General features: G+C 52.8%; 44 protein-coding genes, 1 rRNA gene and 1 riboswitch (1 of these 46 cut by a window edge). Of the genes, 30 read left to right on the plus strand and 15 right to left on the minus strand.

All coding sequences use genetic code 11. The annotated features are described in order from the left end of the window. A protein-coding gene (gene yihA / locus IFO68_RS19280; RefSeq protein ID WP_192017421.1) for a ribosome biogenesis GTP-binding protein YihA/YsxC crosses the window boundary here: on the minus strand, positions 1-338 show its 5' portion. Its footprint begins 337 nt before the window's first position; only the first 338 of its 675 coding nucleotides appear in the window; the start codon lies at positions 336-338; its stop codon lies off the left edge, out of view. Between the two features lie 158 nt (positions 339-496). Here yihA and IFO68_RS19285 point away from each other — a divergent pair, with 158 nt between their 5' ends. From IFO68_RS19285 to IFO68_RS19300, 4 genes are all read left to right on the plus strand, one after another. Beyond that, positions 497-1,114 (plus strand): c-type cytochrome, encoded by a 618-nt coding sequence (locus IFO68_RS19285; RefSeq protein ID WP_192017422.1) that lies wholly within the window; start codon positions 497-499, stop codon positions 1,112-1,114. Between the two features lie 166 nt (positions 1,115-1,280). Continuing rightward, the gene (locus IFO68_RS19290; RefSeq protein WP_192017423.1) at positions 1,281-1,925 is read left to right on the plus strand and encodes a class I SAM-dependent methyltransferase; all 645 of its coding nucleotides are present in this window, start codon (positions 1,281-1,283) and stop codon (positions 1,923-1,925) included. Next, a complete protein-coding gene (gene yihI / locus IFO68_RS19295; protein WP_192017424.1) occupies positions 1,922-2,458 on the plus strand; it encodes a Der GTPase-activating protein YihI in 537 nt (178 codons plus the stop codon). Before IFO68_RS19290 ends, yihI begins: the two co-directional genes overlap by 4 nt. A 3-nt stretch (positions 2,459-2,461) precedes the next feature. Further along, positions 2,462-2,944, plus strand: a complete 483-nt coding sequence (locus IFO68_RS19300; RefSeq protein WP_225445340.1) for a DUF2489 domain-containing protein — start codon at positions 2,462-2,464, stop codon at positions 2,942-2,944. Positions 2,945-3,000: 56 nt separating this feature from the next. Here the strand turns inward: IFO68_RS19300 and IFO68_RS19305 are convergent, their stop codons facing one another. Then, complete coding sequence (locus IFO68_RS19305) at positions 3,001-4,332, minus strand: IS4 family transposase (protein WP_192017425.1); 1,332 nt, start codon at positions 4,330-4,332, stop codon at positions 3,001-3,003. A gap of 216 nt (positions 4,333-4,548) precedes the next feature. Here IFO68_RS19305 and hemN point away from each other — a divergent pair, with 216 nt between their 5' ends. After that, positions 4,549-5,922 carry an oxygen-independent coproporphyrinogen III oxidase gene (hemN, locus tag IFO68_RS19310; protein ID WP_192017426.1) on the plus strand — a complete coding sequence of 458 codons (1,374 nt, stop codon included), beginning with the start codon at positions 4,549-4,551 and terminating at the stop codon, positions 5,920-5,922. Positions 5,923-6,008: 86 nt separating this feature from the next. Here the strand turns inward: hemN and add are convergent, their stop codons facing one another. The 4 genes from add to glnA all read right to left on the minus strand — a co-directional run bounded on the left by add (position 6,009) and on the right by glnA (position 11,551). Further along, the gene (gene add / locus IFO68_RS19315; RefSeq protein ID WP_192017427.1) at positions 6,009-7,010 is read right to left on the minus strand and encodes an adenosine deaminase; all 1,002 of its coding nucleotides are present in this window, start codon (positions 7,008-7,010) and stop codon (positions 6,009-6,011) included. Between the two features lie 163 nt (positions 7,011-7,173). Beyond that, entirely contained in the window at positions 7,174-8,589 is a 1,416-nt protein-coding gene (gene glnG, locus IFO68_RS19320) for a nitrogen regulation protein NR(I) (RefSeq protein WP_161446827.1), read from the minus strand. A gap of 75 nt (positions 8,590-8,664) precedes the next feature. Beyond that, positions 8,665-9,729 carry a nitrogen regulation protein NR(II) gene (gene glnL, locus IFO68_RS19325; protein WP_192017428.1) on the minus strand — a complete coding sequence of 355 codons (1,065 nt, stop codon included), beginning with the start codon at positions 9,727-9,729 and terminating at the stop codon, positions 8,665-8,667. A 412-nt stretch (positions 9,730-10,141) separates the two neighbouring features. After that, positions 10,142-11,551, minus strand: coding sequence for a glutamate--ammonia ligase (gene glnA, locus IFO68_RS19330; RefSeq protein WP_192017429.1), 1,410 nt, complete (start codon positions 11,549-11,551; stop codon positions 10,142-10,144). 556 nt (positions 11,552-12,107) lie between these two features. Here glnA and typA point away from each other — a divergent pair. Continuing rightward, positions 12,108-13,937: a translational GTPase TypA gene (gene typA / locus IFO68_RS19335; RefSeq protein WP_192017430.1), complete on the plus strand. Its 1,830-nt coding sequence runs from the start codon at positions 12,108-12,110 to the stop codon at positions 13,935-13,937. A gap of 93 nt (positions 13,938-14,030) precedes the next feature. On the opposite strand, the gene IFO68_RS19340 is transcribed toward typA, so the two are convergent. Continuing rightward, positions 14,031-14,672 (minus strand): DUF2959 domain-containing protein, encoded by a 642-nt coding sequence (locus IFO68_RS19340; protein ID WP_192017431.1) that lies wholly within the window; start codon positions 14,670-14,672, stop codon positions 14,031-14,033. 190 nt (positions 14,673-14,862) lie between these two features. Between IFO68_RS19340 and IFO68_RS19345 the strand changes: the two genes are divergently transcribed. From IFO68_RS19345 to IFO68_RS19355, 3 genes are all read left to right on the plus strand, one after another. Continuing rightward, on the plus strand, positions 14,863-15,840 hold the full coding sequence (locus tag IFO68_RS19345; protein ID WP_192017432.1) for a virulence factor BrkB family protein: 978 nt from the start codon (positions 14,863-14,865) through the stop codon (positions 15,838-15,840). Positions 15,841-15,859: 19 nt separating this feature from the next. Further along, positions 15,860-16,297, plus strand: coding sequence for a D-aminoacyl-tRNA deacylase (gene dtd / locus IFO68_RS19350; protein ID WP_192017433.1), 438 nt, complete (start codon positions 15,860-15,862; stop codon positions 16,295-16,297). 124 nt (positions 16,298-16,421) lie between these two features. Continuing rightward, complete coding sequence (locus tag IFO68_RS19355; protein WP_192017434.1) at positions 16,422-17,342, plus strand: bifunctional GNAT family N-acetyltransferase/hotdog fold thioesterase; 921 nt, start codon at positions 16,422-16,424, stop codon at positions 17,340-17,342. On the opposite strand, the gene IFO68_RS19360 is transcribed toward IFO68_RS19355, so the two are convergent. From IFO68_RS19360 to hslR, 4 genes are all read right to left on the minus strand, one after another. Next, positions 17,297-19,315, minus strand: a complete 2,019-nt coding sequence (locus IFO68_RS19360; protein ID WP_192017435.1) for an AsmA family protein — start codon at positions 19,313-19,315, stop codon at positions 17,297-17,299. The genes IFO68_RS19355 and IFO68_RS19360 overlap by 46 nt on opposite strands. A 250-nt stretch (positions 19,316-19,565) precedes the next feature. After that, positions 19,566-21,200, minus strand: coding sequence for a phosphoenolpyruvate carboxykinase (ATP) (pckA, locus tag IFO68_RS19365; protein ID WP_192017436.1), 1,635 nt, complete (start codon positions 21,198-21,200; stop codon positions 19,566-19,568). Between the two features lie 308 nt (positions 21,201-21,508). After that, positions 21,509-22,387, minus strand: coding sequence for an Hsp33 family molecular chaperone HslO (gene hslO / locus IFO68_RS19370; RefSeq protein ID WP_192017437.1), 879 nt, complete (start codon positions 22,385-22,387; stop codon positions 21,509-21,511). 26 nt (positions 22,388-22,413) lie between these two features. Continuing rightward, positions 22,414-22,818: a ribosome-associated heat shock protein Hsp15 gene (gene hslR / locus IFO68_RS19375; RefSeq protein ID WP_192017438.1), complete on the minus strand. Its 405-nt coding sequence runs from the start codon at positions 22,816-22,818 to the stop codon at positions 22,414-22,416. A 539-nt stretch (positions 22,819-23,357) separates the two neighbouring features. Between hslR and gspC the strand changes: the two genes are divergently transcribed. The 14 genes from gspC (at position 23,358) to cysQ (ending at position 36,193) form a co-directional block, all read left to right on the plus strand. Next, complete coding sequence (gene gspC, locus IFO68_RS19380) at positions 23,358-24,302, plus strand: type II secretion system protein GspC (protein ID WP_225445341.1); 945 nt, start codon at positions 23,358-23,360, stop codon at positions 24,300-24,302. A 38-nt stretch (positions 24,303-24,340) separates the two neighbouring features. Continuing rightward, complete coding sequence (gspD, locus tag IFO68_RS19385; RefSeq protein ID WP_192017439.1) at positions 24,341-26,359, plus strand: type II secretion system secretin GspD; 2,019 nt, start codon at positions 24,341-24,343, stop codon at positions 26,357-26,359. Then, entirely contained in the window at positions 26,359-27,855 is a 1,497-nt protein-coding gene (gspE, locus tag IFO68_RS19390; RefSeq protein ID WP_192017440.1) for a type II secretion system ATPase GspE, read from the plus strand. Before gspD ends, gspE begins: the two co-directional genes overlap by 1 nt. Next, positions 27,855-29,075 carry a type II secretion system inner membrane protein GspF gene (gene gspF, locus IFO68_RS19395; RefSeq protein ID WP_192017441.1) on the plus strand — a complete coding sequence of 407 codons (1,221 nt, stop codon included), beginning with the start codon at positions 27,855-27,857 and terminating at the stop codon, positions 29,073-29,075. The genes gspE and gspF overlap by 1 nt, the downstream gene beginning before the upstream one ends. A gap of 23 nt (positions 29,076-29,098) precedes the next feature. Next, positions 29,099-29,536, plus strand: coding sequence for a type II secretion system major pseudopilin GspG (gspG, locus tag IFO68_RS19400; RefSeq protein ID WP_192017442.1), 438 nt, complete (start codon positions 29,099-29,101; stop codon positions 29,534-29,536). 8 nt (positions 29,537-29,544) lie between these two features. Next, positions 29,545-30,120 (plus strand): type II secretion system minor pseudopilin GspH, encoded by a 576-nt coding sequence (gspH, locus tag IFO68_RS19405; RefSeq protein ID WP_192017443.1) that lies wholly within the window; start codon positions 29,545-29,547, stop codon positions 30,118-30,120. After that, positions 30,117-30,494, plus strand: coding sequence for a type II secretion system minor pseudopilin GspI (gene gspI, locus IFO68_RS19410; protein WP_192017444.1), 378 nt, complete (start codon positions 30,117-30,119; stop codon positions 30,492-30,494). Before gspH ends, gspI begins: the two co-directional genes overlap by 4 nt. Beyond that, entirely contained in the window at positions 30,484-31,149 is a 666-nt protein-coding gene (gene gspJ / locus IFO68_RS19415) for a type II secretion system minor pseudopilin GspJ (RefSeq protein ID WP_192017445.1), read from the plus strand. The genes gspI and gspJ overlap by 11 nt, the downstream gene beginning before the upstream one ends. Next, positions 31,146-32,165: a type II secretion system minor pseudopilin GspK gene (gene gspK, locus IFO68_RS19420; protein ID WP_192017446.1), complete on the plus strand. Its 1,020-nt coding sequence runs from the start codon at positions 31,146-31,148 to the stop codon at positions 32,163-32,165. The genes gspJ and gspK overlap by 4 nt, the downstream gene beginning before the upstream one ends. After that, positions 32,134-33,432 (plus strand): type II secretion system protein GspL, encoded by a 1,299-nt coding sequence (gene gspL, locus IFO68_RS19425; RefSeq protein ID WP_192017447.1) that lies wholly within the window; start codon positions 32,134-32,136, stop codon positions 33,430-33,432. The genes gspK and gspL overlap by 32 nt, the downstream gene beginning before the upstream one ends. After that, positions 33,429-33,905, plus strand: a complete 477-nt coding sequence (locus IFO68_RS19430) for a type II secretion system protein M (protein WP_192017448.1) — start codon at positions 33,429-33,431, stop codon at positions 33,903-33,905. The genes gspL and IFO68_RS19430 overlap by 4 nt, the downstream gene beginning before the upstream one ends. Before the next feature lie 2 nt (positions 33,906-33,907). Continuing rightward, complete coding sequence (locus tag IFO68_RS19435; RefSeq protein ID WP_192017449.1) at positions 33,908-34,666, plus strand: type II secretion system protein N; 759 nt, start codon at positions 33,908-33,910, stop codon at positions 34,664-34,666. A gap of 132 nt (positions 34,667-34,798) precedes the next feature. Then, entirely contained in the window at positions 34,799-35,347 is a 549-nt protein-coding gene (gene nudE / locus IFO68_RS19440) for an ADP compounds hydrolase NudE (RefSeq protein WP_192017450.1), read from the plus strand. Positions 35,348-35,359: 12 nt separating this feature from the next. After that, positions 35,360-36,193: a 3'(2'),5'-bisphosphate nucleotidase CysQ gene (gene cysQ, locus IFO68_RS19445; RefSeq protein ID WP_192017451.1), complete on the plus strand. Its 834-nt coding sequence runs from the start codon at positions 35,360-35,362 to the stop codon at positions 36,191-36,193. A 70-nt stretch (positions 36,194-36,263) separates the two neighbouring features. Here the strand turns inward: cysQ and IFO68_RS19450 are convergent, their stop codons facing one another. Then, complete coding sequence (locus IFO68_RS19450; protein ID WP_192017452.1) at positions 36,264-37,139, minus strand: LysR substrate-binding domain-containing protein; 876 nt, start codon at positions 37,137-37,139, stop codon at positions 36,264-36,266. A gap of 168 nt (positions 37,140-37,307) precedes the next feature. On the opposite strand from IFO68_RS19450, the gene IFO68_RS19455 reads away from it, so the two are divergent. After that, positions 37,308-38,159 carry a bifunctional allantoicase/(S)-ureidoglycine aminohydrolase gene (locus IFO68_RS19455; protein WP_192017453.1) on the plus strand — a complete coding sequence of 284 codons (852 nt, stop codon included), beginning with the start codon at positions 37,308-37,310 and terminating at the stop codon, positions 38,157-38,159. A 102-nt stretch (positions 38,160-38,261) separates the two neighbouring features. On the opposite strand, the gene sthA is transcribed toward IFO68_RS19455, so the two are convergent. Further along, positions 38,262-39,677: a Si-specific NAD(P)(+) transhydrogenase gene (gene sthA, locus IFO68_RS19460; RefSeq protein ID WP_192017454.1), complete on the minus strand. Its 1,416-nt coding sequence runs from the start codon at positions 39,675-39,677 to the stop codon at positions 38,262-38,264. Positions 39,678-39,976: 299 nt separating this feature from the next. Here sthA and fabR point away from each other — a divergent pair, with 299 nt between their 5' ends. Then, positions 39,977-40,609 (plus strand): HTH-type transcriptional repressor FabR, encoded by a 633-nt coding sequence (gene fabR / locus IFO68_RS19465; RefSeq protein WP_027251541.1) that lies wholly within the window; start codon positions 39,977-39,979, stop codon positions 40,607-40,609. Positions 40,610-40,629: 20 nt separating this feature from the next. Then, positions 40,630-41,010 (plus strand): YijD family membrane protein, encoded by a 381-nt coding sequence (locus IFO68_RS19470; protein ID WP_192017455.1) that lies wholly within the window; start codon positions 40,630-40,632, stop codon positions 41,008-41,010. 65 nt (positions 41,011-41,075) lie between these two features. Here the strand turns inward: IFO68_RS19470 and trmA are convergent, their stop codons facing one another. Next, a complete protein-coding gene (gene trmA / locus IFO68_RS19475; RefSeq protein ID WP_192017456.1) occupies positions 41,076-42,182 on the minus strand; it encodes a tRNA (uridine(54)-C5)-methyltransferase TrmA in 1,107 nt (368 codons plus the stop codon). 147 nt (positions 42,183-42,329) lie between these two features. Next, positions 42,330-42,555: riboswitch (cobalamin riboswitch) on the plus strand. A gap of 43 nt (positions 42,556-42,598) precedes the next feature. On the opposite strand from trmA, the gene IFO68_RS19480 reads away from it, so the two are divergent. From IFO68_RS19480 to murI, 3 genes are all read left to right on the plus strand, one after another. Next, a complete protein-coding gene (locus IFO68_RS19480; protein WP_192017457.1) occupies positions 42,599-44,410 on the plus strand; it encodes a TonB-dependent receptor domain-containing protein in 1,812 nt (603 codons plus the stop codon). A 39-nt stretch (positions 44,411-44,449) separates the two neighbouring features. Continuing rightward, positions 44,450-45,121, plus strand: a complete 672-nt coding sequence (locus IFO68_RS19485) for an adenine nucleotide alpha hydrolase (protein WP_192017458.1) — start codon at positions 44,450-44,452, stop codon at positions 45,119-45,121. An 84-nt stretch (positions 45,122-45,205) separates the two neighbouring features. Further along, a complete protein-coding gene (gene murI, locus IFO68_RS19490) occupies positions 45,206-46,000 on the plus strand; it encodes a glutamate racemase (RefSeq protein ID WP_192017459.1) in 795 nt (264 codons plus the stop codon). Here the strand turns inward: murI and IFO68_RS19495 are convergent. Beyond that, on the minus strand, positions 45,981-46,424 hold the full coding sequence (locus IFO68_RS19495) for an RNA recognition motif domain-containing protein (protein ID WP_027251547.1): 444 nt from the start codon (positions 46,422-46,424) through the stop codon (positions 45,981-45,983). The genes murI and IFO68_RS19495 overlap by 20 nt on opposite strands. 570 nt (positions 46,425-46,994) lie before the next feature. Here IFO68_RS19495 and IFO68_RS19500 point away from each other — a divergent pair. Then, positions 46,995-47,320: ribosomal RNA gene (locus tag IFO68_RS19500) — 16S ribosomal RNA — on the plus strand; the annotation flags it as partial.

The raw sequence follows: 47,320 nt of genomic DNA on the forward strand, positions 1-47,320 counted from the left end.
AGTCCCTGCAGGCATTCGCGTTTTTGCAGGTATTCACCCAGTGCGGCCTGCCATTTCTTCTTCATCTCAAGCGGCACCTGAGCATAACCATAGCCTGGCAGGTCAATCAGGTTACAGCCGGTTCTGACTTCAAACATGTTGATCAACTGGGTACGACCTGGGGTCTTTGAGGTACGTGCCAGGCCTTTCTGATCAGTCAGACGATTTAAAGCACTTGATTTACCAGCATTAGATCGGCCAGCAAATGCAATCTCAACGCCTTTATCCAAAGGAAGGTGGCGGATGTCCGGAGCACTGGTAATAAAATGGGTTTGTCTGTAGTTGAGAGGGGAATTCACTGTTAACTCCGTCAAGTCTTCTGGTCGTCGACTAATTACTTTTATGCGAAAGTGTGTAAAATGTACCACTAACCCTGCTTGGTTAGTGGTGCATTGTATACCATGTTGCTAAGCAATACTTGTGGTACTGGAAGCTCAATAATTATAAACGGAATGTCATGAAGAAATTAGCATTGATATTTACACTTCTTGCCAGTTGCACAAGCTGGGCCCAGGGAGATGTTGAAGCTGGAAAAGCAAAAGCAGCGACATGTGCAGCATGCCATGGCGCTGATGGAAAAGGTATCACAGGACAATACCCCAACCTTGCGGGTCAGCACCCACGTTATCTGGAGAAGCAGCTGAAGGAATTCAAGCTGGCGATGACGACTGGTGGTGAACAAGGGCGTAATGATCCTGTGATGGGCGGCATGGCGATGCCATTGTCTGAACAAGACATGGCGGATCTGGCGGCTTACTTCAATTCCCTGCCTGCGATTGAAGGCACTACCACTGAGAGCTCGATCGAAATCGGTCAGCAGCTTTATCGTGTGGGTGATGCCGACCGTGGAATTGCGGCCTGTACGGCGTGCCACGGTCCGCGGGGTAATGGCACCAGCCTGTCTGGTTTCCCGGATATTTCCGGACAGCCTGCGGAATACATCAAGAAACAGTTGACCATGTTCCGCGAAGGCCAGCGCAGCAATGATATGAACGCTATGATGCGTTCAGTTGCAGCGAAACTGAGTGATAAGGAAATCGACGCCTTGTCACAGTACGTTGGCGGTCTTCACTGATCACACACTCAGTATCGCAAGCTTCGCAGTGTAATAAAGGCAGCTCAGGCTGCCTTTTTTACTGGCTGGGATTCACCGCGCTGTCCGTTTCTCAATCGGCGCAGGTCTGCTATCATACGCGGCTTGATTTTGACCGCGCCGGAAATCCTGGCTCAAGGAGATGCTGATGACGGTTTGTACCTTATGCGACAGCGCAACCATTCAGGTTTATCATCAAGATAATCGGCGGGCCTATTTTCAATGCCGGGCCTGCAGTCTGGTGTTTGCGGACCCGGCCTCGCATCTGACACCTGAGCAGGAAAAAGCGGTCTACGATCAGCATGAAAACCATGTTGAAGATGAAGGGTATCGCCGCTTCCTCAGCCGGCTGGCCGCACCGCTTAGTGCGCGTTTGCCGCCAGGGCCGCTGGATGGCCTGGATTTCGGCTGCGGGCCTGGACCTGCTCTGGCAAGCATGCTTCGTGAGCAGGGACATCAGGTTGCTGTTTATGACCCCTATTTTGCCCCGGATACCGGTGCGCTGGCATCTCAGTATGACTTTGTCACCTGTACCGAGGCGATTGAACATTTTTATACCCCGGCCCGTGAATGGCAGTTGCTGCTGTCATTGGTCAAGCCGGGCGGCTGGCTGGGATTGATGACTAAGCTGGCAACCGATGCCGAGGCATTTAGCCGCTGGCATTACAAGAATGATCCCACCCACGTCAGCTTTTTCAGCCAAGAGACGTTCCGTTATCTGGCACAGCGAGATGGGCTGACGGTGGAATTTATTGGTAACGATGTAATTATGCTGAGGAAAAATCAGTCATGACCCGTAAGAAAAGAGGCCGTAAACCTGGCTCTGAAGGCCCGGCGCAGTTCGTAGAAAAGAGTGTCAGCCAGCAAGACCTGGATGGCCGTGCCCGTCAGAAAGCCCGTAAGCGTAAAGGCTTGAAAGCGGGCAGCCGCCACTCAGATGCTGATGCTCAGAATGCGCATCGTCAGGGGCAGGCGAAAGATCCTCGCCACGGCAGTAAAAAACCTGTGCCACTGATTGTTGAGCCAAAAGCCACCAAGCAGGCGCGCCGCATGAGTGCCGAGCAGGAACTGGCAATGCTGGAGAATGATCCGCAGCTGATGGCACTGTTGGACCGTCTCGATGCCGGCGAAAAACTGGGTGCCGGCCTGCAGAAGCAGGTTGACCAGAAACTGGACCGTATTGAGCAGCTGATGAAACAGCTGGGTCTGTACGAAGAAGAACAGGATGAAGCCGAGGATCAAATCGCCGCCGGGGATGCCCGCAGCGAAGAAGATCTGCTCGATGATTTTGAAAATACCCGTTGGGACGATTTCGATAAGGAGTAAGCCTTGCAGGATCTGAAACTCTGGTTGTTAGTGGCAGGAAGCCTGATTGTTGTGGCACTGGCGGCCTACGCCGGTTATCTGCTCTACCAGCTGTATTTACAAAAGCAGCGCCATAAGGCTTTTATAGCCCGCGCAGAGCAGCAACAGAGCGAGGCAATTGCGCAGCGAAATAGCAATATTCTGGAAAGTGTCTACATCATTGCGCAAGCCGGACGGCAGGAGCAGTGTGACATGTCGGAAATTGCCATTCGCCTGTACAAGCTGATGACAGTCCTGCAGGCCGATCGCAGCGTCAACTTTTCCGCCCAGTATCCGGCTTTGTTTGAGCTGTATAAAGTGGTTGAAGAGATGCCGCGTGGTGATGAACGCAAAGCCCTGGCCAAGCAGGAGCGGATGAAAGACGATCTGCTGCGCATGAAAGCTGAGTCACGGCTGTTTGATGCGATACAGTCGGAACTGACTCAGATCCTGGCGCAAAAGGCCTGACCCAGAGCCTGCGAGTGAAATGAAAAACCCAGTGGCTGGCCACTAACGCCACTCGCTTAAGAGCGAGTGGCGTTCTTATCCCTCTTCCGTACCGGATATTTTGCTGTTTTCTTGAGTACTGCTCTGGGGTAGGGCTTTCTTTTCCGCTTGTTGGGCAGGATCAATCTTTTCCCGTTTTCCCTCAATATTTTCAAGTTTTTCGGTATCGTGCCAGGTGTTCGACCATCCGCCCAAACAAATTCATCTTGTATTAAATACAATGCATTGATGAAGCTTATTCTTAACGGTTCTACGCTATGTTCTCTGGCCATCTCGGCCATTTCTAAACGTACGATATTGTAAGAAATCAGAATTCCCCAAAGCTCCTGATAGATACCTTCGCTTTTTAAACTTATCAAAAGCGGTTTGTTCTGTAATTGATACTGTTTTAACTCACCGTAACCACGTTCAATTTCCCAACGCTGCCAATAGACTTCAACGAGCTCTTTGAGTGCATACTGCTTTGGACACAAGCAAGAAGTGATGAATCCTTTAATTTCACCTTTTGGTGATGGGATAAGCACCAGTCGAGCACGCCATGTCTGCCCTAAATGAGGCGCCTGCTCTTGTGCCTGAGGGGAGATGGGCATTTCAATCAGATGGTCATAATCGCTATAAGACTCGATAATTTCATACCTGCATTTGGACTTTATGGGGGTTAGCCAGTGCGTGTTTTGGCCGGTTCCCTGCCAGCTTAGAAACAGCTCTGCTGACATAAACCCCCGGTCAAATAACGTGAGCGAATTTTCTGGCGCCGAGCCGATAAGCTGTTGTGCGTAAGAAATTTCACTGTTGGTTACAGGGCCAAAGGCCGCATCTGACAGTATATGGTTTCTGGTCGACATCAGTGTTACAGCCAGAACGGAGGGGAAGGAGGCCGATTTTTGAGCATATCCAAACGCCTGATTACTCGGTGTATCATGGGTCTTAAAATAGGTGCCATCTACACTGAGCACTTTAAGCCCGCAGATTTGGTCAAATTCACACTGCTTTTCCCATTGCGCGGCTGTGTGTTTGAATAAATATTGCATTGGTTTGGCACCGAGTTTTTCTTTTCCCTTAATAATACTGCTTGTCGCTAAAGGCGGCAGCTCTCCTTTCGAGTCCGGAAAGGCGAGTTCAAGTTTGTCGCAAACGTTCTGAATAGAGCGATTTCTAAGTAATCCAATCCCCAGTACCAGCCACACAGCCTGCTCGGCTGGGAAACGTCGTTTACGAACAGAAGCTCGCCCTGTCTGTTGAACAGCTTCTTCTACCCACTCTAAGGGAATGTGCTTAGCAAAAGTATTGATATGGTGGTCTTGGCAGAACTCAGCGGTGATATGCAGTTCTTTAGAAAATTCAGACATAAAAAAATCGGCCTCAACAAAGTTGAGACCGATTATGAAGCCTACAGAGGATCGTTCAATGACTTAAAACGATCGGCATTAGTGGCTGGCCACTGGGTTTTTTGTATGCCGGTCGGCCTAATCCGAGCTGTTTTTGTTATCGATCAATAATCGGGCGGCGGCCTCATGCTAGCTTGGCGGATTGACTTGGCAGAACGTCTGTGAGGTAACGCCGCGATGACAGAGCAATCCATGATTTGGGATCAGGCACTGATCGAAAAATATAACTATTCAGGCCCCCGCTACACCTCGTATCCAACGGCCCTGGAGTTTCAGCCCAACTTTACCGCCGCGGCGTTTTCCGCCGCCTGCCAGCGTTATCCCGAGCGCCGTTTGTCGCTCTATATCCACATTCCGTTCTGTCACACCCTTTGCTATTACTGCGGCTGTAATAAAGTCATTACCCGGCATGCGCATAAGGCCGACATCTATCTGGCGGCACTGGACATTGAGATTCGCCAGCGTGCAGCGCTGATGCGTGGCCGGGAAGTCAGTCAGCTGCACCTGGGCGGCGGGACGCCCACTTTTCTGACCAAGCCGCAACTTACCCGGCTGATGGCACAGCTGCGCGCCTCCTTCACCCTGCAGCCGGATGCGGAAATCAGCATAGAAGTCGACCCGCGCCGGATAGAGCTGGATGTGCTGGATCATCTTCGGGCGGAAGGCTTTAACCGCCTGAGTATCGGTGTGCAGGATTTCGATAAAGAGGTTCAGCAGCTGGTTAACCGCGAGCAGGACAGAGATTTTATTGAAGCTTTGGTCAATCGAGCCAGGGAATTGGGTTTCCGCTCGACCAATCTGGATCTGATATACGGTTTGCCGAAACAGAACAATGCCCGTTTCGTTAACACTCTGGAGCAGGTGCTGGCGATGAAACCGGGGCGCTTGTCTGTGTTTAACTATGCCCACATGCCGTCACTGTTTGCCGCCCAGCGAAAAATCAAAGACGCCGATTTACCGGCGCCGTCAGAAAAGCTGGCGATGCTGCACAGCACCATTGAGACCCTGACCGCTGGCGGTTATCAGTTTATCGGTATGGACCATTTTGCCCTGCCGGAAGACGAACTGGCCGTGGCCCAGCGCGAAGGCAAGCTGCACCGCAATTTTCAGGGCTACACCACCCAGGGGGATTGCGATTTGCTGGGACTCGGGGTGTCCGCGATATCGATGATTGGCGACAGCTATGGCCAGAACCAGAAAGAGCTGAATGCTTACTATGCCGACATTGAATCGCACCAGCATGCCCTGTGGAAAGGGGTGAACCTGACCGCCGATGATCTGCTGCGCCGTGAGGTGATTAAAACCCTGATTTGTCAGTTTGAGTTATCGATAACGGATATTGAGCAGCGCTATGGCATTAGCTTTGCGGACTATTTTGCCCAAGACTTGTCGCTGCTGCAGACGTTTATCGATGACGGTCTGGTTGCTGTGACAGGTGAGCGGATTGCAGTCGCCGCCAAAGGGCGGTTGCTGATCCGCAATATCTGTATGTGCTTTGATATCTATCTGCGCCAGCGCGCCCGCCAGCAGCAGTTTTCACGGGTGATCTGACCCTTGCGCTGATCAGGCTAACCCGAAAAAAACGCCCTGCTTGCGATCTCAAGCGGGGCGTTTTTGTTGCGCAGGCGATGGCGGGATTAACGCTTGGCCGCCATCTCGCGCAGGGCGTTCTTCTCGCTGTCAGACAGGAAAGCCAGTTCCAGGCCGTTGATTTGCGCCTGGCGGATTTGCTCCGGCGTCAGACCTGCCTTAGGCGCAGCCACTTCGTACTCGTAAGGCAGCTCAATGCCTTCAACGGCCGGGTCATCGGTATTCAGACAGGCCAGAATGCCGTGATCGAGAAACTGCTTGAGCGGGTGACCGGCCAGGCTGGCGACAGTGCTGGTCTGGATATTCGAGGTCAGGCAGGACTCAATACCGATGTTGTGCTCAGCCAGGTAATCCATCAGTCTGGCATCTTCCACCGCTTTCACACCGTGGCCGATACGCACTGCCCCCAGCTCCTGAATCGCTTGCCACATGCTTTCCGGGCCTGCGGCTTCACCGGCATGCACTGTGACCTGCAGGCCGGCATCGCGCACCTGTCTGAAGTGGCCGACAAACTGGTTACCCGGCTGGCCCAGTTCATCGCCGGCCAGATCAACGGCAACAAGGTGGTCTTTCTGGCTCAGCAGGGCGTCCAGCTCCTGCTGGCAGGCCTGGGTGCCGAAAGTCCGGCTCATGATACCGATCAGGTTCGCTTTGATACCAAAATCGCGACAACCGGCTTGAACGCCGTCGACAACGGCTTCGACCACACCGGCAACTGGCAGGTTGTGTTTCATCGCCATGTAATAGGGTGAGAACCGCAGCTCAGCATAGTCAATTTGCGCGTTGAGGGCATCTTCGACATTTTCGTAGGCTACGCGGCGGCAGGCCTCCAGATCGCCCAGCACCGCGACGCCCCAGTCCAGTTTGGACAGGAAAGCCACCAGGCTGGGCTCGGCTTCCACGATTTGAACGTGCGGACGCAGTGACTCAAGGTCGTTGGCAGGCAGTGCCATGCCAAACTGCTGGCCCAGCTCAAGAATGGTCTGAATACGGATGTTGCCGTCCAGGTGACGGTGCAAATCGGTCAGTGGCAGGTGTTTGCTAATCATGATCATGGTATCCCGGAAAAACTGTAGCCTCAGTATAAGCAAAGATATCAAGACAATCATTACACTCAGGGTGAGGATCTGGCCCGATCATCAAGATCGGGCTGATGTTTACTTCCGCTGTTGAAAAAATCACCAATCCTGCTCACCGACAGTGGCAGGGCTGTCAGTCACTGGCCATGTTGAGCTCTTTGAGTTTCCGGGTCAGGGTGTTGCGTCCCCAGCCGAGCAGCTTGGCGGCTTCCTGCTTGTGACCGTGGGTAAATTCCAGGGCGGTATCAAGCAGAATACGTTCAAATTCCGGCATGGCTTCCCCCAGCAGATTCTGGTTGCCCTGCTGCAATGCCTGGCGGGCCCAGTGCTGCAGCGATTGTTGCCAGTGCGGTTCGCTGCCGTCGCCTTTCGGCTGGCTGTCGACGGCGGTCAGTTCGGGCGGCAGATCCGACGGCAGGATTTCGTTGCCGCTGGCCATCACTGTCAGCCAGCGACAGGTATTTTCCAGCTGGCGAACATTACCCGGCCAGGCCAGGCTGGTGAGCAGGGTTTCTGTGTCCGGGTGCAGGGATTTGATTTCCACTCCCAGTTCATCGGAGGCCCGCTTTAAGAAATGGCGGGTCAGTTGCGGGATATCCTGCCGGCGGTCTTTCAGGGCGGGCAGATGCACCCGGATGACATTCAGGCGGTGGAACAGGTCTTCCCGGAAATCCCCTTTGGCCACCAGCCGTTCCAGATTCTGGTGCGTGGCGGCTATGATGCGGACATCGACATTGATGGGTGAATGTCCGCCAACGCGATAGAACTGACCGTCAGCCAGTACCCGTAGCAGCCGGGTCTGAATATCCAGTGGCATATCGCCGATTTCATCCAGAAACAGGGTGCCGCCATTGGCCTGCTCAAAACGTCCCTGACGGATGTTGTTGGCGCCGGTGAACGCCCCTTTTTCATGGCCAAACAGTTCAGATTCAATCAGATCTTTGGGAATGGCTGCCATGTTGAGGGCGATAAATTCGCTCTCCCGTCTCGGGCTGTGGCGGTGCAGCGCCTGAGCAACCAGCTCTTTACCTGTGCCGGATTCGCCATTGATCAGCACGGAAATCGAGGAACGGGACAGGCGGCCGATGGCACGAAACACTTCCTGCATTGCCGGTGCTTCGCCGATGATCTCCGGGGCCTGCTTGGTGATTTCCTCCGGCTGCTGCTGGCGCTTTTGCTCCTGGCTGTGGGTGACTGCCCGCTCCACCAGGCTCACGGCTTCGTCGATATCAAACGGCTTGGGCAGGTATTCAAACGCCCCTTCCTGATAGGCGTTAACGGCCGCATCCAGATCTGAGTGCGCCGTCATGATAATGACCGGCAGGGTGGGGTAATCATGATGCAGGTTGCGCAGCAGTGTCAGGCCATCTGTGCCCGGCATCCGGATATCAGATACCAGGACATCCGGCACGCTGCGCTCCAGTGCTTCTACGACGCTGTCGGCATCGGCGAAGGTTTCGCAGCGCAGTCCGGCTGCATTCAGGGTGCGCTCCAGTACCCAGCGTATGGAGCTGTCATCGTCGACAACCCAGATTAGTCCTTTGCTCATCGCATGCCCTCCGTTGTGTCCTTTGTGTGCATGCCGGGCGTGATGGCGGAAACGCTAACAGGCCCGGCTGCTTTGTTATTCTGTTGATTGAATCGGTAGATAAATGGAAAATTTTGTCTGCCCTGGCCAGCTCGACACTTCAATTTTGCCGTGGTGCTGATCAATTAAATTCTGGGCGATGGACAGGCCGAGTCCGTTACCGCCTTCGCGGCCCGTGACCATGGGATAAAACAGGGTGTCCTGTATGTCGGCCGGAATGCCGGGTCCGTTGTCTATGATGTCGATCTTGGCCGCGATTCTGTGTCGCTGACCGTGAATTAAAGCCTGGTGTGCGGTGCGTGTCTGCAGGGTGATTACCCCTTCGCCCGACTGCTGGCTCAGTGCCAGGGCGGCATTACTGACAATATTGAGGATGGCCTGCTCCAGCTGCTCCGGGTCCATGCTGAAATCCGGCAGACTGGGGTCATAATCGCGCTGGATGCGCAGTTGTTGCTCTCTGTGATCCAGCGACACCAGCTGGCGAACTTTCTCCAGCACCACATGGATATTGCCTACCGTTCTGATGCCGGGTTTTTGCGGCCCTAACAGGCGGTCGACCAGATTTCGCAACCGGTCGGCCTGTTCAATGATCATTTGGGTGTACTCGGTATAGCTGGGATCCGGCAGGGCTTTTTCCAGCAATTGCGCGGCCCCGCGTAATCCCCCCAGCGGGTTTTTGATCTCATGGGCCAGCCCGCGGACCAGCTCTTTGGCGGCTTGTTGCTGCGCGTGCTGGCTGATTTCCTGGCTGATCCGGCGCTGCTGATCTATGGGTTTGAGCTCGAGCAGAATCAGCACCTCTTTTTGCCAGCTTACCGGGCTGGCATTGATTTCCAGGGTATGGTGGCGGCCATCGATCACCAGGGTTACTTCGCCGTCGGTTAGTCCTTGTCCGCTTTGCACTGTCGACTGAATCAGGCCCAGATCGAGCGAGCTGTGCTGGAGCAGATCCGGAAAGCGACTGCCCAGCAATCGCCGCTGGCTGCAGGACATCAATTGCTCTGCGGCCGGATTGACATAGCGAATTTTCAGCAGCTCATCGAGCAGTATCACCGCAGTGACCAGGTTGTTCAGGATCAATGGCGTAAAAGCGGCAGTCACAGTCTCATCCTTGTGGTTATGGCCAGTGTGCCCGCTTGCGGAGCAAACACCTCTGGTGCATTGCACTGTTTTGGTGCATTACAGTGTAGCCCGTCTTTTGTTACTTGTGCAGCACTAAGTAAGCGAGTCCAGCCTTTTTAGGCTGTTGGTGACAGCAACCGCTTTGAGACTGACTTTTGGCAACGCATAAAGACGGTGAACGTTGAATAATGCAATAACCTTGCCGTCTTTTCCGGCCCAATCACTTCAGTGAGCCTGTAAAGCGTGCCGGCTGCGGGAAACGGGATGAGTCGTTTTGGTGAAAGTGGTTGCGCCAGCCTGGGTGCTGAGAATGTTTGCCCAGCCTTGGTGAGCCAGATAAAGAAAAGGCCTGCATGCGCAGGCCTTGAACAGTGAATCGCGGTGTTCAGACTTATACAGAGTAGTACAGGTCGAATTCCAGAGGGTGAGTCGCCATGTTGATGCGCTCAACATCTTTTGATTTCAGTGCGATGTAAGAATCGATGAAATCGTCAGAGAACACGCCGCCAGCGGTTAAGAACTCGCGGTCCTCATCCAGTGCTTTCAGTGCGATCTCCAGTGACTCCGCCACTTTTGGAATCTCTGCCGCTTCTTCTGCTGGCAGATCGTACAGGTCTTTGTCCATCGCTTCGCCTGGGTGGATCTTGTTCTTGATGCCGTCAAGACCAGCCATCAGCAGACAGGCAAATGCCAGGTACGGGTTAGCCGCTGGATCCGGGAAGCGAGCTTCGATACGGCGCGCTTTCGGGCTTGGTACCACAGGGATACGGATAGACGCAGAGCGGTTACGTGCTGAGTACGCCAGCATAACAGGGGCTTCGAAACCAGGAACCAGACGCTTGTACGAGTTGGTTGACGGGTTAGCGAACGCATTGATGGCGCGTGCGTGCTTGATGATACCGCCGATGTAGTACAGTGCCATTTCAGACAGGCCGCCGTACTTGTCGCCCGCAAACAGGTTCTGACCGTCTTTGGCCAGAGACTGGTGCACGTGCATGCCGCTGCCGTTGTCGCCAACCAGAGGCTTAGGCATGAAGGTTGCTGTTTTACCGAAAGCGTGCGCGACGTTATGAACCACGTATTTGTAGATCTGGATTTCGTCCGCTTTTGACGTCAGGGTGTTGAAACGGGTTGCGATTTCGTTCTGACCTGCAGTCGCCACTTCATGGTGGTGCGCTTCAACAACCAGACCCATTTCTTCCATGATCAGACACATGGCAGAACGGATATCTTGTGATGAGTCAACCGGTGCAACCGGGAAGTAACCGCCTTTCACGCCCGGACGGTGACCTTTGTTACCGCCTTCAACGGTAGAACCTGTGTTCCATGCCGCTTCGATATCGTCAACCTTGAAGAAAGAACCTGACATATCAGTGGCGAACTTCACGTCGTCGAACAGGAAGAACTCAGGCTCAGGACCTACCAGCACTGTGTCGGCGATGCCGGTGCTGCGCATGTACTCTTCCGCACGCTTGGCGATAGAGCGCGGGTCACGGTCATAGCCTTGCATGGTGGCAGGCTCAAGGATGTCACAGCGAATGTTCAGCGTGGCATCTTCGGTAAATGGGTCCAGCACAGCGGTAGATGCATCTGGCATCATCACCATGTCTGATTCGTTGATTCCTTTCCAGCCAGCGACCGAAGAACCATCAAACATCTTACCGTCTTCGAAGAAGTCTGCGTCAATCTGGTGAGCGGGGATAGAGATGTGTTGCTCTTTACCTTTGGTATCGGTAAAGCGTAGGTCAACAAATTTAACTTCGTTTTCCTGGATCAACGCGAGTACGTTTTCTACTGACATCTTAAGTAACCTCCGGTGTTAGATTTGGGCAACTGGCCGCAAAAAATTTTGGAAAGGAACAAGCATGTGCTCCGATACAGTAAGCTTTGCGAAATCCATGCCAACTTTTTAAATCCCCAAAATTGCCATATTTACGCCCTGTTATGGCGCTCAGTGCAAATAATCATGGGCTCCATTGCACTGATATGGTGATTTTGCGCACCACAATGGTGCAAGTAGGGATTATCTCCCTCTTTGTCACTCCGTTTCACCCGAATGCAAAGACATCGGCTATATTTAGCCCACGCTGATCAATTGTCAATCGTCTGCGCGACGGATTGCATTCACTTTATTGCACCAAAAAAAGCCCGTTGCGCGCTCTTGTTTTTAATTGACTGTTTTTATTGATTTTTTACGCTTTATTCTTGCTATTGCTATCAGTTTCGTTCCGACGTGATGATATAAATCACATATTTGCTGGGTTTTGACGTAAAATCTGGTAGATTATGAGCCGTTTTTTTAATCAGTGGCTGCCTGTTTTTCAGGGGGTCGCAACATCTGAGTGAATGCCAAATCCATGTCTAATCCACAGATCGATAAATTACGTAATATCGCAATCATTGCGCACGTAGACCACGGTAAAACCACCCTGGTTGATAAACTGCTGCAGCAATCAGGTACCTTGGACTCCCGTGGCGGCGTTGAAGAACGCGTGATGGACTCCAACGATATCGAGAAAGAGCGTGGCATTACCATCCTGGCGAAAAACACCGCCATCAACTGGAATGATTACCGCATCAATATCGTGGACACCCCAGGGCACGCCGACTTCGGTGGTGAAGTAGAGCGTATTATGTCGATGGTGGATTCTGTTCTGCTGATCGTTGACGCAGTTGACGGCCCGATGCCGCAAACTCGTTTCGTGACCCAGAAAGCGTTCGCTCACGGTTTGAAGCCAATTGTTGTTATCAACAAAATCGACCGTCCGGGCGCTCGTCCTGACTGGGTGATGGATCAAGTATTCGATCTGTTTGACAATCTGGGTGCGTCCGACGAACAGCTGGACTTCCAGGTGGTTTACGCATCAGCACTGAATGGCTGGGCAACACGCGAAGAAGGCGAGACTGGCGAGAACATGGAACCACTGTTCCAGGCAATCGTAGACAATGTTGCACCACCTGCGGTCGACGTTGACGGCCCGCTGCAGATGCAAATCTCTCAGCTGGACTACAGCTCTTACGTCGGTGTTATCGGTGTTGCCCGTGTGACCCGTGGTTCTGTAAAACCAAACCAGCAAGTGACCATTATTGGTGCAGACGGTAAAACCCGTAACGGTAAAGTCGGTACTGTCATGGGCTACCTGGGTCTGGAGCGCCACGATATCGATCGCGCGACTGCCGGTGATATCATCGCGATCACTGGTCTGGGTGAGCTGAAAATCTCTGACACCATCTGTGATGTCAACGCGGTTGAAGCACTGCCAGCGCTGAGCGTCGATGAGCCAACTGTAACCATGACTTTCCAGGTGAACACCTCTCCGTTTGCCGGTAAAGAAGGTAAGTTCGTGACTTCTCGTAACATTCTGGAGCGTCTGCAGAAAGAGCTGGTTCATAACGTTGCGCTGCGCGTTGAAGAAACAGAAGACCCGGACAAATTCCGCGTGTCAGGTCGTGGTGAACTGCACCTGTCGATTCTGATTGAAAACATGCGCCGTGAAGGCTTCGAGCTGGCGGTATCACGTCCTGAAGTTATCATCAAAGAAGAAAACGGCCAGTTGATGGAACCGTTTGAAACGGTGACCATTGATGTCATGGAAGAACACCAGGGCGGCATCATGGAGAAAATCGGCCTGCGTAAAGGTGAGCTGAAAGACATGGCGCCGGATGGTAAAGGTCGTGTGCGTATGGATTTCGTCATGCCATCACGTGGCCTGATCGGTTTCCAGACTGAGTTCATGACCCTGACCTCAGGCTCTGGTCTGATTTACCACACGTTTGATCATTACGGTCCGCACAAAGGTGGCGAGATCGGCCAGCGCGTCAATGGCGTGCTGATTGCAAACGCCGCGGGTAAAGCACTGACCAATGCCCTGTTTAACCTGCAGGAGCGTGGTCGTCTGTTCATCGGTCACGGTGTCGAAGTCTACGAAGGCATGGTGATCGGTATTCACAGCCGTGATAATGACCTGACGGTTAACGCCCTGAAAGGTAAGCAGCTGACCAACGTCCGTGCATCAGGAACCGATGATGCGCAGGTGCTGACCACGCCAATTAAGTACACCCTGGAGCAGGCGCTGGAATTTATCGATGACGATGAGCTGGTGGAAGTGACGCCGGAAAGCATTCGTATCCGTAAGAAACTGCTGACGGAAACGGATCGTAAGCGTGCGAGCCGTGGTGCGAAGTAACAACTGATTCTGTGCGCCCTTTGGGGGCACAGTAAAAAATCCCCCGTTCCGGTTATCCCGGCGGGGGATTTTTTTATTCAGGCCGACACCAGATTAACTGCGGTTCAGCTGGGCCACAAAGCGCTCAGACTCACTGATAGCGGCGCGCATATCGCTGATCGCCCGCTGGATATCGCGTTCAAGCGAGCGGAACTCGCCTTGCAGAGAGCCGATTGCTGCAGCATTGAGGTTGTGCTTCAGGTACAGGCTGTTATCCCGCAACGTATCCAGCACAGGTGCCATTTTGCCTTCTGCCCTGTGCATGGCAGCAATCATCTTGCTGTAAGAAGCGCGGGTGGCTTTGAGTTTGGCTTCGCTGTCGCGGCGCAGCGCTGAGCTGGAATACAGGCTCAGCTCCTCTTGCCATTCATCGAACAAGGCTTGTGAGACATTTTCAATCGCTGCGATGCGGTCGCTGACTTTATCGGCGGCATCGGCACTGGCTTCATACTGCGCATTCACCCGGTTGTAGGTCTCTTCCAGCGTACCGCCTTCAAAGCGGGTCAGTGACTGTAAAGCGGCCAGCGCTGAGGTAAACTGTTCCTGGGCGTCTTTCTGCGCCTCAGTGGCATCTTCGACGCGATCGACCATGATATCGCGTTTATGAACACCGACCGATTCCATGGCAGAATAGTAGGCGCTCTGGCAGCCCGACAGCAGTGTCAGGCTCAGTATCAGGGCAAAAGCATATGGCATAAAAGCTCCTGGCTGGCGACCTGGCTGGTTGTTATTCCCATCCGGACGCACTATGTTGTTGATATACCCCAATATCCATGACACGGCTGTTCAGAGCCAGAATGCGGCATATTTGAAAGGGCTGAGGTTAACTCTGTCGCGAGTAGGGTCGTTTCGTAGTTGAACGATAAACAACAAAGATTAATTCAATATGGCTGATATGAAAATAACGTCCAGGCCGGGTTTGCGCCAGGCGGTCACAGAACTTTGGCAATTCGTACAGTATTTGTACCGTCGCATCGATCATGATCGCCTGACCGTCACGGCCGGCTCTATGGCCTATGTGACGCTGCTGTCGCTGGTGCCCATGATCACTGTGGTGCTGTCAGCACTGTCGAGTTTTCCCGTGTTTGCTTCTCTGGGCGATCAGCTGCAGGCCTTTGTGTTTGAAAATTTTGTGCCGACAGCAGGGGACGTGGTGCAAAACTACCTCAATCAGTTTGTCGCTAACGCTGGCAAAATGACGGCTGTGGGGATCGGGGCCTTGTTTGTGGTCGCCATTCTGCTGATATCCGCCATTGATAAGTCACTGAATTATATTTTCCGGGTTCGCCAGCACCGCCGTGCGGTGATCTCCTTTTCGATTTACTGGATGGTACTGACCTTGGGCCCGATACTGGTCGGCTCCAGCCTGGCGATCAGCTCCTACCTGGCTTCACTGAATATCTTGGGCAGCGAAACCGTGAACGGCTTTGTACAGCAGCTGTTGCGCGGCCTGCCTGTTCTGATGTCCACCCTGGCCTTTCTGGGCCTGTATATGCTGGTGCCTAACACTAAAGTCCGGTTGCGTAATGCGCTGATAGGTGCTCTGATCGCCAGTGCCCTGTTTGAGCTGAGCAAAAAAGTCTTTGCGCTCTACATCACTAATTTCCCGTCTTACCAGCTGATATACGGCGCACTGGCTGTGGTACCTATTTTGTTTGTGTGGGTGTACCTGTGCTGGTGTATTGTGTTGCTGGGCGCAGAAATCACCGCCAGCTTGTGTGAAGAGCAGCATTGGCGTCAGCGGGCAAAAACACCGCACGGCTCAGGTGAGGGTGAAAAACAGCCTCTGGCCTCAGTGGATGCCGGGCATCAGGGAGCACAGGCATCCGGTGCTGAGCAAACGAAGAACAGCAACAAACCGTGAAGACGTACAAGGATACAAAATGATTGCGCTGATACAACGAGTGAGTGAAGCCAGTGTTGCCGTCGATGGCAAAGTGACCGGTGCTATTGGCAAGGGGTTACTGGTTTTACTCGGGGTAGAGAAAGGTGACGATGAAGCGAAAGCTCGCCGGCTGCGCGATAAAGTGCTGGGCTACCGGGTGTTTGAGGATGATGCCGGAAAAATGAACCTCAATGTGCAGCAGGCGGGGGGCAGTGTGCTGGTCGTCTCGCAGTTCACGCTGGCCGCCGATACCAACAGCGGTATGCGTCCGAGCTTTTCGACCGGGGCACACCCGGCGGACGCTGAGCGCTTGTACGATTACTTTGTGTCAGCCTGTCAGGAAAGCGCTGTCCGCACCGAAACGGGTATCTTTGCCGCCGATATGAAAGTGGCGCTTCTTAATGATGGTCCTGTCACTTTCTGGCTGCAGTGCTAGCCTTGATGCTATAGCGTGAACAAGGTGGTTATCTGAATAACCACGGCCGTTTGCGCAGGTAAGCAGACCAACAGGCGGAGCGTGTGAGTGCGCAAATGGAATTGAATGACTGGAGAAGGACGCTATGTTTCGATTGATCACCCCGCAAACTGAGGCGGAACTGGTCCGCTATTTTGACTTTCGCTGGCGGATGTTACGCCAGCCCTGGCATATGCCGGCGGGATCAGAACGCGATGCCTATGACGCCCTGAGCTGCCATCGAATGATAGTCGATGATGACGGTCAGCCGGTGGCGATTGGCCGGCTGTATATGACGCCGGAAAATGACGGTCAGATCCGCTATATGGCTGTCGATCCCAATTACCGCAATAAAGGCATGGGCGGCTTGCTGCTGATGGCGCTGGAATCGCTGGCCCGGCAGGAGGGTGCTAAGCGGCTGGTCTGTAATGCCCGCGAAGAAGCCATCCGCTTTTATCAGATCAACGGTTTTGCCAATCAGGGTGAGTTAAGCGAGGAACGCGGGCCGGTTCGTCATCAGCAGATGCTGAAATATCTGGATCCGTTAACTGAAGTGGTGCGCCATCCCGACTGGTGCCAGGAGCTGCAGGATGTCTGGCAGTCTCATATTCCGATCAGTGAAAAAATGGGCGTCAAAATCAGCCAGTACACAGGTTACCGATTTGAAGTCAGTGCGGTACTGAACGCCAACCTCAACCCGAGGGCGACCATGTTTGCCGGCAGTATTTTTACCATGGCGACGCTGGCTGGCTGGGGATTCCTCTGGATGTTGCTGAAGGAGCGCCAGCTTCAGGCTGATATCATGCTGGTTGATAGCCGCATTCGTTACTCCGCGCCTGTGAAATCGCGCCCTCGCGCCGTCACGGGTGTGGAGACCCTTACCGGCGATCTGGACCGGATCGCCAATGGCCGTAAAGGGCGAATGGTGGTGGAAGTGCAGGTGTTTAGCGATGAATCCCATGCTGCAACCTTCACCGGAACCTATATGCTGTTTCGCTCGCAAGACAGCACGGATATGTCCTGCTGATGGTTATGCCAGCGTTTGCTGAGCTGTTGGCAGCCATTGCTGGCGTTGAGCTGGATTTCGCGTTCGGACGGGATCGCCAGATCCCACTCTCCCTGTAGCTCCGCTGTTAACTGCTGGCCTTGCAGGCTCAGCGGCTGTATGGCAATGCGTCCCCGATCAGCCCGCAACTTTAGCGGACTCAGCGTGACTGGCGAGCGGACTGGATTGTTACCACTACTGAGTGGGGTAACGGCCAGTGTTTCGCTATTCTGCCAGCTCTGCAGCAGCGAGGCTTCGCTCTGGGTCAGAGACTGTTGGCGGAATGCCGCGTTGAGATGACCATTCAAACTGTAAGCCAGCCCGCGGTGAAACTGCCCCAGACCACTTGCCTGGGCGCTGATATCCATCTTTCCCTGCAGCGGGAGCGGCAGTCCTAACCAGTGGTGCAGCATCTGTGACGGTAAACTGTCACCGGCCAGAGACAGTGTCCATGGCCAGCCTGCTTCGTTGAGCTGGATATCGGCGCTGCCTTCTAACAAGCCTTCTTCTATTGGCAGATTTAACCGTGTGATTTGCCAGTGTCCTGCCTGGCTGCTCATGGTCAGCAGCGGATCGTGGATGGTGATTTGGCGAATATGGGTGAAACCGGCACTGGCATTGAGTTCACCTTGCCACAGTCCGGGTTGTCCCTGACGCAGCAACACCAGCCCTGTGCCGTCCAGATTGATATCGCTGATCTGAAAAGGCAGTGGCGCATAGGTGCCGGTCAGCTGACTGTAGCCGACAGAGAGCTGATCCACGGTCAGAGTATCCAGCTGGCGCCACCACTGATCGACCTGAGCCTGCAGAGGCGTTTGCGGGGCGCTGTCGTGCATCAGCCAGGCCTGAATGGTTTCGGGCAGTACCCAGCGAATACCCTTTAACTCCAGCTGATGCAGCAACATGGCTTCGGGCGTCAGGGTCGCCTCAGCGCGCAGGTAGCCTTCAAGCATACGGGCCGAAAAGCCGTTCAGGCTGATCTGCTCCGGGGTGAAGTGCAGTTCGGTAAGGGGAGAGTCCAGCAGCAGGTCATGCCAGCGCAGCGTATCGGCCCCCAGCGACAGACGGGCATCCTGCTGTTGCCACAGCGTGCCGGGCCAGCGCCAGTTTTCCAGGGCCAGATTCGCATGACTGGTACTGTATTCTTCGTGCTCCAGACTGCTGTCCAGGATATCCAGACGGCGTAAATCTACGCTCAGCCCGGACTCGTTCGCCTGTGCGCTCAGATCCAATAAGGTTTGGATCGGGAAATCTTGGTCTATCTTCAGGCCGCTGGCGCTGAGCTGGTGGATGATCAGGTTATGCTCGTCAGTCTGATATTCGGCCTGGCCGTGGAAGCGGGCACCTTGCCAGTTCAATGACAAACCATACACAGTCCAGGTTCGGGCATCGCGCTCCCCGTCAATAAGCACCTGCTGCAGTGAGTGATCGTGCCAGGTGGCCTGCTCGGCCGAAAGGCGGAAGTCCCCGTTGAAGTCTCCCCAGTCTTGTGCGCGGTTTTGCCAGTTGTCGAGTTCGAGGCGCGCGTTATCTAGCTGCAATCCGGGCACAGAAACAGTCAGTTTGGTCACAGCCAGCCGGCGGGCGTTGAGCTGCCCGTTTTCCAGCCCGATAACCGGTAGCCGGTCGAGATTAACGCCTTGGATTAACAGGCTGTCAAAATGCCAGCCCCGCTGGTAGAAAGAGGCGGGAGACAGCCAGAGATCAAGCTGCTCAGCGGCTAAGGCGGGCGCATCTTGCCTTTGCCAGCGTGGCTGGCTTAGTCGTAAATGCAGCGGGTCGCTCTGCAGTGAATATTGCACACCGGTAACCTGAGCGCCGCTGTAGCCGGCTCCCTTTAAAAAAGTGTTCACCAGGGCAGCGCTGTAGCGGGTATGCAGCAGGATGACAATAATGGTTGCTGCCATCAGCAGCAGAATCATCAGGGTAGCCAGTATTTTTGTGAAGAAACGCATGCCGAACTCCATATCAGCCGCCAAACCATGTTTAGGCCGCTGCCGGGCAATCGGGCGGTGATGAAAGTCTTGGGAAAAAGGCATGGTAAGGCCGGTGTCAAAAGAGTGAAGGAAATGCGACTACTTGGCAAGGAATGCGGCGGGTTTTTGTTGGCTATTTAGTGTTTAGCTAAGGTTGTTGCACGAGTGTGCGATTGGTTCAGAGACAAGGAAGCCCTGCGGTGCAGGGCTTCTTTCAGTTTCACTCAAATCAGTCCAGCTGAGGGCCTGCGGCAACCAGAGCGGCACCTTGTTCGTTATCTGTGTATTTATCGAAGTTGCTAATGAAGAGTTTGGCCAGATCGTTGGCTTTGGTTTCCCATTCCGCTTCACTGGTATAGGTATCGCGCGGATCCAGAATGTCGGGATTCACACCCGGCAAGGCTGTCGGCACGGTCAGATTGAAAATGGGCACTTGCTTGGTTTCAGCGTTTTCGATCGAACCGTCGAGAATGGCATCAATAATGGCGCGGGTATCTTTGATTGAGATACGTTTACCGCTGCCGTTCCAGCCAGTGTTGACCAGATAGGCTTCAGCGCCTGCCGCTTCCATGCGTTTGACCAGCACTTCCGCATATTTAGTCGGGTGCAGACTCAGGAATGCATTACCAAAACAGGCCGAGAAGGTCGGTGTCGGCTCTGTGATGCCACGCTCGGTGCCAGCCAGTTTCGCCGTAAAGCCAGACAAAAAGTGGTACTTGGTCTGCTCGGGCGTCAGTTTGGACACCGGAGGCAGTACACCGAAGGCGTCAGCCGACAGGAAAATCACTTTATTGGCATGACCACCGCGGGATACCGGCTTCACTATGTTCTCAATGTGGTACAGCGGGTAGGACACACGGGTGTTTTCGGTTTTAGAACCGTCGTCAAAATCTATGGTGCCGTCATCGCGAACGGTCACGTTTTCCAGCAGGGCGTCACGACGGATCGCCTGATAGATGTCCGGTTCGGCTTCTTTCGACAGTTTAATGGTTTTGGCGTAGCAGCCCCCTTCGAAGTTGAAGACACCGTTGTCATCCCAGCCATGCTCGTCATCACCAATCAATTTACGCTTAGGATCGGTAGACAGGGTGGTTTTACCTGTGCCGGACAGGCCAAAGAACACGGCAACATCGCCATTTTCTCCCTGATTAGCTGAACAGTGCATAGAGGCAATGTCCTGCAGCGGCAGGAAGTAGTTCATCATAGAGAACATGCCCTTTTTCATCTCGCCGCCGTACCAGGTACCCCCGATCAGCTGCATGCGCTCTGTCAGGTTGAACACGGTGAAGTTTTCAGAGTGCATGCCGTGTTGCTGCCACTGGTCATTGGTGCATTTGGCACCGTTCATCACCACAAAGTCGGGTTTGAAGGTGGCCAGCTCTTCGTCACTCGGACGGATGAACATGTTCTTCACAAAGTGTGCCTGCCAGGCCACTTCAGTGATCACCCGAATACATAAGCGGGTGTCCGGGTTTGCACCACAGTAGCCGTCGATCACAAACAGACGTTTGCCGGATAGCTGATTGGCGACCAGCGCTTTCAGATCGCTCCAGACCTCTGAACTCAGTGGTTTGTTGTCGTTGCTGCCTTGATCTGACCACCACAGAGTATCGCGAGTGGTGTCGTCTTTGACTATGTACTTATCTTTTGGAGAACGACCGGTAAAAATGCCAGTGTCTACAGAAACAGCGCCCAGCTCTGTCACTACGCCTTTTTCATAACCTTCCAGACCGGGTCTGGTTTCTTCCTCAAAAAGGACTTCGTAGGAAGGATTACGAAGGACTTCTTTTACGTTATGGATACCATACTGAGACAAATTCAGCTGTTGGTTGACCTTTTTATCTTCGGCGTGCATGACTGTCATTAGCGACTCCTGGGGGGTAAGAGGTAGTTAGGCTGTCTTTTTTTACCCTGCGTACAGGGAGGTAGCTTTTGTCGTAACCACATACAAAGTATGGTTACTTTCTAGTGTTTTTATCTGTACCTAGCCTAATTTTACCCTGTCTGGAAAGGTTTATGCCAGTGTAAGTGATTAATATTCCTTGCCAATTAAGCATGAATAAGCTGTGCTTGCATTTCAGAAAGCAGCATAAAAGTGTGGAGGAGTTAAAAAAAAAGCCAGCATGTAGCTGGCTTATGTAATTTACTTTCAGTCTTAATAATGGATGAAAATTAATGCAGCTGCGAATCGTCGGCTTCGGAGCCGGTTTCGAACAGGCTGGTAATATCAAAACTGTCGAAATCGTAGCTGGTGCCACAGTAGTCGCAATGCAGTGAGACTTTACCCTCTTCCTGCAAAATACGTTCAACTTCATTACGATCCAGTAACTTAATGGCACCGGCGCTGCGCTCGCGAGAGCAGCCGCAGTGGAAAATCACCGGTTGCGGATCAAAGAGTTTTACTTTCTCCTGGTGGTACAGGCGGTATAACACGTCCTGAGCAGGCAGACCGAACAGCTCTTCATTCTTCACTGTCTCTGTTAATTGCTCCAGGTGCTCAAAATCACTGGCATCGCCTTTACCATCTGGCAGGATCTGCAGCAGCATGCCTGCGGCTTTAGTCTGGCCGTCGGCCTCACCGGTGCGCAGCCAGATGCGGGTCGCCAATTGCTCTGAGTTAGCAAAGTAGCTTTCCAGACACGCGGCAAGCGTGTCGCCTTCCAGGCCGACCACGCCCTGGTAGCGTTCACCCTGGTTCGGTGTGATGGTAATGATCATATGGCCTTTGCCCATTAGATCGTGGATGTTGCCGTCCGCAGCCAGTTCGCCGTCCCAACGTGCGACACCACGCATCTGCTGGTTGTGATCACCATTAATCACAGCCAGTTTCACAGGACCGTCACCTTGCAGTTGTACCGTGATGGACCCCTCGAATTTCAGAGTGGCCGTCAGCAGGCTGGTGGCAACCAGCAATTCGCCCAGTAGTGTCTGCAAAGGCGCAGGGTAGTCCTTGCTGGCAATAATGTGCTGATAGGTATCGGTGAGTTGTACGAGTTCACCGCGAACAGACACATCGTCAAACAGGTAACGGTAAAGATTATCGCTGGTCATGATTTGGTTTTCTCCGGCACTCACTGTCAGTGATTGCTTTTAAACTTAAGTATATCGCGTCGCTGCTTTTTATCCGGGCGCTTGTCCGGGTGCGGATTGTGCGAATTGAGCTTGCGCATCTGTGCCTGTTGCTCGCGCTGAGTCAGGCTGGCTGCTGTTTCCTGATAAAGGGTTTGGGCCTCCGGGGCGCCACGACGCGTACCGGACACTTTGAGGATAGTGACTGTTTTTTCCTCATTACCCTGCCGAAGTTTGATTTCAGCCCCCAGCTCGACAAGCTTGCTGGGTTTGGACCGCTGGCCGTTATAGTGCACTTTTCCGCCGTCGATCATGTTTCGCGCGATCGAGCGGGTTTTGTAAAAGCGGGCAGCCCACAGCCATTTGTCCAGACGCACTTCTGTTGTATCGGATTCGGAGGGTTGCCGACTCATAAAATAGGCTCCTTACCCAAATGGGCGCTAAAAATATCACAATGGAAATGCTGCGTCAGCTGCATAGCCTGATTCCCTGCCGGATTGTCTCTGAGCCAAGGTGATAGTGATCCGGGTAAGTCACAGATCACCAGTGTCACATTTTGGCTAACGACCCGAAAAGCCAAGGAAAAATACCGTTCGTTTTGGCTTGATCTGACACAGCGCATTCACAGTGTTTGGGTTTACTGTAATGCGAAGATAGTCTTAGACCTTGTTTCGTTGCACAAAAAGTCAGCGTTACAGGTACACAGTAGTTATTAAATGGTGATGCCGGATCGCAAATTCAACAATGAATGGGAATTTCCTCACACGAAATAACACACTGCTAAATGAGTAGTATTTTTTCAGTGAGTGGGTTTGCTATATTAACCTGTCATGCAACAAGATGAGCGTCGGGATTGCGGCAAGCAAAAATCCGCTTGAAATAACTGGAACTCAATCCGGGCTTTTCTTGTCATATTATTGATTACAAAGAGTCATGAGGCAGAAAACAGCAAATGGATGTAGCTAGGGTAACAATGCACTGGCGTCAGGCAGTGACGGGAAAACGTATGCCCTCAATGCAGTCTCTGACCCGAATCGTGACCTGGTGTCTGGTGGTTGTTCTGGCCTGGATGCTGGGGCGTCTTGTGTGGTCGGCATTACAACCAGTGGAAGCGCCGCCGGCCTGGCAGGCACCCAGCATCAAGTCTGGCGGGGCTAATCAGCAGGGGCTGCAAGTATCTGAATTGCTGACGTTGGAGCTGTTCGGCCGCTATCGGGCGGATGCCCCTAAGGCAATTCCTCAGCAACCTGTCAAACAGGATGCACCAGAGACTAAACTTAACCTGACACTGGTTGGGGTGGTGGCGAGTAACAACCCGCAAACCACTCTGGCTGTGATCACCAATCGGGGTAAGCAGAATACCTATGGTTTGAATGAAGCGATAGACGGCACGCGCGCGACTTTGCAGGGGGTGTTTGTTGATCGGGTCATTATCCGTAACAACGGGCGCGATGAGACACTGATGCTGGACGGACAAAAGTTTGGCCAGAATGGGTCTCAGGTGTCAGCCCCTTCTACTGCACCGGCTGCACGGCAGGCACCCGAGCCGACAGTGCAGCCCGATTCTACCGAATCCGAGGGAGCCGGTGACGAGCTGGCGCAGATAAAACAAGAGATCATGGACAAGCCACAAAACCTCTTCTCATACATTCGTTTATCTCAGGTAAAGCAGGATGATGAGCTGATAGGTTATCGGGTTAATCCAGGGAAAAACCGTGTGCTTTTTGATGCCGTTGGGCTGCAGCCGGAAGATCTGGCAGTGAGTCTTAACGGCAATGATTTGAAGGACCCGACCGTGATGGCACGGTTGTGGACTGAGCTGTCCTCTGCCACTGAACTGACATTAACAGTAGAGCGTGACGGGCAGTTACATGACATATTGATAGAGCTGCAATAGCGGCACGAATACATTGCGTATATACGCAGGAGTTTTTTGTGAAAAAATGGATGGGTAAGGGCACCCTGTGGCTGGCGGCCAGCTTGCTGTCGACTCCCCTGATGGCAAGTGAATTCAGCGCCAGTTTCAAAGGAACTGATATTCAAGAGTTTATCAACATTGTTGGACGTAATCTGCAGAAAACTATCATTGTGGATCCCTCTGTCAGAGGGCAGGTTAATGTCCGCAGCTATGATCTGCTGAACGACGAACAGTATTACCAGTTTTTCCTCAACGTACTGGAAGTGTACGGGTTTGCCGTCGTCGAAATGGAAAACGGCATACTGAAAGTTATCCGTGATAAAGACGCGAAAATTTCTTCTATTCCTGTCGTTGACAGCAAAACCCAGGCGCAGGGTGATGAAGTGGTGACCCGGGTGGTGGCGGTACGCAATGTCTCCGTCAGAGAGCTGTCTCCTCTGCTGCGTCAGCTGAACGATAACGCAGGTGCGGGTAACGTGGTGCACTACGACCCGGCGAACATCATCATGATCACCGGCCGTGCGGCCGTCGTTAATCGTCTGGCGGATATCATTGAGCGGGTTGACCGTGCCGGTGATAAAGAGATCGACGTGGTTGAGCTCAATAATGCCTCTGCCGCAGAGATGGTGCGCATTGTCGATGCCCTGAACAAGTCGGCTGATGCCAAATCGACGCCAGAGTTTCTGCAACCTAAATTAGTCGCGGATGAGCGCACCAATTCTGTGCTGCTGTCCGGCGATCCTAAAGTGCGTGAGCGCCTTAAACGTCTGATACGCCAGTTAGATAAAGAAATGGCGAGCTCGGGCAATAACCGTGTCGTTTACCTCAAATACGCCAATGCCGAAGAGCTGGTCGATGTACTGAAAGGGGTATCCGATAACCTGCAGGCCGAAAAACAAGGCAATGGTCAGGCCGCTGCTGTTGCTAAGAAAAATGATGTGATGATAGCCGCGCACGCCGACACCAATGCCCTGATCCTGACGGCACCGCCGGATATCATGCGCGCGCTGGAAAACATCATTGCCCAGCTCGACATCCGCCGTGCTCAGGTGCTGATTGAGGCGATGATTGTTGAATTGTCTGAAGGGGCCGGTATCAACTTCGGTATTCAGTACGGCTCGAAAGAAAACGGGATAGTGCAGTTTAACAACTCTAATGTGCCTGTCGGTCAGTACCTGATTGGTCTGGAAGAGGCGAAGGATACTACCCGGACCGAGCAGCGCTTTGACAATAATAACAATCTGGTTGACGTGGAAGTTACCGAAAGCGGCGATTTTTCGACTCTGGGCCAGGTGCTGTCAGGTGCCAATGGTGCGGTACTGGGCTTGATCATGGGTGACTGGACCATGCTGGTCAATGCGGTGGCCACAGACCGTGAATCTAACATCCTGTCTTCACCCAGTATTACCGTGATGGACAATGGCGAAGCTTCGTTTATTGTCGGTGAGGAAGTACCTGTGGTGACTGGCTCAACGGCCAGCTCTAATAACGATAACCCATTCCAGACCGTCGAACGCAAAGAAGTGGGTATCAAGCTCAAAGTGACCCCGCAAATTAACGAAGGAGATTCTGTGCAGCTCAAGATTGAGCAAGAGGTCTCTAACGTTCTGGGTGCCAACGGCGCGGTTGACGTGCGTTTCTCCAAGCGACAGCTTACCACCTCTGTGCTGATTCAGGACGGACAGATGATTGCCCTGGGCGGCCTGATCCAGGACGAGACCAACGAAAATGAATCCAAGATCCCGATTCTTGGCGATATTCCTATTCTGGGCCACCTGTTTAAATCCAATAATACCAGTAAGGGCAGAACCAATCTGATGGTATTTATTAAGCCGACCATTATCCGTGATGGCGTGACGGCAGATGGTATTACCCAGCGTAAGTACAACTATATCCGGGCTGAGCAGCTGTATAAGGCCGATGAAGGCCTGCGTCTGATGCCGGAGACCAAAACCCCGGTATTGCCGAGATATGGCGAAGATATTTCTCTGCCCCCTGAAGTACGGGCATTTGTATCCCGTCTGGAGGAGAAGTGATGGACACGCTGCGCCCGGCCGATCTGGTGCAGTTCCGTTTGCCGTTTTCTTTCGCCAAGCGTCATAAAGTGGTGCTTGAAACGGGTGAACACGGCAGGGTGCTTTATCATGACGGACCGCTAAAAGCTGTGGTGCTGGCGGAAGTGCGCCGGGTGTCTGGCCGCAGTTTTCGCGTTGAAGCGCTGGAACCGCATGCTTTTGAACAACGCCTCACCGATGCCTATCAGCGTGATTCGTCGGAAGCGCGTCAGTTGATGGAAGATCTGGGCTCTGACAGCGATGACTTTTTCTCGCTGGCTGAAGAGTTGCCTCAAACCGAAGACTTGCTGGAATCGGAAGATGACGCGCCAATCATCAAGCTGATCAATGCCATGCTGGCTGAAGCGATCAAGGAAGGAGCCTCGGATATCCATATCGAGACTTTTGAGAAAACCTTGTCGATTCGTTTTCGTGTCGATGGCGTGCTGCGCGAGGTGCTGACCCCGAGCCGCAAACTGGCGCCGCTTCTGGTCTCCCGGATCAAAGTCATGGCCCGGCTGGATATCGCCGAGAAACGCGTGCCTCAGGATGGCCGGATCTCTCTGCGCATCGGTGGCCGGGCGGTAGACGTGCGGGTGTCAACCATGCCGTCCTCGCACGGTGAGCGTGTCGTATTGCGTTTGCTGGATAAAAATGCGACCCGGCTGGATTTACACAGCCTGGGCATGACGCCCCGTATTCACAAAAGTTTCCAGTACCTGATTGCCCGTCCGCACGGCATCATACTGGTGACAGGGCCGACCGGTTCGGGTAAATCGACCACTTTATATGCCGGCCTGCAGGAGCTGAACAGCCATGAGCGCAATATCCTGACGGTCGAAGATCCGATTGAATTTGATATCGATGGCATAGGTCAGACACAGGTGAATACCAAAGTGGACATGACCTTTGCCCGTGGGCTGCGGGCGATTCTGCGTCAGGATCCGGATGTGGTGATGGTCGGTGAGATCCGTGACCTGGAAACCGCTTCCATTGCCGTGCAGGCCTCCCTGACCGGTCATATGGTGATGTCGACCCTGCACACCAACACAGCGATTGGTGCCGTGACCCGTTTGCGCGATATGGGCATCGAGCCTTTCCTGGTCTCTTCTTCTTTGCTGGGAGTACTGGCGCAACGTCTGGTACGGACGCTGTGTCCCCATTGCCGCGATCCCTATCAGGCTGACAGTGAGCAGAAAAAGCTGTTCGATGTACCGGAATATGAGTCCTTGACCCTCTATCATGCCGTCGGTTGCGAGCACTGCAATAACAAAGGCTATCGTGGCCGGACCGGAATTCACGAACTGCTGCTGGTGGATGAACAGGTACAGGAGCTGATCCATGCCGATGCCGGCGAGCAGGCGATAGAAAGAGTGATCCGCCAGCACACCCCGAGTATCCGTGATGATGGTCTGGCCAAAGTCCGCCAGGGTATTACCACGCTTGAAGAAGTGATGCGAGTGACCAGGGAGGGCTGATGGCAGCATTTGAATATAAGGCCCTGGATACCAAAGGACGCCAGAAAAAAGGCGTCATGGAAGCCGATACGGCCCGCCAGCTTCGCCAGCAACTGCGCGAGCAGGGATTGATCCCGGTTGAAGTCAGCCAGAGTCATGAGCGTGAAAAGCGCAAGGCGGGCGGGCGGATTGCGTTTCGCCGCGGGATCAGCACCAATGAACTGTCCCTGCTGACCCGCCAGCTGGCCACCTTGGTCCAGGCGGGGATGCCGTTAGAAGAGTGCCTGCGCGCGGTGGCCGAGCAGAGCGAAAAAGTCCGTCTGAAAAACATGATGCTGGCGGTGCGCTCTAGAGTAGTTGAAGGCTACACCCTGGCAGACAGCATGGCAGAATTCCCTCATATCTTTGACCAGCTGTTTCGGGCCATGGTCTCGGCAGGGGAAAAATCCGGCCATCTGGATACCGTGCTCAATCGTCTGGCCGATTACACTGAAAACCGGCAGAAAATGCGCAGTAAGCTGCAGCAAGCGCTGATTTACCCGACCATGCTGACTCTGGTTGCCGTGTCTGTGGTGGCTTTTTTGCTGGCCACTGTGGTGCCGAAAATTGTGGATCAGTTTGTCCATATGGGGCAGGAATTGCCGCAGATCACTCAGGTGCTGCTGGCCGCCAGTAATTTTGTTCAGCACTGGGGACTGGCCGTTGTGCTGGTCATCATACTGCTGATTGCGGGTATCCGGATGGCGTTGCGTCGTCCGGACCTGCGGCTGCGCTGGGACAGGCGGATGATGGGCGTTCCTGTTATCGGTAAAGTGGCGCGTGGCCTGAACACATCCCGTTTTGCCCGCACGCTGTCGATTTGTACCTCCAGTGCCATCCCTTTGCTTGATGGAATGAAGGTGGCCTCTCAGGTCATGACCAATACCTGGGTGAATCAGGAAATCCTTGAGGCAGCCGATAAGGTCAGGGAAGGCGCCAGTCTTCGCGTCTCACTGGAACAAACTAAGCTGTTTCCGCCCATGATGCTCCACATGATAGCCAGTGGTGAGCGCAGTGGCGAGCTGGAGCAGATGCTGACCCGGGCGGCCGATAATCAGGACAGAGATTTCGAATCTTTGGTCAACATGGCACTGGGGGTGTTTGAACCCCTTTTGATTGTAGTAATGGCTGGGGTGGTGATGTTTATCGTTATCGCGACTCTGATGCCAATCATTGCCCTGAATAACATGGTGGGCATGTAGTTTTCCCTTTTGGAGGTGTGTTAATGCAACGTCAACAACGCGGTTTTACCCTGCTGGAAGTCATGGTGGTTATCGTGATTCTGGGCGTACTGGCCAGTCTGGTCGTCCCGAACTTGCTGGGTAATAAAGAAAAGGCCGATCAGCAGAAAGTCGTGACCGATATTGGTGCGCTGGAGCAGGCATTGGATATGTATAAGCTGGATAACAGTGTTTATCCAACCACAGATCAAGGTCTGGATGCGCTGGTGACTGAGCCTGCGTCAAGCCCTGAACCACGTAATTACCGTAACGGTGGCTATATCAAGCGTCTGCCTAAAGACCCTTGGGGTAACGACTATAACTACGTGATGCCTGGTGAACATGGTCCGGTGGATGTCTTCAGCCTGGGTGCTGACGGCCAGGAAGGCGGTGAAGAGGTCAATACCGATATCGGTAACTGGAATATGCTGGATTACCGTTAATTCAAACTATGAAACGTGCAGCTGCCGGATTTACGCTGATTGAACTGATGCTGGTGCTGGTACTGCTGGCCACCAGCGCCGTAGCCGTTGTGATGACACTGCCGGCGCCTAAAAATGAGGTGCTGAAAGAAGAATCACAGCGATTTTATTATCTGGTGCAGCTGCTGGGTGAAGATGCCATGCTGAATGGCCGTGATTACGGTGTCCGGGTTGACAGGCAGGGCTACCAGTTTTTTGAGCTGGACCCGAAAGGCTGGCAACCCCTCAAGGATTCACGTTACTTCAGCGAAGTCACTTTGCCCGATACGCTCGGCATGGAAGTCAAGGTTGGCAGCGACGCCTGGCAGGACGAGGATCGTTTGTTCGAACCCGGTTCGCTGTTTGACGAGGATCTTTTTGCCAGTGAAGAAGATGAAAAAGCCAAACCGCCGCAGATTATCGTGATGTCCAGTGGTGAGTATACGCCTTTTACTGTGTCGTTTGATGCCAGTGGAGAAGGTGATATCTGGACAGTCGAAGCCGATGAAGTCGGACAATTGCACCTGCTTGAACCGGGAGCCACCCGAGAGGAGTCAGGCCAATGAGTTCCCGGCGGAAATTATCTTCTCAAACGGGTTTCACGTTACTGGAAGTGCTGGTTGCCATGGCCATTTTTGCGACGGCCGCCTTGAGTGTGATGAAGGCGGTCGGACAGCACATCAACGCTATGGGCTACCTGGAGCAGAAAACCTTTGCCACCATGGTAGCGGATAATGAGCTGGCCCGAATTCGCATTGCAGGCGAGCGGCTGACCGCCGAGAAGAAAGGCAAATCTGAGCTCGCCGGACGGCAATGGTACTGGTCAATCAAAAGCACCGCCACAGCGGATGGCTACCTCCGGGCTCTGGATATCGTTGTCGCTACCGATGAGGCACTGAAAGACAGGGTGGCGACCTTAAGGACTTACATTGAGAACTGAGCATCGTCAGCCATTATCGCGACATGCGGGATTTACACTGCTCGAAGTACTGGTGGCTATTGCGGTGTTTGCTATGTTCAGCCTGTCGGCCTATCAGGTCATGAACGGGGTGCAGCGCAGCGATGAACAGTCGCGGGAGCATAACCAACGGTTACAGGAAATTCAGCGGGCCATGCTGATGCTGGACAACGATTTTCGTCAGATTATCGGCCGTCAGGTCAGGCAGCAGGGCAATAACGAGAGTGGCCCTTTGTTGCAGAGCGGCGAATACCTGCTTGATTCCGCCAGTCACGGCATTATTTTTACCCGCGATGGCTGGCAGAACCCACAGCAAATGTTTCCCCGCAGCGAGATTCTCCGGGTGGGCTATCGCATTATTGATGACAAACTCGAGCGGGTGTGGTTTCGCTATCCCGACACTGTGGTAGGTACTGAGCCTTTGGTGCGTAAGGTGCTGCAAGGGGTGACGGCTTTGTCATTCAGCTACTACGGTGCGCAAGGCTGGCAGGAAGCCTGGTCAGATAATACCAGATTGCCCAAAGGCATTGCTGTCACCCTGACACTGGAAGATCTGGGTAAGATAGAGCGCGTTTATATGCTGCCGGAAGCGGTATTGCCGGACGCAGAAAAGCCAGATGAGGAGACCGCCTCATGAGACAGTCTCCCGCCAGACAGCAAGGGGTAGCCTTAATTGTGGCCCTGCTGCTGTTAGCCATAATGACATTGCTGGCGGTTCAGATGACAGATCGTCTGCAACTGAATTTTTATCGGGTTGAGAATCAGGTTTTTAACCAGCAGGCCTATTGGTACAGCCAGGGTATGGAGCAGTTGGCCAAAGTGGCGATAGAACAGAGTCTGGCGGACAGTGACACTGTTAACTTAAGCCAGGTCTGGGCAACTGAAGGCCAGAGCTATCCGCTGGATAATGGCGAAGTGCAGGGAAATATCTATGATCTGCAGGCGTGCTATAACCTGAATGCCTTGTCGGGTCAGGCACCTGAGCAGGATCGCAGCCAGAAGCCGTTTCGGGTACGTTTTCTGCAGGCTCTGTTAGAAGAGGCGGGAGCGGAAAGCTATGAAGCAGAAGTGGCGGCGGATTCGGTGTGGGAGTATGTCGATCCCGACGAGACAGTGTACAGCGCCTACGGTGCAGGCGACAGCAGCTATGAAGGTTTTTCACCGGCATACCTGCCGCCCAGAAATCTGATGGCAGATGTGAGTGAGTTTCGCGCGGTGAATGGCGTGAGTGCCACCATGTATCAGCAGGCTCGCCCTTTATTGTGTGCCTTACCGTCGACCGATCTGCTGATCAATGTCAATACGATCCAGCCTGCTCAGGCAGCGCTGCTGGTCGGCGTGTTCAGCCCGGAACTGAGCCTGGATGATGCCCGCCAGTTGATAGAGAACCGCCCCTATGATGGCTGGCAGGATGTGGATGCCTTTCTGGCCGAAGGGGCCGTTAACCGGCTGACTGAAGCGGCGCGCAAACAGGCGAAATCTTACCTGGCCGTAAAAAGTGATTTTTTTGAGCTCGATGCTGAAGTGACAGTGGATCGCGCGCGATTGCGAATATTAGCCCTGCTCAAACGAGACGGGGAGAACAAGGTGACTGTCGTACGTCGCCGTTATGGAGGAATGAGTGAGCGAGTTTCTGACGATAAGGCTGAGTAGCCGTCCTGACGGGCCGGTACATTGGCTGGTCTGGTCGCCACAGCAACAGGAAGTGATTGCCTCGGGTGAACTGGCTGACAGTGGTCAGCTGGGCGAGCTGGCGGCATACGGGGAAAACCGGCCTGTGTATCTGCTGGTATCAGGCAGCGATGTGCTGTTGAGCCAGGTATCGATCCCATCCGGGTCCGGGCGTCAACTGGCACAGGTACTGCCGTATCTGCTGGAAGAAGAGCTGGCGCAGGATGTTGATGACCTGCACATTCATATGCTTAAGCGGGAAGCCGATAAGGCGGATGTTGCTGTTGTCGGACATCAGCGGATGCAGCACTGGTTGTCGTTATGTGACGATGCCGGGCTGGTGGTACGCAAAATCATTCCAGACTGTCTCTGTTTGCCGGCCTTTGACAATAGTTACAGTGCCGCCGAGATTGATGGTCAGTGGCTATTGCGCCAGTCGGCGACTCAGGGCATTTGCGCCGACACCGAATGGCTGGCGAGCTGGATGATGGCACAACAGGTGCCATTAATCAGCCAGGTGCTGGAAGAGGAATCCCCTGAAGCGCAGAGCGCCGATGCGCAAACCGCGGCCGAGGCGTTAACGGACGACACAGAAGATTCGGTCAGTCAGCACCGGATTCGTCATTTCACCCCAGCACCATCCGGCATGCCGGGACACTGGCAGGCCGAAGCGCCTGAGCTTGTGATGGCCTTGTTGGCGAAAGGGGCTGATGACAGCAAAGTCAATTTACTGTCCGGTCCTTATAAACTGCAACCGACCTGGCACAAAGCGCTTAAGCCCTGGCGAAAAGTGGGCATTGCCGCTGTGCTGGTACTGGGCGTGCTGGTAGCTGAATATGTGGTGCGTGTGCAGGGCATGGAAAATCAGGCACTGGCCTATAAAACCGAGAGTGAGCGTATCTTTCGCCAGTTACTGCCGCAATTTAACAATATTCCCACCAGCAGTTACCTGAAACGCCAGATGAATCAGGAGCTGTCACGCCTCGGCGGTGCGGAATCGGGTCAGGGGGTATTGCCCTGGTTGATTGAGCTGCGTCCGGCGTTACTGAAAGTGCCGCAGATCTCGGTGCAGAATCTGAAATACGATCACAACCGCCATGAATTGAGGTTGCAGGCGGTGGCGGCTGAATTCCAGCATTTCGAACAGCTCAGGGTTTTGCTGGTGGAAGGATTTGAAGTTGAACAGGGCCAGCTTAACCGTGACGGCCAGCAGGTAAGTGGTGCTCTGGTGCTGAGGAGACGTTCGTGAATCAGTGGTTTAAAGCATTAAGCGGGCGAGAGCAGCGTCTGGTGATTGGCGGCGCAATCGCACTGGTGATTGCCGTATTATACTGGGGCATTTGGCAGCCGATGGCACAAAGGGCTGACTCTGCCGAGCAAAATCTGCAAACAGAGCGTCAGCTACTGAGCTGGGTCAGCGAGAAGGCTGACGATATTACCGCGTTGCGGGCTAAAACCGGCGCAACTGGCAGTGTCAGCCCCCTGGGGCTGAATCAGGTCGTCAATGAAACCACGCGCCGGTTTCGCATTGAATTGATCAGAATGCAGCCGCGTGACGAAGCCGTTCAGGTTTGGGTGCAGCCTTTGCCCTTTAATACATTAGTTAACTGGCTGGCTTTTCTGCGTGAAGAACATGGTATTGAAGCGCAGTTTCTGGATGTATCAAAAACCAATCAGGCGGGGCTGGTAGAAGTGAACCGTTTACAGCTGGGACGAGGCTAAGCGTGAGGTACAACATATTGTTAGGGGTGAGTTTTGTGCTGGCCCTGATTGTAAGTCTGCTGGTGCATTTGCCGGCGAGCTGGGTGTGGCAGTATGTGCCCAAGGTGCCCGGACTGTCGGTGACCGGCATCAGCGGAACGCCCTGGCAAGGGGCCGCGAGTCAGGTGCGTTGGCAGCAGTGGAACCTGGGGCAGGTTTACTGGGAACTCAGTCCGTGGAAGCTGCTGAGTGCCAATGCTGAATTTGCGGTGCGATTGGGCCAGGGCAGTGATCTGGGGCTGAGAGGACGAGGTTTGATGGGCGCGGATCTCAGTGGTTTGTATGCGCAGAACTTGCTGTTATCCCTGCCTGCCCAGCAGGCGATTCAGTATGCACGCCTACCGGTGCCTCTGAATCTGGGCGGTAACTTCGAACTCACCGTTCGTGACTACAGGTTTGCGGTGCCTTACTGCCAGTCGCTGGACGGCGGACTAGTGTGGAGTGGAGCCAGCATAGGCACACCGCTGGGTGACGTCGATCCCGGTCAGGTACTGGCGGAACTGAGCTGTAATGACGGGCAACTGGCGGCGACGGCCAATCAGGCTTCGGCCCAGGTAAGCAGCGAATGGCAAGCGGGCTTAACCACGGATCAGCGTTATAACCTGAACGGCTGGTTTAAACCGGGCGCCGAGCTGCCATCAGGCTTACAGGAACAGCTGAAATGGCTGGGCAACCCGGATGCCGATGGCCGTTATCCTATTCGTTATACCGGTCGCCTGTAGGCCACAGGCTGCGCAGCGACACCTGGTCTGGCGGGGTGAGGAAAATCAAATCTGTCTGAATACGCATTTTTCCTTTATTTCATGACCGCCATGCCATTTAATAGCAGATAGACCAAGCGACAGGGAAATATGATGGCGGCAGAGAATAAGAAACCGACAATTCTGGCAACCGAGGTGGTGGCACAATCCCGCCTGTTTAAAATAGAGTCTTTGGATCTCCGTTTCAGTAACGGTGAAACCCGTACTTATGAGCGAATGAAACCCAGCGGCCGGCATGCTGTGATGATGGTGCCTGTGACGGCAGAGGGCGATCTCTTATTGGTGCGTGAGTATTCGGCAGGAACGGATCGCTATGAACTCGGCTTTCCCAAGGGTTTGATAGACCACGGCGAAACGGCCGACCAAGCCGCTAACCGGGAATTGAAAGAAGAAATTGGTTTTGGTGCCAGACAGTTAGTGCCAATGAAAGAAGTGGTGCTGGCGCCGTCTTATTTTTCCAGCAGGATGACGCTGTTTCTCGCGCAGGATTTATTTCCTGAGAAACTGATCGGCGATGAACCTGAGCCGCTGGATATTGTGCGCTGGCCATTGTCACAGGCTGAAGAGTTACTGAGCCATCTTGATTTTGCTGAAGCCAGAAGCATTACCGCCTTGTTCCTGGCATTGAAGTACTTATCCTAGCAGGAGTGTGAGATGGAGCTGTCGATGTTAATTCCATCCGTGATAGAAATTGCCCGGGAATCGGGACAGGTGATCCTTGATATTTATCAGCGTGGTCAGTTCGAAAAACAGATCAAGACTGACAATACGCCTGTGACCAGCGCAGATCTGGCCGCCCACAAACTGGTGCTGGAAAGATTAACCGAGCTGACTCCGGATATTCCTGTGTTGTCTGAAGAAGATGCAACTATTCCGCTGGAAGAGCGCCAGCAGTGGGAGCGTTACTGGTTGGTCGATCCTCTCGACGGTACGCAAGAGTTCATCGCTGGCAGTGGCGACTTTGCCACAATCATCGCCCTGGTTGAGAACAATCACCCTGTGATGGGTGTGGTGTATGCGCCGATATCAGGTGTCGTTTACTACGCCAGCCGCCGGCAGGGGGCCTGGAAAATTACCCCCGAAGGTGAAACTGTCTCCATCTCGACCCATAAGCACGAAGGGCCGACCCAGTCGATAGCTGTGGCTATCAGTCGCCGCCAGGATATCCGGGCGATCACCAACCGGCTGGATCCTGCACTGAATTACGACTTAGTACCGCTGGGGTCAGCGGCCCTGAAATCCTGTCTGGTGGCAGAAGGGGCAGTCGATTGTTACCTGCGTTTAGGCCCCACAGGCGAGTGGGACACAGCGGCGACACAGTGCATTGTGGAAGAAGCGGGCGGACGTATTCTCAATACCCACCTGACACCTCTGTCTTACAATGAGCGCCACACGCTGGAGAACCCGAACTTTATTACGCTGGGCGATGAAAGCCTGCCCTGGGCAGATATCCTGACCCCGGACAACCGGATGATGGAAGCCAGCTAAGTGGGCTGACTTGGCCTCTTTTGACAGAAAGAGGCTGTGGTACGTTGTCAGCCGCTCGGGAAAAACCGCATCAGACTTCATGTTCAAAGATGCGATCGCAAGTACTGATCAGTCGCTCTGCCAGGATTTTGCTCAGCGCCGACAGCTTATCCTGGGTATGCAGGGTCACTTCCATATCCTGCACCGGCGGCAGTCCGTCATCTTGATCCAGAATTCTGTGGTGCTCGGTCACCAGCCTTCTAGGTAGCAGCGAAATACCCAGCCCGGCCTCGACGGCACAGCAAACCCCCGACAAACTGGTGCTTACGTAGGCCAGACGCCAGCTTCTGCCCAGGCTGTCAAACGTATGGGCCATTTCATTGCGATACAGGCCGCCAATAGGAAAAGACACCAGGGGAACCGGCTGCCTGTCGAGGTTATTGCTGTGTAAGCTATCAATCCAGCACAAAGGCTCCGGCCAGCTGGCTAACCCCGGCAGGCTGCCCTGCCGCTGCTTGACCAGGGCTAAATCCAGCTCGTTACTCTGAAATTTCCGCCATATATCGCTGCATAAGCCACTTTTCACTTCCAACCGGATGCCCGGAAATTCAGTTGAGAAAGCATGCAGCGTGGGCATGATGGCGTGAGTGGCAAAGTCCTCCGGCACCCCAAGCCGGATTTTTTGCTGTTCGGCGCTGACACTGGTCTGCACGACCGCTTCATTCATCAATTGCAGGATGCGGCGGGCATAATTGAGCACCCGCTCGCCTTCCAGCGTCGCTGTGACATAGCGTCCTTTGCGGTGCAGCAGTTCGCAGCCGAGCTGAGACTCAAGTTTGCGGACCTGCTGGCTGACCGTCGACTGAGTGAGGTGAGTACTGTCGGCGGCTCGGGTAAAGCTGCCGGAATCGACCACGGCGACAAAGCTGCGCAGCAGCACCGGGTCTAACGTCTTGTTCTGATTCATAATCCGTTACCAGTGGAAATCCCACTACTTGGCATTAAGTTATTTAATTTATAAATCAAATTGCCATGATCTACAATCAACACAATTCAGAATTGAAACAGCAGCCTCGTCAAGACTCTGCTTATCCATTGGCGCAGTAATACTGCTATACATGAAAGGACATATGTAATGGCCCGGAATACTTATTATGCCCCCACAGGTGGCCTGCCACCGCAAACACAGATTCTCTCTGACCGCGCGGTTTTTACCGAAGCCTATGCCATCATTCCTAAGGGCGTGATGAGTGATATCGTGACCAGCTTTCTGCCGTTCTGGGACAATACCCGGCTATGGGTGATTGCCCGGCCAATGAGTGGTTTTTCTGAAACTTTCTCCCATTACATCATGGAAGTCTCCCCGCAGGGCGGCAGCGACAAACCCGAACTGGATGCGGGTGCGGAAGGTGTGCTGTTTGTGGTAGAAGGCGAGATGACCCTGACGCTGGAAGGCGAGCAATATCAGATGGAAACCGGCGGTTATGCCTATCTGCCGCCATCAGCCAAGTGGAGCCTGAAAAACAATGGCGATGCGCCGGTGCGTTTCCACTGGATCCGCAAGGCCTATGAATTTGTTGAAGGTATTGAGGTGCCTGACGCCTTTGTAACCAATGAGAATGACATCGAGCCAACGCCGATGCCTGACACCAACGATGCCTGGGCAACAACCCGCTTTGTTGATTCTGAAGATATGCGTCACGACATGCAAGTGAACATAGTGACTTTCCAGCCCGGCGGGATCATTCCGTTTGATGAGACTCATGTGATGGAACATGGTCTGTACGTACTGGAAGGTAAAGCGGTTTATCATTTGAATCAGGACTGGGTGGAAGTGGAAGCCGGTGACTATATGTGGTTACGCGCTTTCTGCCCGCAGGCATGCTATGCCGGTGGTCCGGGTCGTTTCCGCTACCTGCTGTTTAAAGACATCAACCGTCACATGGTACTTAACCCATCACCGGCTTATCGCGGTAACCGCCGATAAGCAAAGCCCCAATCGCAAAAGTCCCAATCGTAAAACGGCGCCTAGAGCGCCGTTTTTTTATGGTGTGTACCGCTCCACAGCATTGGCTGCGGAGTGGTGCTTTCAAAACAGGCGGTTCAGTCCATTCAGTGCGGCCACCCGGTAGGCTTCAGCCATGGTCGGGTAATTAAAGGTGGTATTGACGAAGTAATCTATGCTGTTACCGCCGTTTTTCTGTTCCATGATCGCCTGACCAATGTGAATGATCTCAGACGCCCGCTCACCGAAGCAGTGGATCCCTAAGATCTCTTTGGTTTCGCGGTGGAACAGTATCTTCAGGCTGCCGACATCGGTACCGGCTATCTGAGCGCGGGCCAGGTGTTTGAATTGCGCCCGTCCCACCTCATAAGGGACTTTTTCCGCAGTCAGCTGCTGCTCTGTTTTACCCACAGAGCTGATTTCAGGAATGGTGTAGATACCGGTTGGGATGTGATCGATCAGCTGGCCCTGAGCCTGACCGGTTGCTATGGCCTGCGCCACGAAGCGGCCCTGATCATAGGCGGCGCTCGCCAGACTCGGATAGCCAATCACATCACCCACCGCATAAATGTTATCGGCCTCGGTACAGTAGTTTTGGTCGACGGACAGCTGGCCGCGTGAGTCTGGTGTCAGTCCGACCACCTCCAGGTTGAGGCGATCTGTGTTACCTGTCCGGCCGTTGGCGTACAGCAGACAGTCGGCTTTCATTTTCTTGCCGGATTCCAGATGCAGGATCACGCCGTCTTCCGTGCCTTCAATCTTGCTGTAGGCCTCCCCGCTGCGGATCATCACACCGTTGTTCCACAGGTGGTAAGACAGCGAATCAGAGATCTCGTTATCAAGAAATTCCAGCAGCCGTTGGCGGGTGTTGATGAGGTCAACTTTTACCCCCAGGCCGCGGAAGATAGAGGCATATTCACTGCCGATCACCCCGGCCCCGTAAATAATAATGTGGCGCGGGTCGTGCTGCAGACGCAGCACGGAGTCACTGTCGTAGATGCGCTGGTGGGTGAAGTCGACATCTTTGGGCTGGTAAGGACGTGAGCCGGTGGCAATCACGAATTTATCGGCGGTATAGGTGTCATGACTGCCGTCAGGGTGGCGAACACGTATGGTGTGTTGGTCGACAAAACTGGCTTCACCGGCAATGATGGGGCAACTGTTGCGATCATAAAAGCCCTGGCGCATTCTCGTTTGCTTACTGACCACTGTCTGCGCGTGACCAAGAATCTGGCTGAAAGTACTGTGCAGTGTGGTGGTGTTTTTGCTGTAGAGCGGGTTTTTATTGAATTCGATAATACGGCTGACCGCGTGACGCAGTGCTTTAGAGGGGATAGTGCCCCAATGGGTACAGCCGCCGCCGACACGGCTTTCACGTTCAATAATAGCGACGCTGAAACCTGCTTTGGTCAGTCCCATGGCGGCCCCTTCGCCTCCGGGTCCGCTGCCGATAATAATCACATCATAGTGAGAAGGAGTCGTGGGGTGTTGAGTGCTCATGGGCCGCCTTATTTATCCGATTGTTTCTGTGGTGCGGAGTGTAACGCTTTCCAATCGAAGGGAAAATCGCGACTCCCCGATAGAGCGCGTAGGATCACGTTGTGGCAGAAGAAACCCCCATTTTTATCGCTGGCAGACAGCAGTTTGTGAGCCGACAGGGAAAATGACGTTTGTGATTTTGCTTCCACCTGACAGGGCCGTTAGTATTCCCACCGGCAAAGTGTGGATTGGCGCTGATCAAGTGGCTGAAAGCGGGTATAGTGAGACTCAAACTGGCAACTTAACAGAAGCAGGAACCCATGGGGATCAGGGCCCAACAAAAAGAAAAAACCCGGCGTTCACTGATTAACGCAGCCTTTAACCAGCTCAGTGCTGAGCGCAGTTTTTCCAATCTCAGTTTGCGCGAAGTTGCGCGTGAAGCTGGTATAGCACCCACATCTTTTTATCGCCACTTCAAAGATATGGATGAACTTGGACTAACATTGGTTGATGAAGGTGGCTTACTGCTTCGCCAGCTGATGCGTCAGGCTCGCCAGCGCATTGCTGAAGAAGGCAGTGTTATCCGCACTTCTGTTGAAACCTTCATGGAATTTATTGAAAGCAGCCCGAACGTTTTTCGTTTGCTGTTACGGGAACGCTCCGGCACCTCGCCGGCATTCCGTGCTGCTGTGGCGAGAGAAATTCAGCACTTCGTGGCGGAACTCACTGAGTATCTGGAAGCCAAAGGCGGGAGCCGGCACGAAGAAGCTTATATCCAGGCTGAAGCGTTAGTCACTTTGGTGTTCAGTTCAGGAGCCGATGCACTGGATCTGGACAGTCAGTCGCGGGCAGAACATGCAGAGCGCTTAATCATGCAACTGCGAATGATAGCCAAAGGAGCTTACTGGTATCGTAAAGAGCGTGAGCGCAACACGCTGGCGCATAAACCTTAATTGAGTATGTTGGTGAAGATATGGACAAGCAACAAGTTAAAGCAGAACGCAAGACCTTAATCCTGTCACTGTTAGCAGGACTGTGCGGTAACGCCACGCTGGCAGTATTTACCTCCAGTGCTGTCGCTTTTTCTATTTTTCCGGTGATTGCTTTTGTGATGACTGTGTATTGCATGTATCAGGACTACCTGACACGCCCGATGGCGGAAGGGACCCCGGCCATTGCTTTTGCTTTGTTTCTGGTTGGCGCTTTTGGCTATTCTGCCTTTCTGCGCGCGCAGGCACCGGATATGGGATCTAACTTCCTGCCGTTGATGATCTGTTTAGCGCTGCTGTTGTGGGTCGCTTACCGCATGGGTGTGATGAAGCCTAAGTCAAAGTCTCAAGATAACGCGTCATAATATACATGCATGAAACAGAAAAGGCGCCTGAGGCGCCTTTTTCGTTTTTGCCGTTTTCGCTTGGATTATTTACGTTCCAGCATTACACCCGCTTCCATGTGGTGGGTGTAAGGGAACTGATCAAACAGCGCAAACCGGGTAATGCGATGGGTGTGACCCAGAATCTCCAGGTTAGCTTTTAAGGTGTCCGGGTTACAGGAGATATAGACAATACGCTCATAGGCCTGAACCATGCGACAGGTATCCTCGTCCATGCCTGAGCGGGGCGGATCAACAAAAATGGTGTTGCAGTTGTAGCTGCTGAGATCAATGTTATTGTCTTTCAGGCGGCGAAACTCGCGCTGCCCTTCCATCGCCTGAGTAAATTCTTCAGCAGACATACGTATGATCTGCACATTGTCTATCTTGTTCGCTGCAATGTTGTACTGTGCCGATTCCACCGACGGCTTGGCCAGTTCTGTGGCCAGCACACGGTCAAAATTCTTTGCCAGTGCCAGCGAGAAGTTCCCGTTGCCGCAATACAGCTCCAGCAGATCTCCTTCGCTGTCCTGAGTGCAGTCTACCGCCCACTCCAGCATCTTTTGCGCCACCTCGCCGTTCGGCTGGGTAAAGCTGTTTTCAACCTGCTGATAGGTCAGTGTTTGATCGTGAACCGTCAGTTTCTCAATCACATAGTCCTGATCCAGCACGATTTTCTGTTTACGTGCACGACCGATCAGATTGAGGTTGAACCCTTCATCATTCAGCCTTTGCTTCAGGGCATTGGCTTCTGCAACCCACAGATCATCCAGTTGACGGTGATAAAGCAGGGAAACCAGAATCTCTCCGCTCAGTGTTGACAGGAAATCGACCTGGAACAGCTTATGACGCAGCGCACGGTTCGGCTTCATGGCATCTACCAGCAACGGCATCAAATCATTGATCAGACGGCTGGCTTGCGGAAACTGATCGACCCGGTACTTCTCGCGGGTTTCCTGATTGAACATGATGTAATACAGGTCTTCACCTTCATGCCAGACACGAAACTCAGTACGCATACGGTAGTGTTGAGCAGGAGAAGCGAACACCTCCAACTCCGGGGTGTCTACGTCAGCAAACAGCGCTTGCATACGCTCGGCCTTTTCGTCCAGTTGTGCTTGGTAGGTGGCGGGGTTGATTGGGGTTGCTGCCATGGTGTTGCCTCAAAACTGCTCAAAATAAGAGCGCAGATTTTATTGCATTGTTGACTGATGTCCAGTGAAAGGGGGGAGAAAAGTGCAGGCCAGATAGATTTGTCATGACTAATAGCAAACTAAACTAGACAATTCCGACCGGTAAAACTAGCATTCCGCTGCGCTGGTTTGCCTGTTCGCAGGCGGGGAATACGGTGAGAATCCGTAACTGACGCGCAGCGGTAAGAGAGAACGAAAGACACAAGGCAGATAGCCAGACACTGTTTCATCAGGCAAGCGCAACGCCGGCCAGATGAAATGGGAAGTCGTTGTCCTAGGCGGTTGTTCAACCATGCTCTCAAGTCCGAAGACCGACCAGCGAGACAGGCAGTATGGAGACTGCCCAGATTTCAACGCGATTTAAGGTATCCATGACAATGAAAAAAACGCTTTTAGCCGTGGCGTTGGCACCTTTGTGTCTGCAATCCTCGCTCGTTTCCGCCCAGACCACCACCGCCGATGAGACCATGGTGGTGACCGCCAATCGTTTTGAGCAGTCTGCCAAGAATACGATTGCATCTGTTTCTATTGTTACCAAAGAAGAAATTGATGCTATTCAGGCCAAATCCCTAACAGAAGTACTGCGTCGCTTACCAGGAGTGCAGGTTGTTGCTGGCGGTTATGGTCAGACAACTGAAGTTTTTGTGCGAGGGACTAAGTCCGCTCATTTGCTGGTACTGATTAATGGTGTGCGCATCGGTAGTGCGACATTGGGAGCGGTTGATTTCAGCCAAATACCATTAACCGGTGTTGAACGGGTTGAACTTGTACGAGGTACACGTGCTGCGCAATACGGCTCTGATGCTATCGGTGGTGTACTTAATATCATTACGGCTTACCAGCAGGGAGAGAGTCTTGCTCAGGCCACTATAGGTGGAGGCAGTAACGGCTTCTACGAATTGGGTGCTTCTTTTGCTGGTGAAATTGGAAATGCATCATGGGGCAAAGTAGCGATTAAAACGAATGGTGCAGATGGTTTTTCGGCGCGTAAAGACCCTTACGAATCAGACAATGATGGCTTCGAGCAGAGTAATGCTGTCGCTGAAATTGGTACCCACATTGATGATAACTGGACAGTCAGCTTACAAGGCTACTTTCAGGACGGCGAATCTGAGTATGACGATGGATCTTCCAAATCTGGCGCTGAGGCCGAAAACTCTCTCTATAACCTTGCCAGCCACCTAAAGTATTCAGATGAACGCTTCAACAGCGAGGTCATCTTGGCTTATAACGAAGATGAATCCGAAAATAAATTTGATTTATCTTCTGGAAGTAAAATTACCACGGATAGAACGGTTGCAGCTTGGCAAAATCATTACCAGCTGAATTCAAATGTTGATTTTGGTGGTGGCCTGGAATGGAATCGTGAAAAAGTGTCGAACTCGTTAAGCCGGTACACGGATGACAAGCGAGACAATATGGCTTTGTATGTCACGTCAATCTACCATGATGAACGTTGGTTATTTGAGGGTAGTGCCCGAACAGATGACAGCGATAGTTATGGGCGAAACAATACTTGGCAGTTGGGTGCCGCTTATCATGTAACCTCTCAAGTCCAACTTTCTGCTAATCTCGGAACTGCGTTTAAAGCACCGTCTTTTAATGATCTATATTGGCCTGGACAAGGAAATCCAGATCTTGAGCCTGAAGAGGCGCAGTCAGCAGAGTTTACGTTGCAGGGGCAGCACGAACTCTTTAATTGGGGTGTCACCTGGTATCAGAATGATGTTGATAAGTTGATCGCTTGGGCTCCTGATGCATTAGGCAACTGGATGCCTTCCAATATCAATCAAGCTGAACTGAAAGGTCTTGAGGCTATTGTAGGATTTGATACTGGCCCTATCCGTCATGATTTGAGTTATGACTTCTTAGATTCTGAAGATAAAGAAACGAAAAAGGAGCTGGCTCGTCGGTCACGTCATAGTGGTAAGTGGAACATGTCTTACTTAGCTGAACAATGGCAATTTGACTTAAGCGCCATTTACAAAGGCACAAGTTATGAGGATGCGATCAATACTCAAAAATTGGGTGCTTTTACGCTGTTTGATTTAGGTGCCAGCTATTATTTATCAGAAAATCTGACCCTGAGAGGGCGTATCGATAACCTGTTTGATGCGGATTATGAGGTGAAATCTTCATACAACGTTCAGGAACGAAGCTATTACGCTTCTGTGACCTACCAGTTCTAACCCTCAGCCGCCTTCGGGCGGCTTTTTCGTGAGGCGACAATGAAACCAAAGAAAGTGATAGTCAGTTGGTCATCCGGTAAAGATTCAACCCTGACGCTGTTGCGCTTAATAGAAAGCCCTGCCTTTGACGTTGTGGGGCTGTTTACCACTTATGTCGGTACCGAGGTGCCGTTTCAGGCAACACCAATCGCTGTGGTGCGGGCACAGGCCCGGCTGACAGGGCTCCCCTTGGTTGAGATACCGCTGCCTGACGTGTTTCCTCCGAATGACGTATATCAGGCGCTGGTGGTGGAAGCCATTCGCAATAGCGGATTGGCCGTTGAAGCCGTGGCATTTGGCGATATGTTTTGTAATGGTATTGAAACCTATCGGCGCAGTTATATTGAGCCGGCCGGCTGGCAATGTGTTTTTCCTTTGCTGGGGGAGGACAGCCAGCTGCTGGCCGAGGAAATTTTGCAACGGGGGATAAAAACGATTCTGACCACTGTGGATACCAGCCAGCTCAGCGGTGAGTTCTGCGGTAAATGGTTTAATCACTCATTACTCGCACGGTTGCCTGATGAGGTGGACCCTTGCGGAGAAGACGGCGAATTTCATACTCTGGTGGTCCATGCCCCATGTTTTTCAGGGCAGTTAGCGCTTGAACCTCTGCATATAGACAACCAAGGCCGGTTTCACCATCTTCGCTATCGGATCTCAGTACCAGACTGACAGTAAACTGATGTGTGATAGTTGGCTTTTATCTGTCAGCCAGTATGATGAGAGCTTCTATCTTGGAGCAGTCAGAAAGACGTTGTGAAAACCATCCTTATTTTTGATTCTGGTGTGGGCGGCCTCTCCGTCTATCAGGAGATATACCGCCAGCTACCACATTATCAATACATCTACGCATTTGATGATGCGGCTTTCCCTTATGGTGAGTTGGACGAGGCGGTATTGGTTGAGCGTACCCTGCACATTGTGTCGTCTCTGGTCATAAAACATAAAGCAGATCTGGTTGTGATTGCCTGTAATACCGCCAGCACTATCGTCTTGCCGCCTCTGCGGGCTGCGCTGAGTTTGCCTGTGGTTGGGGTTGTGCCTGCTATCAAGCCTGCAGCATTACTGAGTAAAACGAAAAGCCTGGGCGTGTTAGCCACACCGGCCACGGTTAAACGCCAATATACTCAGGCTTTGATCCAGGAGTTTGCTTCAGATTGCGAGGTTCATTTGCTGGGCAACACGCGTCTGGTTGAAATGGCAGAGATGAAACTACGGGGAGCTAAGGTTGATCTGGACGAGCTGACCGGGATATTGCAGCCTTGGTTTCACACGGCAATCGATACGGTTGTGCTCGGATGCACTCACTTTCCGCTGATAAAAGATGAAATCAGTAAGGTGTTTGTTCAGGCTACGAATGTGATTGACTCCGGCAGCGCGATCGCTAGCCGGGTCAATTCACTGTTGGGAGACATGGCCACAGGAAGGTCACCGCAATGGCAGAACTTGACCTATCATTCTGGTGAGAATTCCAATGTTGTGATTTTAAATCACAGTCTATTAGCCATGAACTTGGGCCGGGTAATCAGCCTTAACTATCCTCATTCTTAGGGTCGTTGGCTTCACGTACTTTTAATGTACGCTGACCAAATTCTTTCTCATTTAGCTTGCTGACAGCATAGTCAGCATCTTTGCTGCTCATAACCACAAAGCCGAAGCCCCGCCTTTTTCCTGTTCGTTTATCTTTCATCAAGCGAACAGCAAAGACCTCCCCGTACTCTGAGAATAAATCTTTAACTTCACTTTCGTTAGCACGATAGGGAAGGTTTCCGACATAGAGCGTTTTACTGCTCTGGTTTTCATCGCCCATCATATTTTCATCCTGATTCGTGTTCAGGTAATGATTGGCAAATCCGGATAAGACGGCGCCCAGTGCGAAGGCTATCGCAGCGGTAGAAGAAATGAAGCTAAATATGATGGCACCAATAAGAGTTATCAGCGCAATGATCATAGTGTGTGAGTTGGAAAATTTCATAGGCAAGCTACAGTGTCATCGATTGAAAAGTTAGAAGGCGATTTATTTAACAAATTAATCACAATTATAGTACGTGCATAGTTTTACGATTACCAGAAAGTGAATGTATTGATCGTATAATGTTGACTTAAGGCGCATATTTTTACATTAGTTGAAATTATGACCGGTTAAACATTTTTTATTAAGAAAAGGGTTGTCAGTCTTTTCCAAGTCTCTATAATGCCGCCTCACCAAGACGGGAACGGATGAAAACATCAGTTCAGTTTTGATGAAAGGCGGCACAAAGAAAGCAAATAAAAAATTGTTTGACTACTTTGTTTGATTCGTTAGAATGGCCGCCCTGTCCACGACAAGCCAATGGCAAGTCTGGCAACGCTCTTTAACAATTTGACCATGCAATCTGTGTGGGCACTCGACAATGATACAGTCATAAAAGATTTATCAGTGAACTGAGTGACCAATTGGTAGCACTTTTTATAAAAGAGTTACCGGCACAGTCAATTCGTTTCAACTTCGGTTGGAACATCAGTAATCACTGAGCCGCTTTCCTTCGGGAAGGCAACAAAACTTTAATTGAAGAGTTTGATCATGGCTCAGATTGAACGCTGGCGGCAGGCCTAACACATGCAAGTCGAGCGGCAGCGACAACATTGACCCTTCGGGCGATTTGTTGGGCGGCGAGCGGCGGACGGGTGAGTAATGCCTGGGAACATGCCTTAGTGTGGGGGATAACCATTGGAAACGATGGCTAATACCGCATAATGTCTTCGGACCAAAGCGGGGGACCTTCGGGCCTCGCGCGCTAAGATTGGCCCAGGTGGGATTAGCTAGTAGGTGGGGTAACGGCTCACCTAGGCGACGATCCCTAGCTGGTCTGAGAGGATGATCAGCCACAC

This window comes from Photobacterium arenosum (assembly GCF_014841115.1).
Classification (GTDB): Bacteria; Pseudomonadota; Gammaproteobacteria; order Enterobacterales; family Vibrionaceae; genus Photobacterium; species Photobacterium arenosum.

Bases quoted from the DNA above. Each gene is read 5' to 3' on its own strand.
- IFO68_RS19455 (WP_192017453.1), top strand. From the start codon at position 37,308: ATGGCCCGGAATACTTATTATGCCCCCACAGGTGGCCTGCCACCGCAA.
- gspH (WP_192017443.1), top strand. From the start codon at position 29,545: ATGAAACGTGCAGCTGCCGGATTTACGCTGATTGAACTGATGCTGGTG.
- yihI (WP_192017424.1), top strand. From the start codon at position 1,922: ATGACCCGTAAGAAAAGAGGCCGTAAACCTGGCTCTGAAGGCCCGGCG.
- sthA (WP_192017454.1), bottom strand. From the start codon at position 39,677: ATGAGCACTCAACACCCCACGACTCCTTCTCACTATGATGTGATTATT.
- IFO68_RS19340 (WP_192017431.1), bottom strand. From the start codon at position 14,672: ATGCCATATGCTTTTGCCCTGATACTGAGCCTGACACTGCTGTCGGGC.
- cysQ (WP_192017451.1), top strand. From the start codon at position 35,360: ATGGAGCTGTCGATGTTAATTCCATCCGTGATAGAAATTGCCCGGGAA.
- IFO68_RS19450 (WP_192017452.1), bottom strand. From the start codon at position 37,139: ATGAATCAGAACAAGACGTTAGACCCGGTGCTGCTGCGCAGCTTTGTC.
- typA (WP_192017430.1), top strand. From the start codon at position 12,108: ATGTCTAATCCACAGATCGATAAATTACGTAATATCGCAATCATTGCG.
- glnA (WP_192017429.1), bottom strand. From the start codon at position 11,551: ATGTCAGTAGAAAACGTACTCGCGTTGATCCAGGAAAACGAAGTTAAA.
- IFO68_RS19305 (WP_192017425.1), bottom strand. From the start codon at position 4,332: ATGTCTGAATTTTCTAAAGAACTGCATATCACCGCTGAGTTCTGCCAA.
- IFO68_RS19360 (WP_192017435.1), bottom strand. From the start codon at position 19,315: ATGCGTTTCTTCACAAAAATACTGGCTACCCTGATGATTCTGCTGCTG.
- glnG (WP_161446827.1), bottom strand. From the start codon at position 8,589: ATGAGCAAAGGACTAATCTGGGTTGTCGACGATGACAGCTCCATACGC.
- IFO68_RS19355 (WP_192017434.1), top strand. From the start codon at position 16,422: ATGTTTCGATTGATCACCCCGCAAACTGAGGCGGAACTGGTCCGCTAT.
- gspF (WP_192017441.1), top strand. From the start codon at position 27,855: ATGGCAGCATTTGAATATAAGGCCCTGGATACCAAAGGACGCCAGAAA.
- gspG (WP_192017442.1), top strand. From the start codon at position 29,099: ATGCAACGTCAACAACGCGGTTTTACCCTGCTGGAAGTCATGGTGGTT.
- hslO (WP_192017437.1), bottom strand. From the start codon at position 22,387: ATGACCAGCGATAATCTTTACCGTTACCTGTTTGACGATGTGTCTGTT.
- IFO68_RS19480 (WP_192017457.1), top strand. From the start codon at position 42,599: ATGAAAAAAACGCTTTTAGCCGTGGCGTTGGCACCTTTGTGTCTGCAA.
- gspC (WP_225445341.1), top strand. From the start codon at position 23,358: ATGGATGTAGCTAGGGTAACAATGCACTGGCGTCAGGCAGTGACGGGA.
- nudE (WP_192017450.1), top strand. From the start codon at position 34,799: ATGGCGGCAGAGAATAAGAAACCGACAATTCTGGCAACCGAGGTGGTG.
- IFO68_RS19485 (WP_192017458.1), top strand. From the start codon at position 44,450: ATGAAACCAAAGAAAGTGATAGTCAGTTGGTCATCCGGTAAAGATTCA.
- gspK (WP_192017446.1), top strand. From the start codon at position 31,146: ATGAGACAGTCTCCCGCCAGACAGCAAGGGGTAGCCTTAATTGTGGCC.
- pckA (WP_192017436.1), bottom strand. From the start codon at position 21,200: ATGACAGTCATGCACGCCGAAGATAAAAAGGTCAACCAACAGCTGAAT.
- IFO68_RS19285 (WP_192017422.1), top strand. From the start codon at position 497: ATGAAGAAATTAGCATTGATATTTACACTTCTTGCCAGTTGCACAAGC.
- IFO68_RS19470 (WP_192017455.1), top strand. From the start codon at position 40,630: ATGGACAAGCAACAAGTTAAAGCAGAACGCAAGACCTTAATCCTGTCA.
- IFO68_RS19290 (WP_192017423.1), top strand. From the start codon at position 1,281: ATGACGGTTTGTACCTTATGCGACAGCGCAACCATTCAGGTTTATCAT.
- add (WP_192017427.1), bottom strand. From the start codon at position 7,010: ATGATTAGCAAACACCTGCCACTGACCGATTTGCACCGTCACCTGGAC.
- gspE (WP_192017440.1), top strand. From the start codon at position 26,359: ATGGACACGCTGCGCCCGGCCGATCTGGTGCAGTTCCGTTTGCCGTTT.
- IFO68_RS19345 (WP_192017432.1), top strand. From the start codon at position 14,863: ATGGCTGATATGAAAATAACGTCCAGGCCGGGTTTGCGCCAGGCGGTC.
- IFO68_RS19495 (WP_027251547.1), bottom strand. From the start codon at position 46,424: ATGAAATTTTCCAACTCACACACTATGATCATTGCGCTGATAACTCTT.
- dtd (WP_192017433.1), top strand. From the start codon at position 15,860: ATGATTGCGCTGATACAACGAGTGAGTGAAGCCAGTGTTGCCGTCGAT.
- hslR (WP_192017438.1), bottom strand. From the start codon at position 22,818: ATGAGTCGGCAACCCTCCGAATCCGATACAACAGAAGTGCGTCTGGAC.
- hemN (WP_192017426.1), top strand. From the start codon at position 4,549: ATGACAGAGCAATCCATGATTTGGGATCAGGCACTGATCGAAAAATAT.
- fabR (WP_027251541.1), top strand. From the start codon at position 39,977: ATGGGGATCAGGGCCCAACAAAAAGAAAAAACCCGGCGTTCACTGATT.
- gspI (WP_192017444.1), top strand. From the start codon at position 30,117: ATGAGTTCCCGGCGGAAATTATCTTCTCAAACGGGTTTCACGTTACTG.
- trmA (WP_192017456.1), bottom strand. From the start codon at position 42,182: ATGGCAGCAACCCCAATCAACCCCGCCACCTACCAAGCACAACTGGAC.